This is a genomic window from Janthinobacterium foliorum (assembly GCF_978021625.1).
Window position 1 is genome coordinate 113101 of sequence record NZ_CDXDQE010000014.1, and the last position, 57671, is coordinate 170771.

The 57671-nt window shown below is 64.5% G+C and carries 47 protein-coding genes, 1 tRNA gene and 1 pseudogene (1 of these 49 running past the window's edge); 10 read left to right on the forward strand and 39 right to left on the reverse strand.

Annotated features, from left to right (window positions below; translation table 11 throughout):
- Positions 1 to 232 precede the first annotated feature (232 nt).
- Positions 233 to 1096 carry an RNase adapter RapZ gene (rapZ, locus tag ACZ92H_RS24055; RefSeq protein ID WP_131375706.1) on the forward strand — a complete coding sequence of 288 codons (864 nt, stop codon included), beginning with the start codon at positions 233 to 235 and terminating at the stop codon, positions 1094 to 1096.
- Here the strand turns inward: rapZ and ACZ92H_RS24060 are convergent.
- The 8 genes from ACZ92H_RS24060 to ACZ92H_RS24095 all read right to left on the reverse strand — a co-directional run bounded on the left by ACZ92H_RS24060 (position 1093) and on the right by ACZ92H_RS24095 (position 7814).
- The gene (locus tag ACZ92H_RS24060; RefSeq protein ID WP_131376056.1) at positions 1093 to 2184 is read right to left on the reverse strand and encodes an enoyl-CoA hydratase/isomerase family protein; all 1092 of its coding nucleotides are present in this window, start codon (positions 2182 to 2184) and stop codon (positions 1093 to 1095) included. The two genes, rapZ and ACZ92H_RS24060, sit on opposite strands and share 4 nt — an antisense overlap.
- Before the next feature lie 155 nt (positions 2185 to 2339).
- Complete coding sequence (hpf, locus tag ACZ92H_RS24065) at positions 2340 to 2699, reverse strand: ribosome hibernation-promoting factor, HPF/YfiA family (RefSeq protein ID WP_131375704.1); 360 nt, start codon at positions 2697 to 2699, stop codon at positions 2340 to 2342.
- 70 nt (positions 2700 to 2769) lie between these two features.
- The gene (locus tag ACZ92H_RS24070) at positions 2770 to 4248 is read right to left on the reverse strand and encodes an RNA polymerase factor sigma-54 (RefSeq protein ID WP_465051266.1); all 1479 of its coding nucleotides are present in this window, start codon (positions 4246 to 4248) and stop codon (positions 2770 to 2772) included.
- Between the two features lie 4 nt (positions 4249 to 4252).
- Positions 4253 to 5008, reverse strand: coding sequence for an LPS export ABC transporter ATP-binding protein (lptB, locus tag ACZ92H_RS24075; protein ID WP_131375700.1), 756 nt, complete (start codon positions 5006 to 5008; stop codon positions 4253 to 4255).
- On the reverse strand, positions 5008 to 5589 hold the full coding sequence (lptA, locus tag ACZ92H_RS24080; protein ID WP_131375698.1) for a lipopolysaccharide transport periplasmic protein LptA: 582 nt from the start codon (positions 5587 to 5589) through the stop codon (positions 5008 to 5010). The genes lptB and lptA overlap by 1 nt, the downstream gene beginning before the upstream one ends.
- Positions 5590 to 5614: 25 nt before the next feature.
- On the reverse strand, positions 5615 to 6226 hold the full coding sequence (gene lptC / locus ACZ92H_RS24085) for an LPS export ABC transporter periplasmic protein LptC (RefSeq protein WP_465051265.1): 612 nt from the start codon (positions 6224 to 6226) through the stop codon (positions 5615 to 5617).
- 44 nt (positions 6227 to 6270) lie between these two features.
- The gene (locus ACZ92H_RS24090; protein ID WP_092801940.1) at positions 6271 to 6804 is read right to left on the reverse strand and encodes a KdsC family phosphatase; all 534 of its coding nucleotides are present in this window, start codon (positions 6802 to 6804) and stop codon (positions 6271 to 6273) included.
- On the reverse strand, positions 6804 to 7814 hold the full coding sequence (locus ACZ92H_RS24095) for a KpsF/GutQ family sugar-phosphate isomerase (RefSeq protein WP_131375686.1): 1011 nt from the start codon (positions 7812 to 7814) through the stop codon (positions 6804 to 6806). The genes ACZ92H_RS24090 and ACZ92H_RS24095 overlap by 1 nt, the downstream gene beginning before the upstream one ends.
- A 108-nt stretch (positions 7815 to 7922) precedes the next feature.
- Here ACZ92H_RS24095 and ACZ92H_RS24100 point away from each other — a divergent pair, with 108 nt between their 5' ends.
- The gene (locus ACZ92H_RS24100; RefSeq protein WP_465051264.1) at positions 7923 to 9902 is read left to right on the forward strand and encodes a cation:proton antiporter domain-containing protein; all 1980 of its coding nucleotides are present in this window, start codon (positions 7923 to 7925) and stop codon (positions 9900 to 9902) included.
- Here the strand turns inward: ACZ92H_RS24100 and ACZ92H_RS24105 are convergent, their stop codons facing one another.
- From ACZ92H_RS24105 to ACZ92H_RS24115, 3 genes are all read right to left on the reverse strand, one after another.
- Positions 9903 to 11099: a GGDEF domain-containing protein gene (locus ACZ92H_RS24105; protein ID WP_131375682.1), complete on the reverse strand. Its 1197-nt coding sequence runs from the start codon at positions 11097 to 11099 to the stop codon at positions 9903 to 9905. It lies immediately after the preceding gene.
- 34 nt (positions 11100 to 11133) lie between these two features.
- Positions 11134 to 11985 carry an MOSC domain-containing protein gene (locus ACZ92H_RS24110; protein ID WP_131375680.1) on the reverse strand — a complete coding sequence of 284 codons (852 nt, stop codon included), beginning with the start codon at positions 11983 to 11985 and terminating at the stop codon, positions 11134 to 11136.
- A 297-nt stretch (positions 11986 to 12282) separates the two neighbouring features.
- Positions 12283 to 13323: a type II asparaginase gene (locus ACZ92H_RS24115; RefSeq protein WP_465051333.1), complete on the reverse strand. Its 1041-nt coding sequence runs from the start codon at positions 13321 to 13323 to the stop codon at positions 12283 to 12285.
- 187 nt (positions 13324 to 13510) lie between these two features.
- Here ACZ92H_RS24115 and ACZ92H_RS24120 point away from each other — a divergent pair, with 187 nt between their 5' ends.
- A complete protein-coding gene (locus ACZ92H_RS24120; protein ID WP_465051263.1) occupies positions 13511 to 14011 on the forward strand; it encodes a hypothetical protein in 501 nt (166 codons plus the stop codon).
- The gene (locus ACZ92H_RS24125; protein ID WP_465051262.1) at positions 14008 to 14844 is read left to right on the forward strand and encodes a MipA/OmpV family protein; all 837 of its coding nucleotides are present in this window, start codon (positions 14008 to 14010) and stop codon (positions 14842 to 14844) included. Before ACZ92H_RS24120 ends, ACZ92H_RS24125 begins: the two co-directional genes overlap by 4 nt.
- 12 nt (positions 14845 to 14856) lie before the next feature.
- On the opposite strand, the gene ACZ92H_RS24130 is transcribed toward ACZ92H_RS24125, so the two are convergent.
- The 17 genes from ACZ92H_RS24130 to ACZ92H_RS24210 form a co-directional block, all read right to left on the reverse strand.
- Positions 14857 to 17316, reverse strand: coding sequence for a TonB-dependent siderophore receptor (locus ACZ92H_RS24130; RefSeq protein WP_465051261.1), 2460 nt, complete (start codon positions 17314 to 17316; stop codon positions 14857 to 14859).
- A 106-nt stretch (positions 17317 to 17422) separates the two neighbouring features.
- Positions 17423 to 18406, reverse strand: a complete 984-nt coding sequence (locus tag ACZ92H_RS24135; protein ID WP_465051260.1) for a siderophore ABC transporter substrate-binding protein — start codon at positions 18404 to 18406, stop codon at positions 17423 to 17425.
- Position 18407: 1 nt separating this feature from the next.
- Positions 18408 to 19178, reverse strand: a complete 771-nt coding sequence (locus ACZ92H_RS24140; protein ID WP_465051259.1) for an iron ABC transporter ATP-binding protein — start codon at positions 19176 to 19178, stop codon at positions 18408 to 18410.
- Positions 19175 to 20125, reverse strand: a complete 951-nt coding sequence (locus tag ACZ92H_RS24145) for an iron chelate uptake ABC transporter family permease subunit (protein WP_465051258.1) — start codon at positions 20123 to 20125, stop codon at positions 19175 to 19177. Before ACZ92H_RS24145 ends, ACZ92H_RS24140 begins: the two co-directional genes overlap by 4 nt.
- Positions 20122 to 21099, reverse strand: a complete 978-nt coding sequence (locus ACZ92H_RS24150) for an ABC transporter permease (RefSeq protein ID WP_465051257.1) — start codon at positions 21097 to 21099, stop codon at positions 20122 to 20124. Before ACZ92H_RS24150 ends, ACZ92H_RS24145 begins: the two co-directional genes overlap by 4 nt.
- The gene (locus ACZ92H_RS24155) at positions 21096 to 22877 is read right to left on the reverse strand and encodes an ABC transporter ATP-binding protein (RefSeq protein ID WP_465051256.1); all 1782 of its coding nucleotides are present in this window, start codon (positions 22875 to 22877) and stop codon (positions 21096 to 21098) included. The genes ACZ92H_RS24150 and ACZ92H_RS24155 overlap by 4 nt, the downstream gene beginning before the upstream one ends.
- Complete coding sequence (locus tag ACZ92H_RS24160; protein ID WP_465051255.1) at positions 22871 to 24643, reverse strand: ABC transporter ATP-binding protein; 1773 nt, start codon at positions 24641 to 24643, stop codon at positions 22871 to 22873. Before ACZ92H_RS24160 ends, ACZ92H_RS24155 begins: the two co-directional genes overlap by 7 nt.
- A 116-nt stretch (positions 24644 to 24759) precedes the next feature.
- On the reverse strand, positions 24760 to 25701 hold the full coding sequence (locus ACZ92H_RS24165) for a FecR domain-containing protein (RefSeq protein WP_465051254.1): 942 nt from the start codon (positions 25699 to 25701) through the stop codon (positions 24760 to 24762).
- 49 nt (positions 25702 to 25750) lie between these two features.
- Complete coding sequence (locus tag ACZ92H_RS24170; protein ID WP_465051253.1) at positions 25751 to 26269, reverse strand: sigma-70 family RNA polymerase sigma factor; 519 nt, start codon at positions 26267 to 26269, stop codon at positions 25751 to 25753.
- 239 nt (positions 26270 to 26508) lie between these two features.
- Positions 26509 to 27600, reverse strand: coding sequence for a redox-regulated ATPase YchF (ychF, locus tag ACZ92H_RS24175; protein WP_465051252.1), 1092 nt, complete (start codon positions 27598 to 27600; stop codon positions 26509 to 26511).
- A gap of 201 nt (positions 27601 to 27801) precedes the next feature.
- Positions 27802 to 28386: an aminoacyl-tRNA hydrolase gene (gene pth / locus ACZ92H_RS24180; RefSeq protein WP_131375652.1), complete on the reverse strand. Its 585-nt coding sequence runs from the start codon at positions 28384 to 28386 to the stop codon at positions 27802 to 27804.
- 115 nt (positions 28387 to 28501) lie between these two features.
- Positions 28502 to 29110 (reverse strand): 50S ribosomal protein L25/general stress protein Ctc, encoded by a 609-nt coding sequence (locus ACZ92H_RS24185; protein ID WP_131375650.1) that lies wholly within the window; start codon positions 29108 to 29110, stop codon positions 28502 to 28504.
- 165 nt (positions 29111 to 29275) lie between these two features.
- Positions 29276 to 30226: a ribose-phosphate pyrophosphokinase gene (locus tag ACZ92H_RS24190; protein WP_034753270.1), complete on the reverse strand. Its 951-nt coding sequence runs from the start codon at positions 30224 to 30226 to the stop codon at positions 29276 to 29278.
- A 150-nt stretch (positions 30227 to 30376) separates the two neighbouring features.
- Positions 30377 to 30453 (reverse strand) — tRNA-Gln (locus tag ACZ92H_RS24195).
- An 88-nt stretch (positions 30454 to 30541) separates the two neighbouring features.
- Positions 30542 to 31426, reverse strand: a complete 885-nt coding sequence (gene ispE / locus ACZ92H_RS24200) for a 4-(cytidine 5'-diphospho)-2-C-methyl-D-erythritol kinase (protein ID WP_465051251.1) — start codon at positions 31424 to 31426, stop codon at positions 30542 to 30544.
- Positions 31423 to 32067 (reverse strand): lipoprotein insertase outer membrane protein LolB, encoded by a 645-nt coding sequence (locus ACZ92H_RS24205; protein WP_465051250.1) that lies wholly within the window; start codon positions 32065 to 32067, stop codon positions 31423 to 31425. The genes ispE and ACZ92H_RS24205 overlap by 4 nt, the downstream gene beginning before the upstream one ends.
- 76 nt (positions 32068 to 32143) lie before the next feature.
- Positions 32144 to 33928: a tetratricopeptide repeat protein gene (locus tag ACZ92H_RS24210; RefSeq protein WP_131375644.1), complete on the reverse strand. Its 1785-nt coding sequence runs from the start codon at positions 33926 to 33928 to the stop codon at positions 32144 to 32146.
- Positions 33929 to 34096: 168 nt separating this feature from the next.
- On the opposite strand from ACZ92H_RS24210, the gene mutM reads away from it, so the two are divergent.
- The 5 genes from mutM to ACZ92H_RS24235 are packed head-to-tail and all read left to right on the forward strand — an operon-like array spanning position 34097 to position 40489.
- Entirely contained in the window at positions 34097 to 34933 is an 837-nt protein-coding gene (mutM, locus tag ACZ92H_RS24215; protein ID WP_131375642.1) for a bifunctional DNA-formamidopyrimidine glycosylase/DNA-(apurinic or apyrimidinic site) lyase, read from the forward strand.
- Between the two features lie 35 nt (positions 34934 to 34968).
- Positions 34969 to 36870 (forward strand): dynamin family protein, encoded by a 1902-nt coding sequence (locus ACZ92H_RS24220; RefSeq protein WP_465051249.1) that lies wholly within the window; start codon positions 34969 to 34971, stop codon positions 36868 to 36870.
- A 42-nt stretch (positions 36871 to 36912) separates the two neighbouring features.
- Positions 36913 to 38076 carry an A/G-specific adenine glycosylase gene (mutY, locus tag ACZ92H_RS24225; protein WP_465051248.1) on the forward strand — a complete coding sequence of 388 codons (1164 nt, stop codon included), beginning with the start codon at positions 36913 to 36915 and terminating at the stop codon, positions 38074 to 38076.
- A complete protein-coding gene (locus ACZ92H_RS24230; RefSeq protein WP_465051247.1) occupies positions 38076 to 39878 on the forward strand; it encodes a sensor histidine kinase in 1803 nt (600 codons plus the stop codon). The genes mutY and ACZ92H_RS24230 overlap by 1 nt, the downstream gene beginning before the upstream one ends.
- Positions 39875 to 40489, forward strand: a complete 615-nt coding sequence (locus ACZ92H_RS24235; protein WP_465051246.1) for a response regulator transcription factor — start codon at positions 39875 to 39877, stop codon at positions 40487 to 40489. The genes ACZ92H_RS24230 and ACZ92H_RS24235 overlap by 4 nt, the downstream gene beginning before the upstream one ends.
- Here ACZ92H_RS24235 and ACZ92H_RS24240 read toward each other — a convergent pair.
- The 10 genes and pseudogenes from ACZ92H_RS24240 to pilM form a co-directional block, all read right to left on the reverse strand.
- Positions 40486 to 43707 (reverse strand): molybdopterin dinucleotide binding domain-containing protein, encoded by a 3222-nt coding sequence (locus ACZ92H_RS24240; protein ID WP_465051245.1) that lies wholly within the window; start codon positions 43705 to 43707, stop codon positions 40486 to 40488. The two genes, ACZ92H_RS24235 and ACZ92H_RS24240, sit on opposite strands and share 4 nt — an antisense overlap.
- 10 nt (positions 43708 to 43717) lie before the next feature.
- Positions 43718 to 44830, reverse strand: coding sequence for an NrfD/PsrC family molybdoenzyme membrane anchor subunit (nrfD, locus tag ACZ92H_RS24245; protein WP_465051244.1), 1113 nt, complete (start codon positions 44828 to 44830; stop codon positions 43718 to 43720).
- A gap of 3 nt (positions 44831 to 44833) precedes the next feature.
- Positions 44834 to 45553 carry a sulfate reduction electron transfer complex DsrMKJOP subunit DsrO gene (dsrO, locus tag ACZ92H_RS24250; RefSeq protein ID WP_465051243.1) on the reverse strand — a complete coding sequence of 240 codons (720 nt, stop codon included), beginning with the start codon at positions 45551 to 45553 and terminating at the stop codon, positions 44834 to 44836.
- 309 nt (positions 45554 to 45862) lie between these two features.
- Entirely contained in the window at positions 45863 to 47014 is a 1152-nt protein-coding gene (locus ACZ92H_RS24255; RefSeq protein WP_465051242.1) for a deoxyguanosinetriphosphate triphosphohydrolase, read from the reverse strand.
- Position 47015: 1 nt separating this feature from the next.
- Entirely contained in the window at positions 47016 to 48635 is a 1620-nt protein-coding gene (gene aroKB / locus ACZ92H_RS24260; RefSeq protein ID WP_465051241.1) for a bifunctional shikimate kinase/3-dehydroquinate synthase AroKB, read from the reverse strand.
- Between the two features lie 99 nt (positions 48636 to 48734).
- Positions 48735 to 50921, reverse strand: coding sequence for an Ig-like domain-containing protein (locus ACZ92H_RS24265; protein ID WP_465051240.1), 2187 nt, complete (start codon positions 50919 to 50921; stop codon positions 48735 to 48737).
- Between the two features lie 112 nt (positions 50922 to 51033).
- Positions 51034 to 52359 (reverse strand): annotated as a pseudogene (locus ACZ92H_RS24270) (type IV pilus secretin PilQ); the annotation flags it as partial.
- Positions 52360 to 52451: 92 nt separating this feature from the next.
- A complete protein-coding gene (locus ACZ92H_RS24275; RefSeq protein WP_465051239.1) occupies positions 52452 to 53495 on the reverse strand; it encodes a pilus assembly protein PilP in 1044 nt (347 codons plus the stop codon).
- Positions 53479 to 54084 (reverse strand): PilN domain-containing protein, encoded by a 606-nt coding sequence (locus ACZ92H_RS24280; RefSeq protein WP_465051238.1) that lies wholly within the window; start codon positions 54082 to 54084, stop codon positions 53479 to 53481. Before ACZ92H_RS24280 ends, ACZ92H_RS24275 begins: the two co-directional genes overlap by 17 nt.
- Positions 54081 to 54707 carry a pilus assembly protein PilM gene (gene pilM / locus ACZ92H_RS24285; protein WP_465051237.1) on the reverse strand — a complete coding sequence of 209 codons (627 nt, stop codon included), beginning with the start codon at positions 54705 to 54707 and terminating at the stop codon, positions 54081 to 54083. Before pilM ends, ACZ92H_RS24280 begins: the two co-directional genes overlap by 4 nt.
- Positions 54708 to 55014: 307 nt before the next feature.
- Between pilM and ACZ92H_RS24290 the strand changes: the two genes are divergently transcribed.
- Positions 55015 to 57360 carry a penicillin-binding protein 1A gene (locus tag ACZ92H_RS24290; RefSeq protein WP_131375616.1) on the forward strand — a complete coding sequence of 782 codons (2346 nt, stop codon included), beginning with the start codon at positions 55015 to 55017 and terminating at the stop codon, positions 57358 to 57360.
- A 65-nt stretch (positions 57361 to 57425) separates the two neighbouring features.
- Here the strand turns inward: ACZ92H_RS24290 and cyaY are convergent, their stop codons facing one another.
- Positions 57426 to 57671: the 3' portion of an iron donor protein CyaY gene (cyaY, locus tag ACZ92H_RS24295; RefSeq protein WP_131375614.1), read on the reverse strand. It continues 84 nt past the right edge of the window; 246 of the gene's 330 nt are visible here — the last part of the coding sequence; its start codon lies beyond the right edge, outside the window; the stop codon is at positions 57426 to 57428.

The following is a 57671-nucleotide window of genomic DNA, read 5'->3' on the forward strand; positions in this document are numbered from 1 at the left end:
GCAGTGCTGCGTGAATTCCCTGCTACACCAACGACTCGCCATGAGTGGCGATTAATGTTGCCAAGGAGTTCGCCCATGCATGGGCGAGCCGTTGCGCAGAGACGCGGCAGTGCTCTGCGCACCCCATGCTGCCCCCTCGTTCGTCCAAGCAATACAACATATCGAATTGCAATAATTTGTAAAGATAATTGCCTTGGAGGCAGAGCGTCGGCCTTTATTGTATGATCGTCGTATGCATATCGTCCTTATTACCGGAATATCCGGCTCCGGCAAATCCGTCGCACTCAATGTGCTGGAAGATACCGGCTACTACTGCGTCGACAACCTCCCGCCAGGCTTGCTGCCCAGCCTGGTGCAAACCCTGCTCGATGAAGGCGCGCCGCAACTGGCCGTCGCCGTCGATGCGCGCAGCGCCGAATCGCTGGCCAATTTGCCGCACAATGTGGCGCTGCTGCGCGACCAGGGGCACGATGTCAAAGTCATGTTCCTGACGGCCACCACGCATGCGCTGGTGGCGCGTTTTTCGGAGACGCGGCGCAGCCATCCGCTGTCGCATGAATTGCGTCCGAACCAGAATCCGGCCAGCCGCCGCACCCTGATCGAGTGCATTTCGGAAGAGCGCGAACGCCTGTCGGCCATCGAACAGCTGGGCCATGTGATCGATACCTCGGAGCTGAGCGCCAACAAGCTGCGCAGCTGGATCAAGGATATCGTCGCCTCCGAGCGCGCGCCGCTGACCCTGTTCTTCGAATCGTTCGCCTTCAAGCTGGGCGTGCCGCTCGACGCCGATTTCGTCTTCGATGTAAGGGCCTTGCCCAATCCCTATTACGACCTGGCGCTGCGCCCGCTCGACGGACGCGACGCCCCCGTGATCGCCTTCCTCGATGCCCAGCCCAGCGCGCTGGAAATGCTGGCCGACATCCGCGCCTTCATCGAAAAATGGTTGCCATCATTCAAGTCCGACAACCGCAGCTACCTGACGGTGGCGCTCGGCTGCACGGGCGGCCAGCACCGGTCCGTGTACATGGCAGAACGGCTGACGCAGTATTTCAGCGCCAACGAAAGAGTCGTGCTGCGCCACCGCGAACGGGCTTAGGGCCTATCCAGGTCGCGCAGCGGGTGCGCCTGTGCCGGCCAGACGGGCGCAAAGAAGCGCGCCACCATGGCTGCGTCGACCTCGTCCAGGCTGGCGGGATTCCAGCGCGGCGCATTGTCCTTGTCGACCACCAGCGCGCGCACGCCTTCGAGCACTTCGCCATGTTCGAAATTGTGGCGCACCACAGTGCGTTCCATGCGCAGGCAATCGGCCACGCCCAGATGCGCGCCGCGCCGCAGCAGCTCCTGCGTCACCGACATCATCAGCGGCGAGCGCAAGCGCATGGCCGCCAGCGCCTTGCCGGCAAACGCGCTGTCGTCCTGCGCCAGCGAGGCCATGATGGCGGCCACGTTGCCGGCGCCGAAGTGGCGGTCCAGCGCCGTGCGCGCCGCGGCCAGCGCGGAATCGCCCGCCTGCGCCTGGAACGGGGCCGCCAGGGCCTTGATGGCGACGGGCAAGGCTTCGCCCTGCGTCGTCTCGAACAGGGCCAGCAGCGCGGGCATCTGCGCTTCAGGCAGGTACACGTCGGCCAGGCCCGTGTACAAGGCATCGGCCGCGCCGATGGTCAAACCCGTCAAGCCCAGGTACAAGCCCAGCTGGCCCGCCAGGCGGGACAGGAAATAACTGCCGCCCACGTCGGGAAACAGGCCGATATTGACTTCCGGCATGGCCATGCGCGTGCGGCCCGTCACGATGCGCAGCTGGTTGCCGGGACCGGCTTGCGCCACGCCCATGCCGCCGCCCATCACCACGCCATCCATGATGGCGATATACGGTTTTGGATAGAAATGAATTAAATGATTTAATGCATATTCTTCAGTAAAAAAATCTTCCAGCAGTGCGCTGCCGCCTTGCGGCGTAGACAAGCCCGCATCGTAAAAGAAGCGGATGTCGCCGCCCGCACACAGGGCCTTGTCGCTGCTGGAGCGGATCACCACGGCGTCTACCTGCGGATCGTCGCGCCAGGCCAGCAGGGTGGCGCTGAGGGCCCGCACCATCTCCAGCGACAGGGAATTCAAGGCTTTCGGGCGGTCCAGCACGATGTGGCCGGTACGGTTGCGGATGGCAGTCTGGACGAAGTCGCTCATGGCAGGATGGAAAGTAGTGGGCATGGCAACATTCTAGCGCCTTCGGGTGCAATATTGCGTTCCCGTGGCCCTGCCCGACGCGGGCGACGGGCGCAAAAAAGGGCGCGGTAGGCGCGCCCTTAGTTGATCACAACCGGTTGACAGTGGCAGGCCGTTTAGACGGCGGCGACTTCTTCATCCGAGTTGTCTGGCAGATGCTTGATCGCCTCTTTACCGTGCCCTTGCACTTTGGTTTTGTACTTCATCACTTGCCGGTCCAGCTTGTCGATCAGGGTATCGATCGCGGCATACAGGTCTTGCGCCAGGCTTTCCACGTAGACGGTCTTGCCGCTCAGACGCAGGTTGACTTCGGCCTTTTGACGTTTTTCTTTCTCTTTGAGGTTGTCGACGGTCAGAATCACGGCAATATCGATGACTTGATCGAAATGACGCTTCACACGCTCCAGTTTCGCTTGTACGTATTCACGGATGGCTGGTGTCACTTCAAGATGATGTCCGCTGATGGTGAGATTCATACACACTCCTAAAGATGATTCGGGTTCGTGCGGTCCATCGTATCCGGCCCGCAGAGGAACCGAAAAAAACTTACAAACACTTACGCAGACTCACTGGCGGAATTTTCAATGCTTCCCGGTATTTGGCAACAGTACGTCGCGCAATCACCATGCCTTGTTCCCCCAGCATGTCCGCAATCTTACTGTCGGATAAAGGATTTTTAGGGTCTTCAGCTCCTGTCAGTTGCACGATCAATGCCCGTATCGCCGTCGATGACGCTTCGCCCCCCGCTTCGGTGGCGACATGGCTACCAAAGAAATATTTCAACTCGAACATGCCGTGCGGGGTCAGCATGTACTTTTGAGTTGTTACCCGCGAGATAGTACTCTCGTGTAAACCCAGTGTATCAGCTATTTCACGGAGCACAAGGGGACGCATGGCAACGGCCCCATGCGAGAAAAAATTCTTTTGTCGTTCTACTATCGCCTGTGCCACGCGCAGGATGGTGTCGAAGCGCTGGCGCATGTTTTTGATCAGCCACTTGGCTTCCTGCAACTGTGCGCCCATGGCCCCTTCGCCCTTGCCCTGCTTCAACAAATTGGCGTACATGGCGTTGACGCGCAGGCGCGGCATGACGTCGTTGTTCAGCGTCACCTGCCAGCCACTGCGCGCGCGCTTGACGACGACGTCGGGCACCACGTAATCGGACACGTCCGAGGCAAACACGGCGCCCGGATGCGGGTTGCACAGGCGGATCACCGTCTGCGCCTCGCGCAAGTCTTCGTCGTCGCAATCGAGGGCTTTTTTCAGCTTGTTGAAATCGCGCTGGGCAAACCAGGCCAGGTGTTTTTCCACGATGACGAGGGCCATGCGGCGCGTCACCATGGCGATGTGCGGCAAACGCCTGATCTGCAGCGCCAGGCACTCGGACGCGTTGCGCGCGCCCACGCCGGGCGGGTCGAAGCTTTGCAGCAGGGACAAGGCCGTGCGCAGCTCGTCGGCATCGATCTCCAGCTCTTCCGGCAGGCGCGCCAGGATGTCGTCGAGCGGCTCTTCCAGGTAGCCATTGTCGTCGAGCGCATCGATGATCAGTTCGACGAGCGCGCGGTCGCGCAATTCCAGCACCGTCACGCGCATCTGTTCCATCAGGTGCTCGCGCAGGGTGCAGTGGTGGGCTTCCAGCTGCGGACGCGAATCCTCGTCGTCGGGCGCCTTGCCGCGGCTCGCCTCGCTCCAGTCGCTGTCGGCGCCATCCATGGCGGCCGGGGCGTCGCCGCCCTCGCCGTCAAACGTCTCGGCTTCGGCCGGCGCCACCGGCGCGTCCTGGCCCGGCGGCTGGGGCGGCGCTTCGGCCGGTGCCGCCGTGGAACTGAGGGCGCCATCGGAAAGCAGCCGCAGCGAACGGTCGAGCGGATCGTCGAGCCGTTCGAGCAGGGGATTGTCCGTCAACAGTTGCTCGAGTTCCTGGTGCAATTCCAGGGTAGACAATTGCAACAGGCGTATCGATTGCTGCAACTGAGGCGTCAGTGCCAGGTGCTGCGAGGTGCGCAGCTGCAATGATTGTTTCATTGGCTCACATACGGAAGTGTTCGCCCAGATAGACCCGGCGTACCGACTCGTTCGCGATGATGTCGTCGGGGCGTCCCGACGCCAGCACCGAGCCCTGGTTGATGATGTAGGCACGGTCGCAGATACCCAGCGTCTCGCGCACATTATGATCGGTGATCAGCACGCCGATATTGCGCTCCTTCAAGAAGCGCACGATGCGCTGGATCTCGATCACGGCAATCGGATCGACGCCGGCGAACGGTTCGTCGAGCAGCACGAAGCGCGGGTCGGTGGCCAGCGCGCGGGCGATTTCCACGCGGCGGCGTTCGCCACCGGACAGGGACAGCGCCTGGTTCTCGCGCAGCTTTTCAATCTGCAAGTCGGCCAGCAGCTTGTCCAGGCGCTCTTCGATCTCGGCCTTCTTCAGGGGACGCCCTTCGACGGTCTGGATTTCCAGCACGGCGCGGATATTGTCTTCCACCGTCAGCTTGCGGAACACGGACGCTTCCTGCGGCAGGTAGGACAGGCCCATCTGCGCGCGGCGGTGGATCGGCAGGCTGGAAATGTCCACGCCGCTGATATCGATGGTGCCGCCGTCGGACGGCACCAGGCCGACGATCATGTAGAACGAGGTGGTCTTGCCGGCGCCGTTGGGGCCCAGCAGGCCCACCACTTCGCCGCATTCGACTTGCAGCGACACATCATGCACGACTTGCCGCTTGCCATAGGTTTTCTGCAGCCCGCGAACGATCAGGGTGCTGCCGCAACGTGTATTTTCCATTATTTCTTTCCTGGCGCAGGCGTCGCTGGCGCCTTCTCCGCCGCTGGGGCCTTGGTCTTCGGCTGGATCACCATGCGCACGCTGCCGGCGCCCGGGGTGCTGGTGCCGCTGTCGGAGTTTTCCATCGTAAACACTTCCTTGCGGCTGTCATACGAAATGAAGGCGCCGTTGGCCACGTCCGTCGGTTTCGTGCCTTCCAGGCGCGTCAGCTTGGCCTTGGAAAACAGTTTCACCACTTCCGTCTTGTTGTCGTATTCCACGCGCTCCGCTTCGCCTTCCACCCACAGGTCGCCCGCGCCATCGCGCTTCTGGCGGAACGTGGCCAGCTTGCCCGGATCGGCCCAGAAGGTGATGAACTGGTAGCCCTGCGGATCTTCCGTGATCAGGGCCCGGCCCGCCTTCATGGTCAAGGTGCCTTTCACCAGCACCACGTCGCCCGTCAGGGTGCGCGTCTGCTTGACGTCATCGACCTGGCCGCGCTGGGCCGTGATGACGGCTTCCTTCTCGGAATCGGCCTTTTCGGCATGCGCCGTGCCCATGACGGCCAGCGAAAATAGGGTCAGCAGCAAGATGTTTTTCATATTATGGTTTCCTTGTTTCATTCTGTCATTTGGCCGCGGCACCTGGCCGTGGTTTCGGCGGCAGCACGATGCGCAGGGCATTGTGCACTTCCACCACGCCGGTCGCGTTATTCGCCTTCATGCCCACGCCATGGATGCGCGAGGCGCCCGTCAGGATGTCGACAGGGACATCCGTTTCCATCCGTTCTTCATCCGGGTATACCGTCAGCGCTTCCGTCTTCAGGGTCAGGTTCTGCGCCTTCGGACTGGCCACGCGGTCGACCACGACCTGGCGGTGCAGCTGCAGCCGGGTATTGTTCTGGTCGATATGCGCCAGTTCCGCGTTCATGTTCATCGGCGGCATGTCGGGCGTCAGCTTGCGCACGAACGGCTGGTCGATATCGGACGAATCGTCAAGCGGGTAATGCGTGAGCTTGGTGCCCGACACGATATAGCTGGGCTTGCCCGTCAAGTCCATGCGCACCAGGCTGAAATTGGTAATGAAATAGTCGGGCTCGTTCACACTCTTGCTGGCATTGATATCCTGGGCATTCTTGTTCATCACCTCGAGCAGCCAAAAGCTGCCCAGCGCGACGACAACCGCGCCCAGCACGGTAAAGATGATGCGCCAGCGATGGGCGCCTCCTGGCTTTTGCATAGTGCTTCACTCTCTCCAATGACACTGGCGGCAAGGCGCGCGCCTCACTCCAGGAACGGCGCCATGACGCGCGCATAGTTGTCCTGGGCGCGCAGCAGGAATTCGCAGATCTCGCGCGCCGCGCCACGCCCGCCGCCGGCCTGCGTCACGTAATGCGCCATGGCCTGCACTTCCGGCCGCCCGCCGGGCACGCTCACGGCGAAGCCGACGCGGCGCAGGATGGGGGCATCGATGACGTCGTCGCCGATATAGCCGCACTGCTCTTCCGTCAAGCCCGTCAGCGCCAGCAGTTCGCGGAACGGCGTCAGCTTGTCATGGCCGCCCTGGTGCACATGGGTAAAGCCCAGGTCTTGCGCGCGGCGCGCCGTGATGGGCGAGCGGCGCGCGCTGATGATGGCCGTCTGCACGCCCGATTCCTGCAGCAGCTTGATGCCCAGGCCATCATACACATTAAACGTTTTCATCATCTCGCCGTCCGGGCCGAAATGCAGGCTGCCATCGGTGAGCACGCCGTCGACATCAAAGATCATCAGTTTGACCTTGGCCGCGCGCGCCAGGTTGTCCGCCACGCTGTCCATCAGATCACCTTCGCTTGCGTCAGGTCATGGATATGCAGGGCGCCGACCAGCTTGCCGTCGGCATCGACCACCAGCATCTGGTTGATGCGGTACTGCTCCATCACGGCCACGGCATCGACGGCCAGGCGCTCGGGCGCAATGCTGCGCGGCTGCGCATGCATGACGTCGCGGATCGCCACTTTCGTGAAATCCTGCACGCGCTCGAACATGCGGCGCAAGTCGCCATCCGTAAACACGCCCACGGGACGGTTGTCCGCGTCGACGACGGCCGTCATGCCCATGCCCTTCTTCGTCATTTCTTCCAGCGCCTGCAGCAGCGACGCGTCCACCGGCACCTTCGGCACCTGTTCGCCGCTGCGCATGACGTCGTGCACGTGCGTCAGCAGGCGGCGGCCCAGGGCGCCGCCCGGATGCGAACGGGCAAAATCTTCTTCCTTGAAACCGCGCAAGTCCAGCAAGGCCACGGCAATCGCGTCGCCCAGGGCCAGGGTCACGGTGGTGCTGGCCGTCGGCGCCAGGTTCAGCGGACAGGCTTCTTTTTCAACAGAAATATCCAGATGCACGTCGGCCAGCTGGGCCAGGCTGGAGTTCGGCTTGCCCGTCATGGAAATCAGCACGCCGCCCATGCGCTTGACGACAGGCATGATGGCCATCAGTTCCGATGATTCGCCGGAGTACGAGATGGCAATAAAGGCATCGTCCGATGTGACCATGCCCAGGTCGCCATGGGCCGCTTCGGCCGGATGCACGAACAGGGCCGGCGTGCCGGTGGACGCGAGGGTGGCGGCAATCTTGCGCGCGATATGGCCGGATTTGCCGATGCCGGAGACGACGACACGGCCCTTGCATTGCAGCAACAACGCCACGGCGCGGCCGACGCTGTCGTCCGTGGCCAGGCGCGCATGCAGCGCAACGATGGCGTCGGACTCAATCTGCAAGGTGGTGCGGGCCAGCGCGACAGCGCGCTCGGCCGTGGCTTGCATGTCAATTCGATCAAAAGCTTTCAGCATTGTTTTTTCATGGGTTACACTCATGCCCAAAGTATAAACGAATTAGGAAAGCAAAAAACTTGCCAGTCACAACAAACAACGATTTCACCTGAGCTCCCCGGGCAACCCATGTTTTCCTCGCTTGAACTGACCCTGATGTTACTCGGCAGCGCCGTGCTGGGCGTGGTCGCTTTCAGAATGTTGCATTTGCCGCCCATGCTGGGCTACCTGGCCGTCGGCATCGTCATCGGTCCCCACGCGCTGGGCCTGGCGGCGGAAAACGAGGCCAGCCACACCCTTGCCGAATTCGGCGTCGTCTTCCTGATGTTTTCCATCGGGCTCGAGTTTTCCCTTCCCAAGTTTCTCGCCATGCGGCGCATCGTCTTCGGCCTTGGCATGGCGCAGGTCGTCACCACCATCGTCGCCACCGTCGTCTTCGGCTGGTTCGTCGGGCGCTACCTGTCCGCCTACATCCACCTGAGCTGGCAAGCCGCGTTCGCCCTGGGCGGCGCGCTGGCCATGTCGTCGACGGCCATCGTCTCGAAAATGCTCACGGAGCGGCTGGAGCTGGAAAGCGAACACGGCCGCAAGATCATCGGCATCCTGCTGTTCCAGGACCTGGCCGTGGTGCCGCTGCTGATCCTCATCCCCGCCCTCACGCGCGATTCGGACAACCTGGCCGAAACCCTGGCCTGGGCCGGCGGCAAGGCGCTAGTCGTCCTCATTTTGCTGCTGTTCCTCGGCCAGAAGATGGTGCGCGGCTGGCTGACCATCGTTGCCAAGCGCCGTTCGCAAGAGCTGTTCATGCTCAACCTGCTGCTCATCACCCTGGGGGCCGCGTGGATCACGGAACGGGCCGGGCTGTCGCTGGCCCTGGGCGCATTTGTGGCCGGCATGCTCATTTCCGAGACGGAATTCAAGCACCAGGTGGAAGAGGATATCAAGCCCTTCCGCGACGTGCTGCTGGGCCTGTTCTTCATCACCGTCGGCATGCTGCTCAATATCCGCGTGGTGCTCGACAACTGGTGGCTGGTCTTGCTGCTGCTGTGCGGCCCCGTGCTGCTGAAATTTGCCCTGATCGCGGGCCTGGCACGGCTGTTTGGTTCGAGCAATGGCGTAGCCCTGCGCACGGGACTGGGACTGGCGCAGGCGGGCGAGTTCGGCTTCGTGCTGCTGAACCTGGCCGGCGGCATCAAGCTGATGGACCCGTTCGTCGTGCAGGTGGTGCTGGCGTCGATGGTGCTGTCGATGCTGGTGGCGCCTTTCCTCATCGCCAAGTCCGACGCCATCGTCATGAAACTGGCCGCCAACGACTGGATGATGCAGTCGCTGGCGCTCACGAAGATCGCCACGCGCACCATGGCCTCGCAAAAACACGTGCTGATCGCCGGCTTCGGCCGCAGCGGGCAAAGCCTGGCCACCCTGCTGGCGGAAGAAAAAATCGAATACCACGCGCTGGACCTGGACCCGGAACGGGTGCAGGAAGCGCAGCTGGCCGGCGCGCACGTATCGTATGGCGACGCGGGGCGGCGCGAAAGCCTGGTGGCGGCCGGCATCTACCGGGCCAGCGCCGTCGTCATCACGTATGCGAACACGCCGTCGGCGCTGCGCTTATTGCACTTGCTCAATGATATGGCGCCCACCTTGCCCGTCATCGTGCGCAGCCATGACGACAGCGACCTCGACCAGTTGAAGAAGGCGGGCGCGGCCGAAGTGGTGCCGGAATTGATGGAAGGCAGCCTGATGCTCGCCTCGCACGCGCTGATCATGATGGGCGTGCCCCTGCGCCGCGTGGTGCATCGCGTGCAGGCCGCGCGCGAGGAGCGCTACGCCTCGCTGCGCGGCTATTTCCATGGCAGCAGCGACGCCGGCGACGATGCCGAACTGGAGCGCCTGCATACCGTGACCGTGGGCGACGATGCGCACTGCGTGGGCTTGCCTCTGAGTACGATCGACGTGGCCGGCTGCGGCGCGTTTGTGACGGCCATCCGCCGCGGCCGCGGGCGCCTGGAAATCACGCCCGAGACACAGCTGGCCAGCGGCGACGTGGTGGTGCTGCGCGGCACGGCCGATGCCGTGGCAAAAGCAGAAACATTATTATTAAAATAATTACCCGACCTGCGCCTGCCAGCTGACGACCTGGTTGCGGCCCGCCGCCTTGGCCTGGTACAGGGCCTGGTCGGCGTGCGCCACCAGTTGCTGCGCCACCGTTTCGATGGGCAGCAGCGCCGCATCCGCCGCCAGGCTGGCCACGCCGATGGACACGCTGACCCACGCTTGCGCGCTGCCAGGCAAGTCGAACATGGTGCCGGCGATGCTGGCGCGGATGCGCTCGGCCACGAACGTGGCGCTGTCGAGGTCGGCATCGATCAGCAGCACGACGAATTCCTCCCCGCCGAAGCGCCCCAGCGCATCGGAACGGCGCAATTCCTTGCGGATGCGCGTGGCCACTTCGCGCAGCACTTCGTCGCCGCCCTGGTGGCCATGCGTGTCATTGACCGATTTAAAGTGGTCGATATCGATGTACATGCATGAAATGCAATAATTCTGCCGCCGCGCGCGGGCGATCTCTTCCAGCAGGCGCCGGTCGATATAGCGGCGGTTGTAGACGCCCGTCAGCGAATCGGTGAGACCGATGTATTTCAGCATTTCATTGCTGATCACGTTTTCCAGGCAGATGGCGATGATGGACGCCATGTGCTTGATGAAATCCGTGCCCAGCACGGGCGTAAAACGCGTCACGTCGCTGCTGGCCAGGTTCAGGCTGCCGATCAGGCGCTTGTTGCGCAGCAAGGGCACCAGCGCCACGCTGCGCAAGGGCGCGTCGATCTGCGGAAACCGGGGACCATGCACGGCCGCATCGAACTGTCCCAGCAATGGAAGCGGCGGCAAGGCCGGCTCGCCCTCGGCTGCGGGCAGCGGCGGCGCAAAGCCCAGCTGCGCCACTTCATGCACGAAGAGCAACTGCGGAAAGGCGCTGAAATCGACGCCCAGCTTTTCCATCACCAGCACGATATCGTCGTCCTCGTCCAGCAGGCTCAGGGTGACGCCATCGAGGTCGGAAATCACGGGCAAGGTGCGGAAGATGGTGCCGATCAGCTCGGGAAACGTGGATGCGCCGACGATTTCCAGGTCGAATGCCTGGTGGCGGCACATGATGTCGTGGTTGCGTTCGACTTGCTCCAGCAAGAAAGCCATGCGCGCGCGCAAGGCCTGGTTCTCGGCTTCGAGACTGGCAATGCGCTGCTCCGGCGCGGCGGCATCGCGCCCCGGCTGACCTGGCTCTGGCGGTATTGCTTGATTCATAGAAACCTTAAACCCTTCTGTGCGGGCGCCGCGCTTAAAATGCCAGTTCGAAACCGATTTCCTGTCCCACCACGATACGCTCGTCGCCGCCGGCGGTGACGATGGCGTTCATGCCGAAACAGATGGCGCCATCCAGTTCGGGCTTGGCGCGGTAGCCGTGCATGACGTCGAGCGGGTCCGGTCCCGGCACGCCCGTGGCCTGGTCCACCGACGGAATCGGGCAACGCGAGCACGGCTTGACGGGTTTCAGGGTGGTGGCGCCGAATTGCAGGGCCTCGGCATAGTCTTCCTCGAAGGCGCCGATGTCGCCGATGACGAGGTTGGGCCGGAAGCGGTTCATCGGCAGCGCCGCGCGGCCGGCGGCGCGCAGCTTGTCGTTGACATCGTCAAGCGAGGCGCTGCCCGCGATCAGCACGGGATATCCGTCGGCAAACATGGTCGAGGCGGCAACGCCGTCCGTCCACTTGCTGCTGGTGGCGCGCACCACGTCCGGGTGAAAGCGTGCCAGACGGCACGGCACGCCGATGGCCTGGGAAAACCAGGTGGCCGTGACGTCATCGCAGTCATAGGCACGCAGCGTGTCGTCCCACACTTGCACGTCCAGCATGGGTGCCAGTTGCGGATGCGGCAAGCCCAGTTCGATTTCCAGGCGCAGCATGCCGGGGGCGCGCAACTCCAGGGTCGTGGCCTTGATGCGCGGCACGATCAGCGCCATGCGCGGATATTCACGCTGCGTCAGGAAGCGGCCCTGCGCATCGACCACCATCCATTCGCGGTCAAACACGTGCTCGCTCATCAGGCCCGACGACGTCAGGACCGCTTCCTGCAACTGGATGCCGGCACAGGATTTGATGGGGTACAGGATGATGTCGGACAGGATAGCCATGGACAAGGGACAAGAACAGTGAAGCTGCTTCTGCCAGGAAATTATTCAGAAGCGAAGTATGGCAGTAAAGCGGGCAAGCGTAAATCCGCCACGCAGGTCGCGGGAAATTATTGCAAAATGATAAAGAACAGAACCGGATGCTCTGCACGACGCCGCTGCTGGCAGTGCAAGCACTGCCAGCAGCGGGCAGCCTCGCCGGCTACCTTGCAGCGCACCGGTCATGGACGCCAGCAATCACCATACTTTATTCCGCCCTGCTTTCGCGCGGCCAGCGTGGCCGGCCTGGCGCGAGGAGCATCAATACGTGTAGAAAATACGCTGGATTTCTTGCGTACTGTTGGTCTTGGTCAAGGCCAGCATCAGCAAGATACGGGCTTTTTGCGGGTTCAGTGTGTCGGATACGACACTATCGAGTTCATCGTCATTGGCTTCGCCATTGCGCGCCACGATGCCCTGGCCGACGCGGCTGGAACGCACGATCAGCACGCCCTTCTGGCGCGCTTCCACCAGGGCCGGCTTCATTTGCGCGGCCACGCTGCCATCGCCCACGCCCGCGTGGATGATGCCCTTGGCGCCAGCGGCGATGAAGGCGTCCATGCCGACGCGGTTCATGTTGGCGTAGCCATACACGATGTCCACTTGCGGCAAGGCATCGAGCTTACTGATGTCAAATTCCGACTCCAGCGTGTGCTTGCGCGTCGACTGGCGGTAGAAAAACGCCTTGCTGCCCTGGATATAGCCGAGCATGCCCAGTTCCGGCGACTTGAAGGTATCCGTCGTCGAGGTATTCGTTTTCGTCACTTCGCGGGCCGCGTTGATCTGGTCGTTCAAGGCCACCAGCACGCCCTTGCCCACGGCTTCCTTGCTGCCCGCCAGCATCACGGCGTTGTACAAGTTGATGGGGCCGTCGGCGGAAATGGCCGTCGACGGACGCATGGCGCCCACGACAACGACGGGCTTGTGGCTTTTCACCGTCAGGTTCAGGAAATACGCCGTCTCTTCGATGGTGTCCGTGCCATGCGTCACGACCACGCCATCGACGTCCGGCGAAGCCAGCAACACGTTGATGCGCTTGGCCAGGGTCAGCCAGTGGCTGTTGCCCATGCTTTCGCTGGCGATCTGGAACACTTGCTCGCCCGTCACGTTGGCCACTTTCTTGAGTTCCGGCACGGCGGCGATCAGGCGGTCAACGCCCACGGTGGCCGAGGTATAGCCCACGGTGGTGGTGCTGTCGGCGCCGCTGCCGGCGATGGTGCCGCCCGTGGCCAGGATCACCACATGCGGCAATTTGACGGCCGCCTGCTGCGCGCGCGCGGGGGCGGTGGCCATAAAGCCCATCAGCACGGTGGCCAGCATCAGCTGTGTCCAAGAATGGAATTGACGTGAAAACATGGTGCTCCTGTTCGGTGATGTGTCAGAGATAACAAAGTCGTGTGCAAATTATATGTCATCCGTGCCAGGGCAAATCCCCAATTCATGCGTATCGCGCAAACGTGCGCGCCTGCGCATGCGCTAGAGTGGCGCCATGTGCACATTCGTCTCCCTGGCCCTGCGACGCCGTCTTCTTGTACCCCTGCTCTGCATGGCGCTGGGCGCCTGCTCGACGCAGGTGGAACTGCGCACGGCGGCGCAGGAGGAAGCGTTCGGGCTGGCCGCGGCCAGCCAGGGCGACTGGGCGCAAGCCATGCGCGACTACGCGGCCGCGGCGCAGAATGCCGAACTGGGCCATGGCGACCTGGCCTGGCAAGCCCGCTTGCACCACCAGACGGGACGGGCCGCCAGCGGAACCTGCCGCTACGACGCAGCCGAATACCATTTCCGTGAAGCCATCGCGCTGGCGAAACGCAGCAAACAATCGAGCGCCCTCAGCTACAAGGCGCTGATCGAGCTGTATGAACGCCAGGGCAAGACGACGCAAGCATTGGCCGTGCGCAATGAACTGGGCTGGCACCTGTCGCGGGCGCTGGGCGCCTTCGCCGACCTGGAATCGCTGCCGTCCGCTCGACCGTGCGGAGTTCCCCGGTGAGCAGTACCCGCATCCTGCTGGCCACCCCCTTGTTGGTCGCCGGCATGGTGCCCGCGTGGGCCGCCGAGCCGGCCTTGCCATTATGGGAAGCGGGCATCTTTGGCGGCACGGCCGTCACGCCCGCCTATCCGGGCGCCAGCGAACGCTCGACACGCAGCCTGGCCCTGCCCTTCCTGATCTATCGGGGCAAAGTGCTGCGCGCCGACCGCGCCGGCGTGGGCGCGCGCCTGCTCGATACGGACCGCCTCGGCTTCGACGTCGGCTTTGCCCTGTCCTTGCCGGCCCGCTCCAGCGACGTGCCGGCCCGGCGCGGCATGCCGGACCTGGGCACCCTGGTGGAATTTGGCCCGCGCCTGAGAATCAAGCTGGCCGAGCCGACGCCGCATGGCCGCTTGCACCTGGAACTGCCCTTGCGCGCCGTCATCGAAGCGCGCGGCGGCCTGCGCCGCCAGGGCGCCACCTTCGAGCCGCGCCTGGCGTACCGGCTGCAGGATGAGCGCGGTGCATGGCATGTGGACGCCAGCCTCGGTGCCGTGCTGGGCAATGCCGCCATCAACGACTATTTTTATGGCGTGGCCCCCGCGTATGCCACCGCGCAGCGCCCCTCCTATGCGGCAACAGGCGGGCTGATGCTGACTCGCCTGGGCCTGGGCGGTTCATACTTGCTGCAGCGCGACTGGCGCGCCTTTGCTTTCCTGCGCTACGACAATTACGCAGGCGCCGCCAACCACGCCAGCCCTCTGCTGCGCCAGAACAGCGGCACCTCGGCCGGCATCGGCCTGCTGTGGACGTGGCGCCGCGCCAGCCAGCCCGCGCGGGGGACGGACGAGTAGCAGCCAGACCGCTTAAAACTCCGTCGTGGCCGACAGCATGACCGTGCGCGGCGCGCCCAGGCCCAGGCTGGTCCATTGCGGCAGCGCCCAGTAAGCCTTGTTGCCGACGTTCGTCACGCTGGCGCGCACGGTCAGCGGCCGGCCCGCCGCGTGGGTAGCGTAGCGGGCACCCAGGTCGAATACGGTACGCCCCGGCACGGACAGCGAGTTGTCGGCGTTGATGTATTGCTTCGATGCCGCCGTCGCATTTGCCGTCAGGGTCACGCCGGGGATGGCGGGCGCATCCCACTCGACGCCCAGCTTGGCCTGCAGCTTGGGCACGCCCGTGGCCTGCTTGCCCTGGTTGGCGCCGCCCACCGTCTTGCTCAATACGGGGTCGACATAGGCCACGCCGCCCATCAGGCGCACGTCGCGCAGGGGCGAGCCGAAGAAGCCCCAGTCGACGCCGCGGTTGCGCTGTTCGCCGCCAAAGGAAAAGATATTGCTGACCGGATCGACATAGCTGCTGGGACGCTTGATTTCATACACGCTGACCGTATGCGCGAACTCGCCCAGGTCCACCTTGAAACCCAGTTCCGCCTGCTTCGATTTGTACGGCGCAAAGACCTCGCCAGAATTGGCCGCCGTCAACGGTGCCGTGGCGCCCTGGCTCAAGCCTTCGATGTAGTTGCCGTACAGCGAGACAGTCTTGCTGGCCTTGAACAGCAGGGCGACGGCAGGCGTGGTGGCGCTTTCATCGTAGCGCGAGGTGCGCGCGCCCGTCCTGATGTTGAAGTTATCGCTGAGCACTTCCTGGCGGCGCACGCCCACCGTCAGCTGCACCGCATCTTGCGCAAAGGACAGCGTGTCGACCAGGCCGTAGCTGGCCAGGCGCAATTCCGCCTTGGAAATCTGCGGCGCCTCGAAGCGGGTGGCCGGGCCCCAGACGGGATTGTAGATATTCGTGATCCAGTCCTGCGCCAGGGTATTGCGGCGTCCGTACTGCTTGTCCGTGTGGTGATAATACGTGGCGTTCACGGCCCATTGATGGCCGATGGCGCCCGTGCGCAGTTTGCCCCGCAAGCCCACTTCCGCCGACTGCTTTTCCACGTCAAAACCCAGGTCGGCAACGTTGGTGCGGTAGTCGCCGGCCGTGTTGAACACCTGGATCATATACGCGCCCGTGGACTGGTAATCGGCCTGGCTGGTGCCCACGGCGGCGTAGGCCATGACTTGCTTATTCACGTCCAGTTCGCCGCGCAGCATGGCGCCCTTGTCCTTGGTATCGTAGAACGCCCAGCTGGGATTGAGCAGGGTTTCCGGCTTCGGCGGACGGGGCACGGGCAAGCCGGGGGCCAGGTTGACGCCCCGGTTCAAGCCGTCCGCGCGGTCCTCGCTGTGATACAGGTCGGCCGACAGGCGCGCGCCATTGCCGCGCCAGTCCAGGCCCACGGAAATGAGCCGGGTCTTCTTTTTCTGGTGGTCGATGGCGCCGTCGCCATCGCGGTAGACGCCGTTGACTCTGATGCCGAATTGTTTATTCTCGCCAAAGCGCTGGCCCAGGTCCACGTGGCCGCCCCATTGCGCATCGGACATGTACGACGCCGTCACGCGCGCCAGCGGCGCGTCGCCCGCGCGCTTGGGCACCAGGTTGATGCTGCCGCCCACCGAACCGCCCGGTGGCATGCCGTTGAGCAAGGCCGACGGTCCTTTCAGCACTTCGATGCGCTCGAACATTTCGGGCGACGTGCGGTAGTACGGCGAGATGCCGTACAGCCCGCCAAACGCCACGTCGCCGATATTCGAGCTGAAGCCGCGAATGGAATAATTCTCGCCGATGATGCCCGTCATGCCGCTGCTGAAGACGGTAGGGTCGGCGGCGGCTATCACGTCGGTGATGTCGCGCGCCTGCCGGTCCTCGATGAATTTATCCGTATAGCTGATGGTGTTGAAGGGCGTCTCCATGAAGTCCTTGTCGCCCAAAAAACCCACGCGCCCGCCGGACGCCACTTGCCCGCCCACATAGGCATCCGTCACGGCATTGCCCTTGCCCCACACCGTCACGGCCGGCATGGTCGCGGCGGCGTCCGCTGCCGCGCTGTGCGCCGGTTCGCGGCGCAAGGTGTAGCTGCCATTGCCTTCACGCACGGCTTGCAAGCCGTGGCCACGCAGCAATTCGTAAAAGCCTTCGGCCACGCTGTAGCTGCCGGACAGGCCGGCGCTGCTCTTGCCTTGCAGCAGACTGGCCTCGGCCGTCAGTTCGATGCCCGCCTCGGCCGCGAAAGTGTTGAGCGCCATGCCCAAGGAACCCGCAGGCACGCTGAACGCCTGCCGGGCCTGCGCCGCTTGCGCGTAGGCCGGCGGGGCGGCCACGCCCAGGGCACCCACGGTCAAGCCCGTGATGAGCGCCAGTTGCACGGCGGTGGCGATGCGGCTCAGGGTCAAGCCGGGAAGCTGGCGCGCTGCCATGCGTTTGGCTACGATTTTTTGCATAAGGAAGTCCTCTCAGGTGGGATGGTTGCTTGTTCTCACCCTATTTCCCGAACGAAAAGGCGAAACCCTCAATACAAATACGAATCATTACGAAAAATAATGCACATCACTGGTAAGCCTTGAGCACGTCGTCGATCACCATCTTGAGCGACGTCACGCTGGCGCCCATGATGTACCAGGCATCCGCATCGACGAAGACGACGCGGCCGTTCTTCCAGGCATTGGTCTGGCGCAGCAGCGGATTGGCCATCTGCTCGGCCGTCGTGACGGGACGGTGCTCCATCACGGCCGTGCGGTCCACAACATAGATGATGTCCGGATTGGCTTGCTGGATGAACTCGCTGGAAATCGGCTGCCCATGCAAGCCCGCCTCGATGGCCGAGCTGGCCGGCTTGACGCCGAGCGCATCAAAGACGAAACCGTAGCGCGATTGCACGCCGAACGAGCTGAAGGCGCCGTTGTTGTGCAGCACGATGAGCGCCGTTTCAGGACGGTCCTGCGTCACCTTGCGCGCCGCGGCCACCCTGGCGTCGAGCTCCTGCGCCTTCTGGCTGGCGATATCTTCCTTGCCGAAGATGCGTCCCAGGGTCAGCAAGTGTTCCTTGACCACGTCGATGTGCTTGCTCTGGCTATTCTTGAAGTCCACGTCGAAATGCACGGTGGGGGCGATCTGGCTCAGCTCCTTGTAATGGTTGGCCTGGATCGAGGTCATCAGCACCAGATCGGGCTTGAGCGCGTGGATGTGTTCCAGGTTCGGCTGCACGATGGCGCCCAGGTCGCGGATGCCCGCGTCGTCCTTGTAGCGCGTGAGGAAATGCGGCACGTAATCCTTCACCATGCCGGCCACGGGCACGCCCAGCTGGTCGAGGAAATCGACTTCGTTCATGTCCAGCACGGCCACCCTCTGCGGGCGCTGCGCGATCACCGTCGTGCCCAGTTTATGCACGATGGTGATGGGAGAGTATGCCTGCTGTGACGCCGTGGCGGCAGGCGCCGGCGCCACTGTGGGCGCCTTGTCGCTGCAGCCCGCCAGGGCGGCCGTGGCGGCGAGCAGCACGGCCAGCGCGCAGAAAGGTTGGTTCCAGATCATCTCAAGCTCCTGTGGGGGTAAAGTAATTGCAGACGCAGCCGCGCGCATTGCGCACGATGTCGAAATCGATGTCGTACAGCGCGCGCAGGCGCGCTTCAGTGACGACCTCGTGCGCAGGTCCACTGAAGCGCACGGCGCCGTCCTGCATGGCGACGATGTGGTCCGAATAATTGGCGGCGAAATTGATGTCGTGAATCACCAGGATCACGGTGCGGCCCTGTTCGTCGCACAGGCGGCGCAACGCGCGCATGATCTGCACGGCGTGTTTCATGTCGAGGTTATTGAGCGGCTCGTCGAGCAGCAGGATGTCCGTCTGCTGGGCAATCGTCATGGCCAGGAAGGCCATCTGGCGCTGGCCGCCGCTCAGCTCATCGACATACGCCAGGCGCAGATGGTCCAGCGACAAGAAGGCGATGGCGTCATCGATGGCTTGCCGGTCCTGGGGCGTCAGGGTCCCCCGGCTGTAGGGGAAGCGGCCGAAGGCGACCAGCTCTTCCACCGTCAGGCGCAAATGAAAATCGGGCGCCTGGCGCAGCGTGGCCACTTGCCGCGCATAGTCCTTGACCTTGATGTGCGCGATGCTGCGCCCGCCCACCGTGATGTCGCCGCCGCCCGGCTCCAGCAGGCGCGCGATGAGCATCAGCAAGGTGGTCTTGCCGGCGCCGTTCGGGCCGATCAGGGACGTCACTTTGCCCTTGGGAAACTGCGCGCTGACGTTGGCCAGCACGCGCCTGGCGCCATAGCTTTTTTCGATCTGGTTGACGTGAATCATGCGGTGCCCCGGGTACGGACCATGAGGGCGAGAAAATACGCGCCGCACACCAGGTTGACAAGGATGCCAACCGTGGTCCGGTAATTGAAAACGTGTTCGACCAGCAACTGGGCGACGAGGAAGATGGCAATGGCGATGGCGCAGCCCAGCGGCAAGGTGACGCGGTGGCGCCCCGTGCGGGCCAGGGCATAGGTCGTGTTCGCCACAAAGATGCCCATGAAAGCCGTGGGCCCCAGCAGGCTGGTCGACACGGCCACCAGCACGGCGATCAGCGCCAGCTGCAGCTGCACCATGCGCCGGTAGTCGACGCCCAGCGACATGGCCTGTTCGCGTCCCAGCGCCAGCACGTCGAGCGCCGGCAAGGTTTTCACGATGGCCACGCAGGCCGCGCCCGCCAGCAGGGCCGAATACAGCAACTGTTCGGGCTGCGCCTTGTTGAACGAAGCCTGGCTGAAGCCCTGCAAAATCGCAAATTCACCGGGGCTGATGCGCAGCTGGATGAACTGGGTAAACGTGCCGATCACCATCGTCAGCACAAAGCCCAGCAGCAGCAGGAAATACACATTGTTCCTGCCATCCTTGAACAGCCAATAATGGATGGCCCAGGAATACGCCAGCATCAGCGCGATCGACAAGACAAAATTGCCGTTCTGCCCCAGCAAGACCAGGCTGTGCATGCCCATCACGAGGATCAGCAGCGACTGCAGCAGCAGGTACACGGCTTCATAGCCCATGACGGCCGGCGTCAGGATGCGGTTGCCGGCGATGGTCTGGAACACGATGGACGAGACGGCCACGCAGACGCCGCCGATGGCAATGGCGGCCAGGCGCGACAAGCGCTTGGGGATGATGTAATCAAGATCCAGGTTCGCGCCGATGAGGAGGAAAGCCACCGCCAAGACAAGCACGGCCAGCCACAACGTGCGCTGACGGACCAGGCGCCTCATCGCCGCCCCCGGACGATCAGGAAGAGAAACAGCACGCCGCCCACGCCGCCCGCCGTCAGGCCGATGGGCACTTCGAACGGATAGATCAGCAAGCGCCCGGCGATGTCGCAGGCGAGCAGCAGCGAGGCGCCGCACAGGGCGACGATGGGCAGGGTGCGGCCCAGGTTATCGCCATGGCGCAGCGCCACCAGGTTCGGGATGGCAAGGCCGACAAACGGGATCGCCCCCACCGTGATCACCGTGGCCGCCACCGTGACGGCCACCAGCATCAGGCCCAGCGCCACCGTGCCCGCATAGTTCAAGCCCAGGCTGGCAGCCAGGCCCTCGCCCATGCCCAGCACGGTAAAGCGCTGCGCGTACAGATACGTGAAGGCCACGATGGGCAGGATCAGATAAATGATTTCATAGTTGCCCTGCACGATGCGGGAAAAATCGCCCAGCAGCCAGCCCTGCATGCTTTGCAGGATGTTGTTGCGGTAGGCATAGAACTCGGCCACGGCGCTCAGCACGCCGCCATACACGAGGCCGATCACGGGCACCAAAATAGTGTTCTTGAAGCGGATGCGGCGGATCAAAGCCACGTACACGACGCTGGCGGCGAAGCAGAAGGCCAGCGCGAACGCCATCTTGCCCGCCGTGCCCGCTGCAGGCGCCATCGTCAGGGAGACGAGGATGCCCAGCTTGGCCGCGTCGAGGCCGCCCGAGGTGGCCGGCTCGACGAATTTATTGCGCACGATGTGCTGCAGGATGACGCCGCAGACGGACAGCCCCACGCCCGTCAGCACCAGCGCCGCCAGGCGCGGCAGCCGGCTTGCCGTCAGGGTCAGCCAGGCATCGGCAGACTGCGCGGCGGACTGCGTGCCGGCAGACAACGTTGGCGACAGCAGCTGTGCCCACTCCATCTGCCTGGCGCCCACCAGCAGCGAAGCGACGCACAACAGCAAGAAGACGAATAACAGACGCGCGCGTGTCAAACGCCCGGCTCCATGCCCGCCTGGCGGACGGGCGCGGCGATGCGCCAGCCCTTGGCCGCCTGGCGCTGGGCCAGGAAATGCGCATACAGGCCAGCCTGCGCGCGCAAGGCGGCAGGCGCGCCCTGCTCGCGGATCGTGCCGCCATCGAGCACGACGATCTGGTCGGCCATGGCCACCGTCGACAACTGGTGCGCGATGACGATCACCGTGCGCTTGCCGCGCAGCCGCGCCAGCGCGTCGGCGATGGCTGCCTGGTTTTCCGCGTCGAGCGCGGCGGTGGCTTCGTCGACCAGCAAAATCGGCGCATCCTTGACCAGCGCGCGGGCGATCGCAATGCGCTGGCGCTCGCCGCCGGACAGGCGCGCGCCGCCCTCGCCCACGGGCGTGGCCAGCCCCAGCGGCAAACGGGCGATGATCTCGGCCACGCCTGCCTGGCGCGCCGCTTCCAGCAGCTGCGCATCGGTGGCGTCCGGCTTGCCGATGCGGATGTTGTCGGCGATGCTGCCCTGGAACAGATAGCTGTCCTGGAAAATCTGGCTGATCTGGCCGGCCAATTGCTCGCTGGACATGTCACGCACATCGACGCCGCCCACCCGCACCGTGCCTTCGCTGGCGTCAAAAAAGCGGGCAACCAGGCGTACCAGGGTCGTCTTGCCGGAGCCGGAGGCGCCGATCAGCGCCGTCATGCTGCCCGGCGCGCAGTGCAGGTTCATGTCCGTCAATACGTCGGGCTGGTCTTGCGCGTAGCGGAAAGCCACGCCGCGCAACTCCACGGAACCATCGCGGGGGGCGCGCGGCACTGCCGCTTCCGGCAAGGGCTGCACGGCGAAAATCTCGCGCGCCGCATCGAGCGGGCCGCGCGCGCCGCGCAGCACTTCGCCATAGCTGGCCACTTCCTGCAGCGGGTCGACAAAGCGCACCATCAGCAGCAGCGCCACGATGACGGCGATGGCGTCCGTCGCGCCGGCTGCCCCGCCCGGCAGACTGGCGAGCCACAGCGCGGCGGCGGCCAGCAAGGCGGCAAAGATGGCTTGCACGGTCCAGGCATTGAGCACGGACGCCAGCGCGGACAGGTAGATCAGGCGCGTGCCGGCATGGCGCTGCGCGTCGATGGCGTGGCGCAGGAAACGCGTGCCGCCGTCGGCGTCGCCACCGAAGGCGCGCAACACGGATTGCGCTTGCGCAAACTCCACCAGGCGCTGGCTGGTCTGGGCGAAGTGGTGGTGGTAGGCGTCGTCGGCGCGCTGGCCCAGGTGCGCCGTCAGCCACATGGCGCCGCCCAGCAGGGGCAGCGCCAGCAGCGCGACGAGGCCCAGCTGCCAATGCAGCGCGAACAGTGCGGCGACCATCACCAAAGGCGTGACGGCGCCGCAGATCACGGGGGTGAGCACGTGGGCCGGCAGCTGCGCCACGTTCATCATGCCCTGCGTAATGACATGGCCCAGCTTTGCCGTGTTGTCCGGCGTAAACCAGCCGACGGGCAGGCGCGCCACATGGTCGCCGAGGCGCTGGCGCGCGCCCTGCAAGACCGTCACGCCCACGCGCACGCCCGCTTTTTCCACCTGGCGCCGCCAGGCCCAGCAGGCGACCAGGCCGGCCAGCAGCACGCCCAGCCACAGGCTCGCGCCGCCCACGTCGCCAGCCAGCAAGCGGCCCAGGGCCAGCACCAGCGCCGTGATCGTCAGGCCGCTGAGCACGCCATACGCGAGCGCCATGGCACAGTAGCGGCGGAACACGGGCGCGTCATCGCCCAGCAAGCGAATGAATGTCTTCAGCATGGGGACTCCATTTCCGTCTGGGTTTCCTGATAGCCGCCCAGCGCCCACAGGCGCGCATAGCGGCCCTTGTCGGCCAGCAGCGCGGCATGCGTGCCCTGCTCGACGATGGCGCCGCGCTCGACCACGACGATGTGGTCGGCATGCATGATGGTGTCGAGCCGGTGGGCCACCACCAGCAAGGTGCGGCCCCGGGCAAAGCGCGACAGGGCGTCCTGGATCGCCACTTCGTTTTCCGCATCGGCCGCCGCCGTCGCTTCATCGAGGACCAGCACGGATGGGTCGAGCAGCACGGCGCGCGCGATGCTCACGCGCTGTCGTTCGCCGCCGGACAATTGCGCATCCTCGCCCACCACGGAATCGTAGCCGCGCGGCAAGGCCAGGATGCGCTCATGGATGTTCGCCAGGCGCGCCGCCTGTTCCACCTCGTGCATGCTGGCCGATGGCCGCCCCAGCGCGATGTTCTCGCGCACGCTGGCGTGGATCAGGCGCACTTCCTGCAGCACGAAGCCGATGCGCCGGTACAGCTCGGACGTGGCGATGTGCCGCAAGTCCACGCCGCCCAGGGTGATGCGGCCTTGCGTGGGATCGAAAAAGCGCAGCAGCAGGCGCGCCAGGGTCGACTTGCCGGAGCCGGACGCGCCGACGATGGCCGTCACCGTGCCTGGCGCCAGGGTCAAGCTGATGTCCGACAGCACCTTGTTCTGGCCATCGTAGGCATAGCCCACGCCTTCCAGGCGGATTTCTGTGCCAGTTGGCAATTGCTGCTGCGGCGGCGCCGGCTGCGCCAGCACGGGCGTATCGAGCAAGGCTTGCACGCGCTGGGCAGCCCCGGCCGCGTTGTTCAGGTCATGCGTGAGGTAGTGCAGCAGCAGCATGGGCGCGGAAATACCGGGCGCCACGAGGGCGAACGGCAGGATATCGATGGGCGCCATCCAGTCCAGGGCCACGAAGGCCGTGCCGGCGAGCACCACCACGCCCAGCACGGCGACGGGCGCGATCAGCGCATTCGCATTCGCCATCGAGCCGACCAGGGGGCGCGTAAACGCGGCGAACGCATCGGCAAACGCATCGACGGCGGCGCGGTAGCTGCCATGCGCGCGGCCCGTGGCGCCAAACGCCTTGACCACGGGAATGCCGTTGACGAATTCCACCACCGCATGGTTGATGCGCCCCATGCCGGCGACGAATTGCTCCATGTTGCCGCCGCTGGCCTGCATGGCGCGGCCGAAGAACAGGAAGAAGCCGGGAAAGGGCAGGATGGCGATCACGGCCATGCGCCAGTCCATGGTGAACAGATAGATGACGGAAATGGTGATGGCGCCCACGGCGCGCCCCGTCGTCGTGTAGAAGTGGGCCGTGAGACTGTGCAGGGTATGGATGTCGTCCTGCATCGCCTGCTTGACCTCGCCCGAGGCGCGGCTGGTGAACCAGCCCAGCGGCACCTGCCCCAGGCGCTGCATGGCTTGCAGGCGCAATTGGTGGGTGATGCGGTTGTCGGCCAGGTGCGCGGCCAGCTCGCCCAGCGACAGCAGCGCCATGCCGGCAAACAGGCAGGCGACGCTGGCGGCGATGGTCGTCCAGATGCCAGGCTGCGCCTGCGCAGCGGCTGGGTCCAGGGCGATGCTGGCGATGTGCGCGATGCCGGCCAGCGGCACCAGGGTCAGCATGGACCCCGTCGCGGCGAGCACGGCGGCGAAGATCAGGCGTGCGCGGATGGGACGCAGTATCCGGCTGATCGGACCGGCTTGCCTGCTGGGGCTACTCATGGGAGAAACGGAAAAAAACGTGCATGGGGTCAATGGATAAAGGTGGCTCTCACCCTATATCCCGAACGAGAATGCGAAACCCTCAATCCTGCCTGCGGAAAATTTTCAGCGGCGTCTCAAGATGCGGCCTGGACGGTCACCCAGTAGCGCGTGCGCGCCAGGATGTGCACGGGCAAGGCCAGCGCCAGGTTGTGCAGCGCGCGGTCCGTGTCGCGCAGCGAGAACACGCCGTTGACCTTCAGGCTGGCCACGGCCGGGTCGCAGCGCAGCAGGCCGGGACGGTAGCGGGCCAGTTCCGCGAGCAAGTCATCGAGGCGCATGTTATCGGCCACCAGCACGCCTTTCGTCCAGGCCGCCGCGCTGGCCGGCACGGGGGCGGCGGACTGCACGATGTCCGCCGAGAAGATGGCACTGTAGCCCGTGGCGACGCCCACGGCGCGGTCAGGCGCATGCGCCAGGCGTATCTCGACGGCGCCGTCGAAGACGGCCACGCGCGACGTGTGTTCGTCTTGCCGTACAGTAAAGCGCGTGCCCAGGGCCTGTATGGTGCCGTGGCGGCTTTGCACGCGGAAAGGCCGCTGGGCCGGATCGGGATCGCGCGCCGTAGTCACGAGGATTTCGCCGGCCCGCAAGACCAGCAGGCGCTCGCGGGCATCAAAGCGCACGTCGATGGCGGAAGCGGAAGCAAGCACCACGCGCGTGCCATCAGGCAAGAGCATGTCGCGGATCTCGCCCGTGGCCGTGCCGTGCCCGGCCGTCGCCACTTGCCAGGTGTCCGAGTTGCGCAGCGCATACAGCGCGCCGCCCAGCGGCAGAATCAATCCCAGCAGCTTCAAGGCGCGGCGGCGATTCAGGTAGGCGGCGGGCGCCGGTTCGCGCAGCGCGTGCCGGGCCGCATCGCGCGGCACGCTGTGCAGTTTGCCTTCGAACGCATGCAGGCGCTGCCAGGCGAGGTCATGGTGCGGGTGTTCGGCGCGCCAGCGGGCGCAGGCAGCCTGGTCGTCCTCGCTGGCATCATCGGACCACAGGCGCGCCATCCATTCGGCCGCCCGCCGCACGATGGCCGGCGCGATGACCGGCTCGGCGCTGTTCTCCGGCTGGCGCAGTTCAGCCTCCCGTGCCGTGCAAGGCCTGGTAGCAGGCCAGCAAGCCGGCGGCGATGTATTTTTCGACGGACGAGACGGAAACGTCCAGTTCCGCGGCGATGTCGCGGTAGCTCATGCCGTCGAGTTTGCACAGCAGCAAGGCCTTGCGCGCCTTGGCTGGCAGCTTGTGCAGCACGGCGTCGATTTCCGCCAGCGCCTCGACCACCAGCGCGCGCTCTTCCTCGGACGGCGCCAGCGCTTCGGGTACCAGGGCCAGCACTTCCAGGTAAGCCGCCTCGATCTGGCGGCGGCGGTACAGGTCGATGACCATGCCGTTGGCGATCTGCGTCAGGTGGCGCCGCGACTCGCCGGCCGGCGGCAAGCGCCCCGTCTTCAGCAGGTGCACATAGACATCATGCGCCAGGTCGGCCGCATCGCAGGCATTGCCCAGCTTGCGGCGCAGCAAGCCCCGCAGCCAGCCATGGTGGTCGGTGTACAGACTGCTGACTTGCTGCTGAAGCGCTAACTCGGCGGTGCTCACGATACCTTCCTGTGGTCGATGGCCAGCAAGAAGCGGCGCATGCATATAAATGAGAATTATTCTCATCATACAGGAGAAAACCGGACGGCCGCAACCCTAGTACCGCACACGGCGGGCGTGGTCCGGCCGGCCACGCCTGGCAAGCGGGCAATAAAAAACCCTGCAAATCAATGACTTGCAGGGTGTTCTCAGCGCCCCGCGCCAGCGCGTGGGGGCAGCGTAGGCAATAGCGGTGTTGTTTAGACGTTGAACAGGAAGTTCAGCACGTCGCCATCCTTGACGACGTATTCCTTGCCTTCGGCGCGCATCTTGCCCGCTTCCTTGGCGCCCGCTTCGCCCTTGTAGGTGATGAAGTCTTCATAGGCGATGGTTTGCGCGCGGATGAAGCCGCGTTCGAAGTCGGTGTGGATCACGCCTGCCGCTTGCGGTGCCGTGGCGCCCACGGGGATGGTCCAGGCGCGCACTTCCTTCACGCCAGCCGTGAAGTAGGTTTGCAGGCCCAGCAGCTTGTAGCCGGCGCGGATCAGACGGTCCAGGCCTGGCTCTTCCATGCCCATGTCGGCCAGGAAAGCGCCCTTGTCGGCATCGTCCAGGTCGGCGATTTCCGCTTCCAGCGCGGCGCAGATGGCGACGATCGGGGCGTTCTGCGATTTCGCGTATTCCGTCAGCTGGTCCAGCAGCGGGTTATTGGTAAAGCCCGTGTCCGACACGTTGGCAACGAACATGGCCGGCTTGGCCGTGATCAGGCACAAAGGCTTGATCAGTTCCATTTCGTCGGCGTCCAGGCCCATGGCGCGCACCGGTTTCGCATCGTTCAGGTAAGGCATCATGCGTTCCATGATGGCCAGCAGCTTGGCCGCATCCTTGTCGCCCGAGCGGGCTTTCTTGCTTTCGCGGTGGATGGCTTTTTCCACGGTGCCCATGTCGGCCAGCGCCAGTTCGGTCTGGATGACTTCGATATCGTCGAGCGGATTGATCTTGCCGGCCACGTGGATGACGTTGTCATCCTCGAAGCAGCGCACGACGTTGACGATGGCGTCCGTTTCGCGGATGTGCGACAGGAACTGGTTGCCCAGGCCCTCGCCCTTCGATGCACCGGCCACCAGGCCGGCGATGTCGACGAATTCCACGATGGCGTTGACCATGCGCTCCGGCTTGACGATGGCGGCCAGCGCATCCATGCGCGGGTCCGGCACTTCGACGACGCCGACGTTCGGCTCGATGGTGCAGAACGGATAGTTTTCAGCCGGGATGCCGGCTTTCGTCAGTGCATTGAACAGGGTGGACTTGCCGACGTTCGGCAAGCCGACGATACCGCATTGGAGACTCATGGAAAACCTTTAATAATCAAAGCACATGGCGCCGCCAATCGGCGTGCTTGCGATGCTGTTAGGGAAAACGCGGCGATTGCGCATCGTTTTCCGGGAGATAGTGCGTGTGCCGCAGTTCAAGGGTCAATTGTACCCCTGTCACGCGCGCTTCAAAAGCCCAGGATGGGCAAGTTGCGCCAAAACACGCGCATCGTGCGGCCATCAAGCCGTATGCAGTTTCATCGTCGCCGCCTCGAACTTGCCCTCGACGATCAGCGGCATGACTTGCAGCGACTTGTCGATCGCCTGCTCGATCAGTTCCTGGTCTTCGCGGCGCGGGCGGTGCAGCACGAAATCGGCCACTTGTTGCTGCAGGCTCAGGGTGCGCGGGTGGCCGATGCCCAGGCGCAAGCGCCAGTAATCCTGCGTGCCCAGGGCGGCCGTGATGTCCTTCAAGCCATTGTGGCCACCGGCCGAGCCGCCCTTCTTCAGGCGCGCGATGCCGGGCATCAGATCGAGTTCGTCGTGCACCACCAGCACTTCATCGGCGGCGATCTTGAAGAAGCGCGCCAGCGCGCCCACGGACTGGCCCGAACGGTTCATGAAGGTCAGCGGTTCGAGCAGCCAGACTTCCTTGCCGCCGATCGACGTTTTCGCCAGCATGGCGTTATAGCGCGAGTCGCGCTGCAGGCGCGTGCCCGGCAAGCTGTTGGCAAGATTGTCCACCAGCCAGAAGCCGGCATTGTGGCGGGTTTGTTCGTATTCGGGTCCCGGGTTGCCGAGGCCGACGATCAGGCGTATGGGCATGGCTGTGTCTGCAATGTAAAAGAAAGCATTATCGGTGAAAACAGGCGGAAAAAAACCCGCGCGGCGAACCTGGCGGGTTTTTCCTTGCGTTTACCGCATTGCTGCGGCGGCAAAATTACTTCTTGTCGGCTTCAGCAGCAGCGGCTTCGGCTTCAGCAGCAACGTGGCCAGCTGGTACCGATGCGGTAGCGATGGTCAGGTTGGCGCCGTGGGTGACAGCGGTCACGCCAGCTGGCAACACCAGATCGCCTACGTGCAGCGAGTGACCGACGTCGATGTTCGACAGGTCAACGTTGATGAATTCTGGCAGTTGGCCTGGCAGGCACGAAACTTCGATTTCGTTGGCGACGTGGCTGATGGTCGCGCCGTGCAGTTTGACTGCCGGGGAAACGTCAGCGTTTACGAAGTGCAGTGCCACTTTCACGTGGATAGCTTGCTTAGCGTCAACGCGCTGGAAGTCAGCGTGCAGGACCAGCTGTTTGTATGCGTGGACTTGGAAGTCGCGCAGCAGAACTTGCTGGGAAACGCCGTCGATTTCCAGGTCCAGGATGGACGAGTGGAAAACTTCTTTTTTCAGCGCGTGGTACAGGGCGTTGTGATCCAGCGAGATCAGCACCGGGGCTTCAGCGCCACCGTAAACGATACCAGGGGTTTGGCCGGAAGTGCGCAGGCGGCGGCTCGCTCCGGAACCTTGCAATTCGCGTTTGAATGCGATAACTTTCATGTGATACTCCAAGAAGAACAAGGCTTGCGCCTTGTGTTATGAAGATTCCCGCGACCAGGAATCCTCGAAAATGGGGTGCAAAACACCCCGAAAATAAAACACTGCGGCGCAACAGGCAAAAAGCCGGTCGCGCCGCAGGCATGACGTCTGTTACTGCTGATCGTATCAGTCGATGAACAGCGAGATGACGGAGTCACCCTTGATGATGCGCTTGAACGTCTCGGCCAGCAGCGGCGCGCACGTCAATTGACGGATCTTGCCGCAGGCCAGGGCCGCTTCGGACAGGGGAATCGTGTCGGTCACGACCAGCTCATCGAGTGGCGAGGCCGAAATACGGTCGATCGCCGGGCCGGACAGCACCGCGTGCGTGCAATACGCCACGACTTTTTTCGCGCCGCGTTCCTTGAGCACTTCGGCAGCCTTGGTCAGGGTGCCTGCCGTATCGACCATGTCATCCATGATCACGCAGTTGCGGCCTTCGACTTCGCCGATGATGTTCATCACTTCGGACACGTTCGCCTTTGGACGGCGCTTGTCGATGATGGCCAGGTCGCAGCCCAGGCGTTTTGCCAGGGCGCGCGCACGCACCACACCGCCGACGTCCGGCGATACCACCAGCAGGTCCTGGTAGTTTTTCTTTTGCAGGTCGCCCAGCAAGATTGGCGAAGCGTAGATATTGTCGACTGGGATATCGAAGAAACCTTGAATCTGGTCAGCGTGCAAGTCCATGATCAGGACGCGCTCGACGCCGGCTTCTTCCAGCATGTTCGCCACCACCTTGGCCGAAATCGCCACACGCGCGGAGCGGGGACGACGGTCTTGGCGGGCATAGCCGAAGTAAGGAATCGCGGCGGTGATGCGGCCAGCGGAAGCACGTTTCAAGGCATCAACCATCAGCATGATTTCCATCAGGCTGTCGTTGGTTGGAGCACAGGTGGATTGCAAAACAAAAACATCCTTGCCGCGCACGTTTTCGTTAATCTCGACCATTACTTCGCCGTCGGAGAATTTCGAAACGTTTGCTTTACCGAGAGGGATGCCGAGGTTTTTTGCGACCCCCTCTGCCAACGCTGGATTCGCGTTGCCGGTAAAAACCATCAGGTTTTCGTAAGCCATGGGAGTCCCAAGAGGTGATATAGAAGTCTTGAAAAGCACTAACCGGGCATAGGCCCGGTCAGTCACTGTTTAGAATATGCCGCGTGGCGACCTATCTGCTTTTTCCCGTACTGGACGCCAACTTCGCATCGACAGACTACGGTGAAATGGTGGCAGGGGAAGAAGGATTCGAACCTTCGCATGCTGGAATCAAAATCCAGTGCCTTAACCAGCTTGGCGATTCCCCTACGTTACTGACTGCTTGCCGTCATGTTGGCCAGTATTATACCGACTATTTGACGCTAAGCAAAATCTTTTTTTGCGGCTTACTTTTCATCACAACATCGTGAGCATCGGATGGCGACTCAGCGCTTTTGCCTTCCAGGCGACCCAGACTGGTGGCACATTGCTGAGCACCGCATCCGCTTCTTCCCTGCTGCCAAACGCACTGAATACACAAGCACCGGAACCAGTCATCCTGGCCTCACCGTAAGCACCCAGCCATTCTACCGCATCTGCTACCGGCTTGAAAAGACTGCATGCCACTTGCTGTAAATCATTTTTTCCAAACCCGCCCGCATCGTTTCCGTTTGCGAGGTACCTGGAAAAGTCCGCTATTGTGACGGGTTCGGTATTCCTCGTCAAGCCTTCCGCGCAAAAAATTGCAGCGGTGGGCACCTGCACGCCCGGCTCGATCACCACATACCAGCAGTCGGGCGTGGCGACGGGCTGCAAGGCTTCGCCCACGCCTTCGGCAAAGGCATTTTCGCCGAAGATGAAGAACGGTATATCAGCCCCCAGCGGCAGGCCCAGCGCCATCAATTCCTCGCGGCTCAAGCCCGCCTGCCACAGCCGGTTCAGCGCCATCAGCGCCGTGGCCGCATCGGACGAGCCGCCACCGAGGCCGCCGCCCATGGGCAGCACCTTGTCGATGGCGATATCGACGCCGCGCGGCAAGGCGCCCGTGCGGCGCAGCACTTCCGCCTGCAGCAGCTTCGCGGCGCGGATGATCAGGTCCTGCGCTTCCGGCACGCCGGCCAGTTCCGTCACGCGGCGAAGGGCCGTGTCGTCGCGCAGCGCGAAATGCAAGGTATCGCCATGGTCCAGCAACTGGAACACCGTCTGCAGCAGATGATAGCCATCGGCGCGGCGGCCGTTGACGTGCAAAAAGAGATTCAGCTTGGCCGGCGCCGGGCAGTTGTTCAAGGTCGTCAGTGTCATGGTGCGGATGCAGGTGCGGATGGGGCGGGATCGAGCACGATGCGCAGCGACACGGCATCGCTCTGCGCGCTCGTATTGCGTTCGGCATCGATACGCCGCGGTTGGGGCAAGGCGCCCGGTGTATTGTCAGCAGCATCTTGCCACGACACATAGCGCAAGCGCCAGCCATCCCTGGTGGTGACGCTGTCGTTGGCGGGCGAGGCAACGAAACGCTTGCCATCGGCGCCCACCGCATAGCCCTGCAGCCAGTCGCGCAAGCCCGACACGGGCAGGGACCAGCCCAGCAGCTGCGCGCTCAGCGCATCGACATCGGGCGCGCTGCGCGGCGCCTGGCCGCTCTGCATCAGCACGGCCTCGTGCGGCGTGACGGCGATCGTCGCCAGGGTGCTGCCAACGGGGGAAAACAGGGTCACGTCCGTGCGCTGCGCCGTCTGCTGCCAGTTGAAATTGACGGTGGCCGATTCCGGCTTGTCATTCTTCTGGTACACCACGTTCAGGCGGCCCGTCAGTTCCACCTGTTCGCGGTAGGGGGCGACGGCCTGCGCCGACGGCGAGGAGCCGGACGAGAACGGGGAAGGCAGGGTCGAGCAGGCCGAGAGGGCCAGGCAGACGAGCGTGAGGGGGAGAAGTTTTTTTGGCATGGGCACAAGTAAAAACCAGCGCCACGGCGCTGGTTTTGCAGTTTAGTTAGTTAATCAACGCTACCTGGCAATTCAATCACAAACTGACATTCAGGCGCGCCAGGGTACTTTTCAGCGCATCGTTTTTCGGATCCTTGCCCTGCGCTTCGCGCCACAGCTTCTGCGCTTCATCCTTGTCGCCCTTCTGCCACAGCACTTCGCCCAGGTGGACGGCGATTTCCGGATCGCTGCGCACGGCATAGGCGCGGCGCAGCGCCGTTTCGGCGGCGGCCAGGTTGCCCATGCGGAACTGCACCCAGCCCATGCTGTCCATGATGAACGGGTCGCCAGGCGCCATCTGCAGCGCCTTCTCGATCAGCGCATACGCTTCCTGCAGGCGGATGCCCCGTTCCGCCAGCGAATAGCCGAGCGCGTTGTACGCATGCTGGTTGTCGGGCGCCAGCGCCATCACGCGGCGCAGGCTCGCCTCCATCAGCTCCATCTTGTCCAGGCGCTCGGCCAGCAGCGCGTAGTCGTACAGCAGCTCCGGGTTGTCGGGGAAGCGCAGCAAGGCGTTTTCCAGCACCGTGTAGGCGCTTTGCAGGTAGCCGGCATCGCGCAGGAATTGCGCGTCGACCAGCAGCACCTGCGCCTGGTTTGCCGGATCGTCCGTTTCGATTTCCGTCAGCGCCTTGCGCGCCGCATCGAGATTGCCGCCACGGGCGATCAGCTGGGCACGGCGCAGGCGCGCATCGAAATAGCCTGCCGAAGCGCTGTTGTCGACCTTGTCCAGCCAGGCGATGGCACCGGCCATGTCGCCACGCGTCTCGGCGATTTGCGACAGGATCATCAGGGCCTTGTACGGATCACGCGCGTCGCCCGGGGATTTTTCCAGCACGGCCAGGAAGCGCTTGAAGTACTGCTCCGCGCCCTTGGTGTCTTCCAGTTGCAGCGCCACGATGCCGAGTGCATACAGGCCGCCCACGTTATCGGGCTGGCTTTTCAGCAGCAGCAGGAATTGATCACGCGCCGCTTCCAGCTGTTTTTGTTCCACCAGCAACCGGGCATACGCGCCGCGCACTTCGACGGCATCGGGATTCTTTTGCAGGAAAGTGGCCAGCACCTTGCCCGCCGCCTCGGTCTCGCCCGTCACCTGGGCCAGGGTCAGCGCGGCCAACTCGGAGTTCGGCTTGATGGCCAGCGCCTTGTTCGCTTCGCCGATGGCGCGCTCGCGCTCGCCCAGCGACAGGGCGCCCTGCGCCAGCACCAGGTGCGCTTCGAACATGTCCAGGTAAGGCTCGACCAGGCGCGTGAGCATGGCGTACGCATACAGCTTGTCATTGGCGCGCGAGAGGATCTGCTGCATCTGGAACAGGGCCACGCCGCGTGCACCCGGCGGCGCATTGGCCAGGCGTTCGGCGAAAATCGGTTCCGCTTCCTCGATCTTGTCCGTCAGGACGACGAAGCCGAGGAAAAACTGCGTCGCCTCGTCGGACTCGGGCGCCAGGTCGCGCCACAGGCGGATGGCGGCCAGCGCCTCGCCGCCCTGCTTGGCCGCCAGGGCCATTTCGGAGGCGCGGCGCGCCAGGCGCGGATCGCGCGTCTGCTGCGCCGCCATCATCATGGTGACGTACGGCCCCTGCCACTGGCCGCTCTTGAATTCCATCTCCGCCTTGGTCAGCTTGTACAGCAGGTCGCTGCTCAACTCGACCTTGGGCAGCTTTTCGCCCTTGGCGTCGTCGCCGGACTCGGTGCCCGGCACTGGCTGCGCCGTGGCCGCGGCAGGGCTGGCTACCCCATCGGCAGGGGCGGCAGGCGTCTGCGCCATGGCATGCGTAGCCATCAGGGCGGACAAGGTTACAATGGCGAAAGCGTTTTTCAAAGGCTGATCCTGGCTAAACGGCAAAGTTTGATTCTACGCCCAACGCGACTATCGCGTACTTCACGTATGTAACGAAATATATACGTCGTGGCGCCATAGCGTGTCCGGGCCAGCCATCCGCCGGCGCGCCGCCTGTTTTTTTACCCGCTGTTCACACGTTCGAGCCCTATGCCAGAATTGCCAGAAGTCGAAGTCACACGGCGCGGTGTCGCGCCCCACATCGAAGGGCGCGCCGTGCGCTCCGTCGTGCTGCGCCGCGACGGCCTGCGCTGGCCCTTCCCCCCTGCCCTGGGCGAACAGTTGTCCGGCGAAACCATCGGCCTGACGGGACGGCGCGGCAAATACCTGCTGATCCACTTCCGCCATGGCACCCTGATCATCCACCTGGGCATGTCCGGCCATTTGCGCGTGCTGCCACCGGGGACGGAGGCGCAAAAGCACGACCATGTCGACCTGCTCGTGGAAGACGCCGACGGCACCCAGCAGGTGCTGCGCATGACGGACCCGCGCCGCTTCGGCGCCGTGCTGTGGCACGACGAGGCCGACGGCCCGCTCGACAGCCATGTGCTGCTGCGCGGCCTGGGCACGGAACCGCTGGAAGGCGGCTTCACTGGCCAGCTGCTGTTCGAGAAAACGCGCAACAAGAACACCAACATCAAGCAGGTGCTGATGGCGGGCGACATCGTCGTCGGCGTGGGCAATATCTATTGTTCCGAAAGCCTGTTCCGCGCGGGGATCAATCCGAAGACGCCGGCCCGGCGCATCGGCCTGGCGCGCTATGAAAAACTGGCGCAGGCCATCCGCGACGTGCTGGCCGAAGCCATCGTGCAGGGAGGCAGCACGCTGCGCGACTTCATCGGCGTAAACGGCCAGTCCGGCTATTTCCAGCAGACGTATTTCACGTATAACCGCGCGGGCAAGCCATGCCGCGTGTGCGGCGCGCCGATCCGGCAAATCGTGCAGGGACAGCGTTCCACGTTTTACTGCGTGCATTGCCAGAAATAGCGGTCAAAGAGCAGGACACTCGCAAAGGGAGCCAGATGGTCAGGGACTTGGAACAATACAGCGCATGGCGCCAGGATGTGCTGGCGGCCTTGCAGGCTTACCGGCAAGCCGCCAGCGCGGCGGGCCTGGTCGACGGCGCCTCCGCGCTGCGCCTGGCGCGCTGCGCCTCCCGCCTGGCCGACGACCGTCTATCGGTTGCCTTCGTGGCGGAATTTTCGCGCGGCAAATCCGAGCTGATCAACGCCATCTTCTTTGCCGACTACGGCCAGCGCATCCTGCCTTCCGGCGCGGGCCGCACCACCATGTGCCCCACCGAGCTGCTGCACGACGCGGCCTGGCCGCCGTCCATCCGCCTGCTGCCCATCGAGACGCGCGCGCAGAACCTGTCGACCAGCGACTATCGCGACCTGCCCGCCGCCTGGACCGTCCTGCCGTTGAACATCGACGCGGGCGGCGACATGCAGGAAGCGCTGCGCCAGGTCAGCCTGACCAAGAAAGTCAGCCAGGAAGAAGCGGCCCGCTACGGCCTGTACGACGCCGGGGATGCGGACGCGCCTTCGATGCTGGACGACGAGGGCCAGGTGGAGATTTCCATGTGGCGCCACGCCATCATCAACTTCCCCCATCCGCTGCTGAAACAGGGCCTCGTCATCCTCGACACGCCGGGCCTGAACGCCATCGGCACGGAACCGGAACTGACCCTGAACCTGATCCCGAACGCGCACGCGGTGCTGTTCATCCTGGCCGCCGACACGGGCGTCACGCGCAGCGACATCGAAGTCTGGCGCAACCATATCGGCGCCGGCGCGGGGCGCCTGGTGGTGCTCAACAAGATCGACAGCATGTGGGATGAATTGCGCGGCGACGCCGAAGTGGCGCAAGCCATCGAACGCCAGCAGGCCAGCGTGGCGCATCTCCTGACCCTGGACGCGGGCCAGGTCTTTCCCGTCTCCGCGCAAAAGGCCCTGGTGGGCAAGATCAACCGCGACGCGGCGCTGTTGGACAAGAGCCGCCTGCAGGCGCTGGAGACGGCCCTGTTCGAGGAGCTGATCCCCGCCCGCAAGGACATCATTCGGCACCAGCTGGCATTCGACCTGGATGCCATCGCAGCGGCGCAGCAGGTGCAGGCGGCGGCGCGCGCGCGCGGCATCGCCGAACAGCTGCACGAGCTGCACAGCCTGCGCGGCAAGAACCAGAGCGTGATCGCGCACATGATGCGCCGCGTCGATATCGAGAAGAAGGAATTCGACAGCAGCCTGTTCAAGCTGCAGGCCACGCGCGCCGTGTTTACGCGCCTGTCGACGGAGCTGTACACGAGCCTGGGCATGGACATCGTGCGCGACGATATCGATGGCGTGCGCGCGGCCATGCAGCGCAGCCGCTTTTTCACGGGCCTGCGCGAGGCCGTGCGCCAGTACTTCGAACGCATCGGCCAGAACCTGGACCGCTCGGAAGGCAAGACGGCCGAGATCACGGAAATGATGAACGTGATGTACCGCAAATTCGCCTCCGAACACGGCCTGGCACTGGCCTTGCCGATGCCGTTTTCGCTGGCCCGCTACCGCCAGGAGATCGCCGACATCGAAGCCGTGTATCACAAGCAGTTCGGCACGGCGACCCTGCTGACCACCAGCCGGGTCGTGCTGATGGAAAAATTCTTCGACACCATCGCCTCGCGCGTGCGCCGCAGTTTTACCGCCGCCAATGACGACGCCAGCGCCTGGCTGAAGGTCATCATGGCGCCGCTCGAAGCGCAGATCGTCGAATACAAGGAACAGCTGAAACTGCGCTTTGCCTCGATCCAGCGCATCCACGACGCGACGGGCAGCCTGGAACAGAAAATCACCGCCTTCGAGGCCAGCCTGGCGGCGCTCGAACGCGACAAGGCGCGGCTGGCGCAATTGCTGGCCACCTTGCGCGCGGCCAGCGCCACTTAAAACACACACGCCATAACACGCTACAAGATACTGGAATCCTGCATGAAACGTCTGCTGCACCCGCTTTCGCCCGCCCCGGGCGTGGCCCCTTTTGAAGAGTATGTCGACCCGACTTTTTCCGCCACCGTCATCGCCTGGCAACAGCAGCATGGCCGCCACGCGCTGCCATGGCAAAACACGCGCGACGCCTATTTGATCTGGCTGTCCGAAATCATGCTGCAGCAGACGCAGGTGACGGCCGTCCTCGGCTACTACGCGCGCTTCCTCGAGCGCTTCCCCACCCTGCGCGACCTGGCTGGCGCGCCCGTGGAAGACGTGATGGCGCAGTGGAGCGGCCTCGGTTACTACACGCGGGCGCGCAACCTGCACAAGTGCGCGCAGCGCGTGGTGGCCGAATACGACGGCGTCTTCCCCAGCGATCCCGCCCTGCTGGCCGACCTGCCCGGCATCGGCCGCTCGACGGCGGCGGCCATCTCCGCGTTTTCCAGCGGCACGCGCGCGGCCATCATGGACGGCAACGTCAAGCGCGTCTTCGCCCGCACCTTCGGCATCGACGCCTACCCCGGCGAAAAACGGGTCGAGGAAGCCATGTGGCGCCGCGCCGAGGCGCTGCTGCCGGAGACCGGCATCGAAGCCTACACGCAGGGCCTGATGGACTTCGGCGCCACCCTGTGCACGCGCAGCAGCCCCGATTGCGGGCGCTGTCCGCTGCAGCCGCGCTGCGTGGCCTACGCCACCGGCCGCACCAAGGACCTGCCAGTGCGCAAGCCAAAGAAAACCAGCCCGGAAAAACACGCCGTCATGCTCGTCATCATCGACGACGGCCAGGTGCTGCTGGAGCAGCGCCCTGGCTCCGGCATCTGGGGCGGCCTGCTGTCGCTGCCCGAACTCGATGGCCATGTGCTGGCCGGCGAGGACCGTCCGCGCGCCATCGACCAGGAGGCGCTGGCGCGCGCCGTGGCGCCGTTCGGCGTCATCGAAACGCAGGAACAATTGCTGCCCATCGTGCACGTCTTCACGCACTACAAGCTGCACATCGTCCCCTGTCGCATCACCCTGGCACGGCGCCTGGCGCTGGCCGGGGAAGCGGCGCACGTCTGGTATGACGGCGCGAAAATCGCCGACGCGCCGCTGCCGGCGCCCATCAAGAAACTGCTGCTGGAGCTGTTCGGCGATGCACGCGCGGCGCAGCGCAGCATGTTCTAGTGCGGCGTCTTGTACTGCTCGCGCTGGCGGCGCTGTGTCTGCACGGCGCCCGCGCTGCGGATAGCCTGCCCGAGCTGCCGGAGGTGAGAATTGGCGTGCTCGCCTACAAGGGCGGCGACGCCGTGCAGCGCGACTGGTCGTACGTGACGCGCCACCTGCAGGCCAGCATCCCCGGCATCCGTTTCATCCTGGCCGACTATGACCAGGCGGGCCTGACGCGCGCCGTGCAGTCGCAAGCGATCGCCTTTGCCATCACCAGCAGCGGCCACTACGTGGCGCTCGAGCACAGCGACGGCGCCAGCCGCATCGCCACCCTGGAATCGCCGTGGACGGAGTCGCCGCGCCAGGCCATCGGCTCGGCCATCGTCGTGCGCAGCACGTCGCCCCTGCACGACCTGGCCGACCTGGCGGGCAAGAACGTGATGGCCGTGGCGCCCGACGCCTTTGGCGGCTACCAGATCGCCGCGCGCGAACTGCGCGAAGCGGGCGTCGATCCGGCCCGCGATTTTGCCAGCCTGCGCTACAGCGGTTTCCCGTCGCAGCAGATCATCGACGCCGTGCGTTCAGGGCGCATGGATGCGGGCATCGTGCGCACCTGTTTGCTCGAACAGATGGTGGCGCGGGGAGACGTGCAGGCCGACGCACTGCGCGTGATCACCACGCGCCCGATACCCGGTTTTCGCTGCGCCACGTCCTCGCGGCTGTATCCGGACTGGCCTTTCGTGGCCCTGCGCCAGACGCCGCCCGCCCTGGCCAAAAAAGTGGCGCAAGCCCTGCTGGCCATGCCGCGCAGCAGCGAGGGCTACAGCTGGACGGTGCCCAGCGATTACCAGATCGTCGATGAACTGTTCCGCGACTTGCGCATCGGTCCCTACGCCTACCTGGACAAGCTGACATTCGAGACGGCGCTGCGCCGCTACTGGGGCTGGATGCTGCTGGTGCTGGCATTGCTCGTCGCCTGGGCCGTGCACACGGTGCGCGTGGAATACCTGGTCAGCCGCCGCACGGAGCAGCTGCGCGCGGCCCAGCACCAGCAGCGCGCGCTGGAAGAACAGGCGCGCCAGCGTCAGGCCACGCTCGACCACACGGCGCGCCTGGCGATCCTGGGCGAGATGGCCAGCGCCATCGCGCACGAATTGAACCAGCCGCTGGCGGCCATCGGCAATTTCGCGCGCGGCATGGCGCGCCGCATCGCGGCGGGCCGCCTCGATGCGGCGCCGCTGCTCGACGGCGCGCAGGAAATCGCCACGCAAAGCGAGCGCGCTGGCGCCATCATCCGCCACATCCGCGCCATGGCGCAAAAGCGTCCCGCGCACAGCGCGCCCTTCGCCCTGGCCGACGCCGTCGAACAAGCCGTGGCCCTGTTCCGCGCCGCCCATCCGCAAGCCCATATCAGCTGGCGCCACGAGGGCGCCAGTCTTGACGCGCGCGTGCTGGCCGATGCCCAGCAGGTGCAGCAGGTGCTGCTCAATCTGCTGAAAAACGCGCTCGATGCGCAAGTGGAAAACGGCAATGCGCAGCATCCCGTCGGCGTGCTGCTGCACCGCGAAAACGGCGCCTGCACGGTGGCCGTGCGCGACGCGGGATGCGGCCTGGAAGGAGCGCAGATGGCGCGCCTGTTCGAGCCGTTTTTCACCACCAAGGCGGAAGGCCTGGGCCTGGGCATGTCGCTCAGCAAAAGCATCATCGAGTCGTTCGGCGGCAGCCTGTCGGCCCATGCGAACGCGGACGCGCCGGGCTTGACGGTCTGGTTCCGCCTGCCCGAAGATACTGGCATGCAAGCAAACAAGGACACACCATGAATGAACGCGATGCGATCATCTTTGTCGTCGACGACGACGCCGCCATGCGCCGCTCGCTCGCCTATCTGTTCGATTCGGCCGGCTGGCAAGTGGAGACGTTCGCATCGGCGCGCGACTTCCTGCAGCGTTATGCCGGCCATGCGCCCGGCTGTCTGCTGCTCGACGTGCGCATGCCCCTGATGAGCGGACTGGAACTGCAGCAGGAGCTGTCGCGCCATGCGATTGCGCTACCCGTGATTTTCCTCAGCGGCCACGGCGACCTGGCCATGGCCGTGCAAACGATGAAGGCGGGCGCCTGCGACTTCCTGGAAAAGCCGTGCAAGGACCAGGTCTTGCTGGATGCCGTCACGCGCGCCGTGGCGCGCAGCGTGGAAGAAAGCCGCAGCGCCGCCAGCACGACGACGGCCCAGTCGGCCCTGGCCAGGCTCACGGCGCGCGAGCGCGAAGTGGCGCTGCTGATGGCCGAAGGCAAGGCCTCGAAGGTCATCGCCCGCGAACTGGGGATCAGCGACAAGACGGTGCAGGTGCACCGCCACAACACGATGGAAAAACTGGGCCTGCATTCAGCGGCCGAGGTGGCCCGGCTGCTGATGGCCAGCGGCGAGATTTAAGCCCGCACGATGCGTGCCGGCAGCCCCTGCCGCACCGACGTGCCCGAGACGGGATCGACAAACACGTTCTTGTCGCCGCGGCTCGGGTCCGTCAAGCCCAGGTCGTTCAGGTTGATGCCCGCGCCGATGGCCGGTTCGTCGGGCTGGCGCGACTTGCCGATGCGGTGGGCGCGCGCGCCGTGCTCCTTGTGGCCGAAGCCGTGTTCGACGGCGATCACGCCCCGCTGCACGCCGTGGCGCAGCATCACCGTGGCCCGGGCCCTGCCGCCCGGCGTTTCCAGATAAATCGCGTCGCCATTTTCCAGCTTCAGGCGGGCCGCATCGTCGGGATGCACGGCGACCGGGTTGTCCGGATGGATGCCGCGCAGGCGCCGCGCGCCGATGCTGTACGAATTTTGCAGCGCCGACTTAAAGCTGATCAACTCGAACGGCCATTCGCTCACCGGATAAGTCTTGCGCACCGGCGTGCCATCGGCAAACGCCGCCACCCGCCAGGCGGGCGTGCCGGGGAAACGCTTGCCGCTCAGGCTATGCTTGCTCACGCCCAGGCCCTCGTTGTACAGCATCATGGGCTTGAGGTAGCGGTGCGTGGACCAGTCCTGCGGATACGGCGCCTCGTCGGCGACCGGCGCCGGGGCCACCGGCGCCTTGGCATTGGCCGGTGGCGGCAGGCGCAGGCCGAACATCTCGCCATAGCTCTGGTAGCGCCCTCCCCGCGCCAGCATGAAGGCCACCTTGCGCCACTCTTCCGGCTTCAGGGTGCGTTCCAGTTCGGGGCGGATGCGGGCCACGCCGGACAGCGCGATGTCGTCGTCGCTGGCCTCGGGCACGGCCGTCTTGCCCTGCCAGGCGATGTTGGCGCCGCCGCGCAAGTACCAGTCTTCCGCCCGCTGCAGGGGGAAGCGCTGGCCATCCATGTCCTGCAAGGCATCATGGCCGAAGCCGGGCAAGTCCATCGTCTTCGCCAGCGCGATGAAGAACGATTCCATGCAGATGGTCTGGCCGTCCGGCGTCTTCTGCACGCGCGGCTCGACCACGGGCCAGCGCGCCGTGCTCATTTTGACGGGCATGCCGCCCCAGGCGCCGGCCCAGCCCCAGCTTTCATACAGCAGGGTATCGGGCAGCAGATAGTCGGCAAAGGCCGAGCTTTCATTGATGAAGGGATCGATGGCGACGATCAGGGGAATCTTCTTCGGATCGGCCAGCTCCTTGCCGATCTGCGCGCGCAAGCCCGTGATGCCGTACACGGGGTTGCAGCTCCACAGGATCAGCGCCTTCAGGGTGTAGGGGTAGCCATTCATGGCGCCGGTGAGCCACTCGGTTGCCAGCGCGGGCGCGTTCGGATACCACGGCGCCCTGGCCGGATACGCCTTGCCCGCTTCCTTCTTCAGCTTGAATTCCGAGGTTTTTTCATAGGGCACATTGCGCCCGATCGGCATGCCGGCCGGCTTGATCTCGCCGTCGAAACTTTCAAGGTTGTAGCGCGGACCGGGGCCCGCATCCTTGAAGCTGCCGCCGTTGACGAGGGTGCCGCCCTTGCGGTTCAAATTGCCGATCAGGGTATTGAGCATGACCAGCGCATACGCGTTATAAAAGCCCGCGCCCGACATCATGCCGCCGTGCGCATTGACGGCCGCCCGCTTGCCATGGCTGGTGAGCTCCTGCGCCAGGCCTTCGATGATGTCGCGTGAAATGCCGCAGGCCGCTGCGTATTCATCCATGCTGTGGCGCTGCGCTTCCTCGTTGAGCATCGTCATGGCCGTCTTCAGGTGCAGCGGCGCGCCCGCCACGTCCAGCGGGCCGTCGAAGAACAGGCGCGCCTCGCCCTTGGCGGCGCTGTGCGGCACGATGGCTTGGGTGGCGGCGTCGATCACGCAGAAGGCGTCGCCATCCTTGTAGCGCTCTTCTTCCGGCAGTTCCACCGCGCCGATATCGGACGCGCGCAGGTAGCGGCCGTCGCGCGGATGGCCCTTCTCGTTGATGATCAGATGCGTGGCATTGCACCAGGCGGCTTCGCCCGCCGCTTCCGCCACCTTCAGGTTCGGCTGCGCGAGGAAGTGGCGGTCATAGCGTTCGTGCTCGATGATCCAGCGTATCATCGCCATGGCCAGCGCGCCATCCATGCCCGGCTTGATCGGTACCCAGCGGCTGCGGTCGCCCGCCGCCAGGCTGTCCGCATTCGTCAGCACGGGATCGACGACGACGTAGCTGAAATCGCGCTTGCCCGAGCGGGCCTTGGCGATCAGGGTGCCCTGGCGCTTGAACGGGTTGCCCGCGTTGCCGGGCGCCGTGCCGACGAACATGCAGAATTCCGTGTTTTCCAGATCCACTTTCGCGTGCGGCATTTTCTTCATGTCGCCGAACATGGCGCCCGAGCCGCTGCGGTAGGCGCCACCGCAATACGAACCGTGGTTGACCAGGTTCAAACTACCGTACGACTGCTTGAAAAAGCGCGTGCCGAACGCCAGGCGTCCATCGTCGGTGCTGCACATCAGGCCCACCTGGTTCACTTGCGGGCCCAGTTCCGGCTGCGCCGCATCGATCGGTTTTTCCAGCTCGCGCAAGGCGCGCAAGCCCTGCACGTGGCCCTCGCCAAACAGGTCGCCGCCTTCCGTCACCTCCTTCACCAGCTGGTCGAAAGCGATCGGCTCCCACTGGCCGCCGCCGCGCGGCCCCGCGCGCTTCATGGGCGCCAGCACGCGGAACGGCGACTCCATCTGTTCCAGCACGCCGTTGCCGCGGCCGCAAGCCGTCGAGCGGCCCTTCAGTCCCTGCTCCTGGAAGCGCGACAGCGACACAAAACTGTCGCGTATCGACGTCTGGTAAGGCAGCGCGGGATCGGCCGACATGGGGCTGTACGGGTTGCCCGCCACGCGCAGCACCTTGCCGCTTTTTTTATCCAGGCGCACGCGCACGCCGCAAAACGTGGTGCAGCCCATGCACATGGTGTAGCTCACTTGCTGGTCCGGATTGACGGTCAGTTTTCCCGTGGCCGTGTCGACGGAAAACTCGGGCGCGAGGGAATTGCCATGCAGCCGCTGCACGGGCTTGTCCTTGCCCAGCGCGTGGTCGACCATGCGTCCCGCCGTGGTGGAAAAGCTGGCGGCAAAGGCGGCCAGGCCGCCGCCGATGGCGCCGTAGCGCAGCAGCCTGCGGCGCTTCTCGTTCTCGTCTTCCGGGATGCCGTTGCGGTCGTCGTTATGGGTGCGTTCGTTCATTTTCAACTCCTCAGTGCGTGGCCATGGCGGGACGGCTGCGCGTAGCGACGACGCGTCCCGCCCATGGCAAAAATTCCAGCATCAGCAACAGCAGCGCGATCCACAGGCCGGCCGTGCCGATAATCCCCATCAAGCCGTCGTTCCCCATCGGCAGGTGGTAGTCGTACAGGCCCGCGCCCGTTTTCGGGATCGTCTGGCCGCCGATGAAAATCGTCCAGCGCATCATCCAGGCACTGTGCAGCGCGATCAGGCCATTGGCCAGGCCACTCGTGGCCGGACGCCAGATGGCCAGCGCCATCGGCACGATGGCCGACAGCACGGCCCACACGGCCGTGAGCTGCCATTGCGACATGCCGGCCACCTGCGTAAAGGCCATGCTGTGGCTGGCGCTCACGCCGGAGAGACTGACGAACAGCCAGCCGCCGCCCAGTGCCAGCACCAGCGCCAGCGACAGCGCCAGCGCGCGGTTCAGCGACACTTCCAGGGCCTGGTCGCGGCCCGGTAGAAAGCGGTTGAACAGCAGCGCCAGGCCCACGGCACCGACGAAAGCCGTGGCGGCGAATTGCGCCGGCAGGAACGGCGTATACCACAGGGGCCTGGCGCGCACCACCATCACTTCCATGCCCGTGTACAGGCCCACGACAAAGGCGGCCAGCAGGGTGCCGGCGGCGGCGACGCGGATGGCGCGCAGCGACGCGGCGCCACCGCGCCCCAGCAGGCGGTAGGCGAAGGCCAGGCGGTCCTGGCCCTGCCCCCGCGCGGCGAAGTCCACGCGCAGCGCCAGCCACGCGTACAGCATCAGACAGCCCAGGTAGAGGGGAATGAAGAACGAACCCCACGACATCCACGACTGCGGCTGGAAATACATATAGAAGTGGTAGAAGCGGCCCGGCCCGTGCAGGTCGGCCAGCAGCGCCACGGGCGCCGTCATGCCGCAGACGAGGGCAGCCAGCAGCGCGATGCGTCCCAGGCGTTCATACGCCTTGCGGCCAAAGACGAAGTACGGCAGGGTCAGCATGAAGCTGCCGTAACTGAGGCCGATGAGGAAAAAATACTGCACCGCCCACGGCAGCCATGCCGCTTCGCGCGTGACGTTGAGAATCTCGGTGATGTGGCTGTCCATGATTTATTTTCCGTGTTTGCTCGGTTGCCAAAGTGTCCCTTCGCCCTCGACGTGGCCGGCGAAGCGCGTATCGAGTCCCAGGTAAAACACGTGGGGCTGGGTGCCCTGCTCGGGTTTGAGCACCTTCACCTTGTTCTCGGTCAGCAGCTGGTGCACGACGCTGTGCGGGTCATTCAGGTCGCCGAAGATGCGCGCGCCGCCCACGCAGGTTTCCACGCAGGCCGGCAGCAAGCCTTCGTCGACGCGGTGCGCGCAGAACGTGCATTTGTCGGCCTTGCCCGTCTCGTGGTTGATGAAGCGCGCGTCGTAGGGGCAAGCCTGCACGCAGTAGGCGCAGCCCACGCAGCGGTCGCCATCGACGACGACGACGCCATCCTTGCGCTGGAAGGTGGCGCCCACGGGACAGACGGGTATGCAGGGAGGGTTGGCGCAGTGGTTGCACAGGCGCGGCAGCATGTAGGTGCCGCAGCGGTTTTCTTCCTTGACTTCATAGGTGGAAACGACGGTGCGAAAGCTGTTTTCCGGCGCGGCGTTTTCCATGATGCAGGAGACGGTGCACGCCTGGCAGCCGATGCATTTTTGCACATCGACCACCATCGCCCAGCGCTGGCCGCCCTCGCCCTTGCTGGCCGCCACGGCGGTCCTGCCGGGCAGCGGCGCAATGGCCGCGCCGACGGTAATGGCGGGCAAGGCGCGCAAGAAACTGCGGCGCGATTCAATCATGGCACTCTCCTTGACGATGGGCGGCAAGCCCTTGTTGACTTGCTGCCATGATAGAAAAGAAGGTGCGGCCAGGGTATTGGGGTGATCGGGTGGGAAGCTAGATGATGATGCCGATTGACAGGATCGACAAGGCGGAGTAGGCCGGATTGGCGGGGCCGCCGCCCGCGCCTACGATATTGCCGGATGACGGCCTGCCGCCTAATCCGACCGACGTCAGAACCCGCATGCGCGTCTGCAGCGGCAGGTCGGGTCAGCCGGCACGGCGTAAGCCGACGGCATCACGCGGCCATGTCGGATTCACCGTAACGGTTACAGCTCGTCGAGCGAATACAGCCGGCGGTGCTCGCGGATCGCGTAGCGGTCCGTCATGCCGGCGATGTAGTCGGCGATCTTGCGCGCCTGCTTTGTCACATCGTCGCCATCCCTGTCATCGCCAATAAGCTGATAGTCGGGCGGCAGCAGCGCCGGTTCGGCCATGAAGCTGTCGTACAGTTCGCGCACGATGCGGCTGGCCTTCACGCGCATGCGGTTGACTTGGTAGTGGCGGTACAGGTTGGCGCGCAGGAAGCGCTTCAAGTCCGTCGCATCCTTGCGCATGGCGTCCGAAAAACGGATCAGCGGGGCGCTGGCGCGCACTTCGCTGACGTCGCGCGGGGCGGCGTCAGCGATCAGCTGCGTCGAGGTGACGATCAAATCGTCGGCCAGGGCCGTGATCAGGCGGCGCAGGGTTTCGTAGATGGCGCGCCGGCCCGACAGGCCAGGGAAGGCCTGCTGCACGTCGCGCCACAGGCGGCCGAAGAATTCCACCTCTTCCAGCTGGGCGATGGTGATCAGGCCGGAGCGCAGGCCGTCGTCGATATCGTGGCTGTTGTAGGCGATTTCGTCGGCCAGGTTGGTCAGCTGCGCTTCCAGGGTCGGCTGCGTGCGGTCGATGAAGCGCTGCGCCACGGGACCCAGTTCGCGCGCATGCGCCAGCGAACAGTGTTTCAGGATGCCTTCGCGCGTCTCGAACATCAGGTTCAAGCCATCGAAGGCGCCGTAGTGCTCTTCCAGGGTGTCGACCACGCGCAGGCTTTGCAGGTTGTGCTCGAAGCCGCCATGCTCGCGCATGCACTCGTTGAGCACGTCCTGGCCCACGTGGCCGAACGGCGTGTGGCCCAGGTCGTGCGCCAGCGCGATGGCTTCCACCAGGTCTTCATTGAGGCGCAGGTTGCGCGCGATGGAGCGGCCCACCTGCGCCACTTCCAGGCTGTGCGTCAAACGCGTGCGGAACAGATCTCCCTCGTGGTTGAGGAACACCTGGGTCTTGTACTCGAGGCGGCGGAAGGCCGAGGAGTGGATGATGCGGTCGCGGTCGCGCTGGAACTGGCTGCGCGAGGCGTGCGGCGCCTCGGCAAAGCGACGTCCCTGCCCCTGCGCCGAATGGGCCGCGTACGGGGCGAGGAAGTCTTCGGGCAGCATGTTACTGCACTCCGGCGGCCAGCGTGGCCAGCACCAGTTCGTGCGGCGCGGCCGTGATGCACGGGCTGCCCAGGGGTTTCAACAGGATGAACTTGATGGCGCCGCCCTCGTTTTTTTTGTCCACTTCCATCAGTTCCAGCCAGCGCGCCACACCCAGGTCCGGCGCCTTGACGGGCAGGCCGGCGGCGCCGACCAGCGCGCGCACGCGCTCCACGGCCGCCTGGTCGATATAGCCCATGCGGCAGGATAGGTCGGCCGCCATCACCATGCCGCAGCCGACGGCTTCGCCGTGCAGCCAGTGGCCGTAGCCCAGGCCCGCCTCGATGGCGTGGCCGAAGGTGTGGCCGAAGTTCAGGATGGCGCGCAGGCCGCCTTCGCGCTCGTCCTGGCGCACCACGTCGGCCTTGATCTCGCACGAGCGGGCGATCGCATACGCCAGGGCGCCCTTGTCGCGCGCCATCAGCTTGGCCATGTTCGCCTCGATCCAGTCGAAAAACGCCGCATCGATGATGGCGCCATGCTTGATCACTTCGGCCAGGCCGGCCGACAGTTCGCGCGCCGGCAGGGTTTCCAGGGTGGAGGTATCGGCGATCACGGCGCGCGGCTGGTAGAAGGCGCCGATCATGTTCTTGCCCAGCGGGTGGTTGATGCCCGTCTTGCCGCCGACGGAGGAATCGACCTGCGCCAGCAGGGTGGTGGGCACCTGCACGAAGCCGATGCCGCGCATGTAGCTGGCCGCCGCGTAGCCGGTCAGGTCGCCGATCACGCCGCCGCCCAGCGCCACCAGGGTGGTCTTGCGGTCGCATTTATTGGCCAGCAGCGCGTCGAAGATCTGCATCAGGCTGGCCCAGTTTTTATATTCTTCGCCGTCCGGCAGGACGATGCTGATCACTTCGCGGCCATCGCTGGCCAGCGCCGCCTGCAGGCGGCCCAGGTACAGGGGGGCCACGGTGGTATTGGTGACGATGGCCACCTTGTGGCCGCTGATATGGCGCAGCAGCGCATCGGCGTCGGCCAGCAGGCCGGGACCGATGGCGATGGGATAACTGCGTTCGTCGAGGTCTACGCTCAACAACATTTTGGATTGCTCGTTCATCGAAGGCTCTGCATGAATGACGCAGTTGGGCGACGCCTCGCATTCGAGGCTGGCCAGCTGCATCAGGATAGTCTGAACCATCGATTGTACGTTAGGACGGCCCGTGTCGATCACAATGTCGGCCACTTCCAGGTAATGGGGCTCGCGCTGCGCCGTCAACTCCTCCAGCTTCCTGCGCGGGTCGGCCGTCTGCAGCAGGGGGCGGTTCTTGTCATGGCTGGTGCGCGTGAGGATGTTGCTGACGCTGGCGCGCAGGTAGACCACCGTGCCCCGCTCCTTCAGGTAGGCGCGGCTGTCGGCATTGAGGATGGCGCCGCCGCCCGTGGCCATGACGATGCCTTCCTGGGCGCTCAGGTCGCGGATGACTTCGGCCTCGCGCCGGCGAAAGCTGGCCTCGCCCTCGATTTCAAAGATCCACGGGATGGTCGCACCCGTGCGTGCCTCGATTTCGTGGTCGGAATCGACAAAGCGCAAGCCCAGCTTGCGGGCCAGGATGCGCCCGATCGTGGTTTTGCCTGCGCCCATGAGGCCGACAAGAAAAATATTACTGTTGGAAATTTCGGACACTATTTGCATTTCACTCAGGCGACAACCCTGTCTTGCCACTGTCGCCCTGTGACTCCATTATTGGCATGTGAACGTCAGTTTAAACGGATAGCTGGTAGTTAGTAAATGTGGCGTGGTGATATTGACATTGAATGTCGCCACGCCAGGAGTGCACTCCTGGCCTGCCGGGCTGGTGACAGTGACCAGATGGCTGGTGCCCTGATACATGGGCGGCAGGCTGGAAGCGCTTGGGAACGTCTTTTGCACGGTCGCTGGCGAAACCCCGCCATTCGTGGCACGCACGATATTGGCCACTTCCACCGTCGTACCGCTAGGCATGGGATTATTGTTGACGTCATTGACCTGCAGCGTAAATACCTTGGGGACGTTCCAGCTCACGTTGCCCAGGTCGTTAACATCATTGCCCGTAGTCAGAACCCTGTTGCCGTCCAGGATGGTCGTCGCCGGACGGCTGCCACTGATAAAGAAATTGATTTTGGCAAAAATGGGGGTGGCGCTGCCGTCGCTGGTGCTGGCGCAGATGGTGCCCACGCCGGCGCGGGTGCTGTCACTGCTGCCCAGCGGGCCGTTGCAGACGGTGGCTGGCGTGTTCGGCGTGGGCACGCGTGGTTGCTGCGCACGGAAATCGACCGTGCACGCGCCGTTGACGGAATTGCAGCCGCCCTTGCTTGCGCTGCCCACCACGCCCACGTTGCTCTGGAAGGCAACGGGCGTGCCATCGGCAACGGGATTGCCGAACTTGTCGCCCATGGCCACGGTCACGGATGCCGAGGCCGCGCTGCCGTTGGCGTCGACATCCAGTCCTTCGACGTTGCTGTCGCTGATGGACAGCGAAAACGCCTTCTGCACCGGCGTGCCCGTCGACACAACGATGGAATCCGACAAGGTCGACACGCCCTTGCCGTCGAGCGTGGCCCGGATGCGGAAAGACAAAGGGGTAGCGCGGGAACTGACGCTGGTGGTCACTTCGCCATTCGCATCGGTAGTGCCCGACACAGGATTAAGATCGACTTCCGCATTCGGATCGGCTTTCGAAAACGACACCTTCAAGCCCGGCAAGGGATTATTGAAAGTATCGAAAACACGGAATTTCAAGGTGGCCGTTTCACTGCGCAAGAGGCCACCTTCGCCCTTGATGACGATGGACTTGTCAGCAGGAATGGCCGAATAGAACTGGACCGAGGCGGCCTGTGGCGCGGCGATCGGCAGCACCGCGCTGCGGCTGCCCGACACGCCGCTGGCAGTGGCGGTGATCACATCGTTGACGCCGCAACCGAGATCGCGGTAGACGGCGCGCGCGCTGCCGTTGGCCGTTTGCACCACGGGCGCAAAGGTAGCCTTGCCGGCCGTGACGCAGGAAGAGGTGAAGTTTACGGCCAGGCTCTGGTCCGTATATTTCACGCTGCCAGACAACACATCCAGCGATACCTGGGTCGAACCATACGCCTCCAGTGATGGCGCTTCAAAGGCAATATTGCCAAATGTCAGGGTTGTTGCGCCTACGACATAGTTGATGGCACTGGTCGAGGTTGTGCCATTCATCACAACGGCCGCCGTCAGGGTGCCCGCGCCGCCCACGGCAAGGCTGACGGGCCGCAGGATCACGCGCGCCTCGCCCTTGGCATCGCTCAAGGTCGTGCCGGCGGAAGGCGACAAGGTAGCCAGGGCATTGTCCGTTGCAAACACCACCAGGGCATCCGGCAAGGGATTGCCATCCTGGTCCTTGACGATGGCCACCGCCGTCAATGGAGCGGAACTCGACAGTGCGTTGCTGGCACTGCCCGAGGCAGTCTGCAGGGCGACGCCGATGCTGGCTTTCGACGCTATGCTGGAGGAAATCTGGTAGTTGGCCTCACCGCTGACCGTGGCTGCGGCAGTGGTCACGCTGGCCGTCACCTTGCCCGCGCCGCTGGCCGCATTACTGGCGGGACGCATGGTCACGCTGGCACCCCCCTTCGCATCGGTCAAGGCGGTAGCGGGCGCCAGCACGGCCAGCGTGCTATCCACTGCGAACGTTACCAGGGCATTGGCCACGCCGGCGCCATTTTTGTCCAGCACTTGCGCCCGGACGGTCAAGGGCGCGCTGGCGCTGACGGTATTGCTGGCCTGGCCATTCGCATTGAGCAAGCTGACACTGACCGTAGCCGGCACCCCGCCCGTCGTGCCGCCACTGCTGCCGCCATCGATGGTCGGATCGCCGCCGCCGCCGCCACAGGCGGCCAGCAAGGCGCCCAGCGCCAGCAATACCAGCCAATTCGATACCCTACTCCAATAAGTATTACTCCAGGATACATTCCGCATAGTCGCCATCAGTCCGCTTTCGTCTGCATTGTTACTTAAACGTAAAGATGTGACATTAACGTGTTGCTGGCCGATCTGCCACTATTTTCGGTGTAATGAATACCATCAGTTCCGTTTTTTCTTGACTGCGGCCCGTGCTGCGGAAAAAAAATCCCAGCACGGGGATGTCGCCCAACACGGGCACCTTGCTGTCCGTGCCCCGTTCGGACTGCTGATATATGCCGCCCAGCACCACCGTGCCGCCGTCTTCCACCATCACTTGCGTACGCACGTGCTTGGTATCGATAGCAAAGCCGGAGCGTGTTTCCTGGCCCACGCTATCCTTGTTGACATCCACCTCCAGCACCACGTTGCCGTCCGGCGTGATCTGGGGCGTTACTTCCAGGCGCAAATTCGCCTTGCGGAACGTGATCGAGGTGGCGCCGCTGCTGGTGGCCACCTGGTACGGCAGTTCAATGCCCTGCTCGATCAGCGCCAGCACCTTGTCAGCCGTCACCACGCGGGGGCTGGAAATGATCTTGCCCTTGCCATCGGCTTCCAGCGCGGACAATTCCAGGTTCAGAAAACGGTTGGCCGCCGCCGAAAACAGGCTCAGGGCAAAGCTGGCCGGCTGCACGCCATTGATGCCGGCGGCCGGCAAGTTGACGAATTGCGTGTTCGGCACGAAGGCGCCGGCACCAGCCACCGTTTGTCCCGTCGCCTCGCCCACGCCCTGGTAGCTGCCGCCCACGGCCGCGCGCCGCCCGCTGCCGCCCAGCGAAAAACCGGGCACCTGGCCTGCCGCCAGGCGCTGGTCGGAAAAGCCCAGGCGCGCGCCCAGGTTGCGGCTGAAGCCATCGTTCGCTTCGACGATGCGCGCCTCGATCATGACTTGCCGCGTAGCGATATCCGTCCTGGCGATCAGCAAACGGATCTGCTCCAGGCGCGCCGGCACGTCGGTGACGAACAGCTGGTTCGTGCGCGGCTCGATCAGCACGCTGCCACGGCGCGACAGCAGCCGGCTGCGCCCCTCGCCCGCATCGAGGCCGAACACGGTGCGGAACGCTTCGGCCTTCTGATAGTTGAGCTGGAAGATGGCCGATTGCAGCGGTTCGAGTTCCGCGATCTGCGCGCGCTGCTCCAGCTCGAGTTTTTCGCGCGCGAGGATTTCCTCGCGCGGCGCGATCCACAGCACGTTGCCATTGCGCCGCATGTCCAGGCCCTTCGCTTGCAGCACGACATCGAGCGCCTGGTCCCACGGCAGGTCGCGCAGGCGCAAGGTGACGTTGCCGGCCACGCTGTCGCTGGCGACGATGTTCTGTCCCGATGCGTCCGCCAATATGTGCAGGGCCGCGCGCACGCCCACGTTCTGGAAATCCACGGAAATTTTCTCGCCAGCATACAAGCGCGGCGCCGTCACCAGCACCACGGCGTCCTGGGCAAAGCTGCCAAGGTGCAGGCACAAGACCACCGCCATGAGCAGGCGGCGCGCCGTCATGGCGCCGCCTCGGGCAGGCTGGCCCTGGCAACTGCCGCCGCAGCACCGGCCACTTGCAAGCCCAGGCTGCCGCGCCGTTCGCGCCAGGGACCGTCCGCCTCGCGCAGCAGTTCGCGGTACTGCACGGCCTGTTCGCTGATCTCCGTCACCACGCCGTGATCCTGCCCCAGGTGCTGGCCCACTTCCACCCGGTGCACGCGCTGCCCCGCCAGCAGCAGCGCGCTCAGGCGACCCGCCAGGCGCACGCTGCCCACCATGCTCAAGGCAGGCATGGCCACGCTTTCCAGCGGCTCACGGGGACGGCGCAGATCCGGCCCCGCCACGCCGCCGCGCGCCGCCGGCGCCTGCAACGACGGGGCGAAGGGGTCTGGCAAGCCGGCCCCCTCATACGCGCGCGGCGCAAAAACAGGCAGCGTTTGCCAAGGGGGCGGCGCCTGCCGGCCTGATGCCAGCATCGGCGGCATGCGCTCCAGTGCCAACCTTTCCTGCGCATCCGGCCAGCGATAGGCGTGCAGCACGGCGTCCAGCGTCAGCATGCCATCCTTGCCCGCCGTCAGCGCCAGCTCATGCACGGTGACGATGTGCGGCAAACGTGCCAGGTCGGCCATCAGTTCTCCCATGGCGTGATAGGCGCCGCGCAGCTGCACGGCGATCGGCAAGGCCACGACATGGACCAGCGGCCGGGGCGCGCCGGGCTTGAACAGGGTAAATTGCACGCCGCGCGCCTGGCCTGCCGCGTTGATATCGGCCAGCAGCACCGCCATCTGTTCGGGATGGGCCAACTGCTGCTCCAGCCGGGCCAGCTCGGCGCCAGCCAGGTCCCGCTGTTGGCGCCAATGCGGCACCTGCCCTGCCCGCGCCCCGGCCTGCAGATATGCGCTGTGCAGACGGTTTTCCTCCCCCTGGGCCGCTTGCACGGCGGCCAGCAGCCCATCGAGCCAGGCGAAGTGCAGCAGCGCCGCCACCAGCGCCGTGGCCAAGGCGGCGCTGGCGAGGCGCGCCGGCAGCGGCCACAGCGATGCTTTAGTCAGATGCGACATGCTCGCTCCCCTCCCGTGTCTGCGGTGGCGCCGATGCGAGCGACACTGGCGCTGCCAGCCGCAGCGTCCAATCGACGGCGCCGTCCGCTGCGCCGCGCACTTCCAGCAATTCCGGCTTCGACCGCGGCGCCGCTTCTGCCAGCGCCAGCAGCAGTGCCGCAACCTTGTCCTGTGCCGCGGCATGTCCCTGCAAGCGCACCGTCGCCGCTTCCTGCCGCACGCTGCGCAAGGCCACGCCGGGCGGCATCGCCCGCGCCAGGACAGCCAGCAAGAGCACTGCGCCATTGCGCTGCTCTTGCAGTCCTGCAATCGCCTGCCGGCGCGCCAGCAAGGACGCCGTCTCGTCCCGCAGGCGCCCGCCGCCAGCCAGCACGCCCTCCAATTGCTGTGAGGCATGACGCCAGCCATCCTGGCGCTGCGCGATGCCATCGAGCCGCAACTGCAGCCACAGCGCCGCGAGCAGGGCCAGCAGCATGCCCAGCAAGGCACCACCGGCCAGCAGCCACAGCAGTGCCTGCACGCGACGCCGCCGTGCCGCCTGCCGGTAAGGCAGGAGGTTGATGTACAGCACGCGTGTTGCCGGCGTCATCGGGCAAACCTGTGCAAGGCCAGGCCCCATGCCAGCTGGTATGCCGCGCCGCCATCGGGCAGGGTTTGCCAGCCGCCCTGCGCCATGGCCGCTTGCAAGGCCAGCGCCTCGCTATCCATGACGACGGCCAGCAAACCGGCCGCCTTGGCCGCATCGAGACGGCGCTGCACGCTGGCGCGCCGTGCCGCCACCAGCAGCACGTCGATTTCCTGCCCGCCCTGGCCGGCCAGCGCCGGCGCCGGCCCCAGGATGAAAAAATCCAGATTGGCATCTTCCAGGGCAAACGGCATGTATTGCGCCGCTTCCAGTTCCACCAGGATTTCCAGCTGTTCTTCGGACAATCCGGCAGGCAGGCGGATCGCGTGCGTGATCAGGGCCGTGGCCGGCATGGCCAGGGCCACCCGGAGACACTCGCTGCCACTGTCGCGGCAAGCCTGGCGCAGCGCGGCGGCCAGGCCCGGCAGATCCTCGATATTTCCTTCAAGAATTATTCCCGGTGCCAGCGGGGCGCTGCCGCAGTGCCGGCAAGACAAGCTGCCCCGCCGGCGGACCAGTTCGATGACGCGCACGGCATCTTGCCCTATGTCAACGCCGAGCAAGCCCCTGCCAAGAAGACGACGCATGGACATGTTTTTCATGAAGAAAGGTCACCGTGGGATGGCCGCTGCCATCCAAAATCCTAGCCCCGGCAGTGAGGGCTTGTAAATGGATTTCCCGCCTGTGCCTGCGGCGGATGGCGGCTATCTGGCCCGGCCGTGATCTGGCGCAGAATAATTGTTACCAAATCCTGGTTGCCAGCAGGCCAATACGCGCTTATATAGAGTAGCGACAAGTTTCCATATGCCTCCGGGCAAGCGCCACGGCGCGCGGCCGCCCCGGCAAGCTCGCTTATAATTGGGCGGCATAAATTCACTGAAAGACACGACACGCATGACATCTTCATCCTCCGCCGGCAACGCTGGCTCGAAACCGCCCAAGAAGGGCAGCAAACCCAAACGCTTTCTGCTGATGGCCCTGGTATCGTTCCTGGGCCTGGGCGTCGTCGGCGTGCTGCTGGTGGTATTCGGCCTGGCCATGGCGTATCCGAACCTGCCGGCGCTCGATACCCTGACCGATTACAAGCCGAAGATGCCGCTGCGCATTTTCACTTCTGACAGCGTGCTGATCGGCGAGTTTGGTGAAGAGCGCCGCAACATGGTGCACATCAAGGATATTCCCGATGTCATGAAGAAAGCCGTGCTGGCCATCGAGGATGACCGCTTCTATGAACACGGCGGCGTGGATTATCTGGGCATCACCCGCGCGGCCCTGCACAACCTGACGGGCGGCGCCAAGCAAGGCGCGTCGACCATCACGCAGCAGGTGGCGCGCAACTTCTTCCTGTCCAGCGAGCAGACGCTGAAGCGCAAGGCCTATGAAGTGTTATTGGCCTGGAAGATCGAGAAAAACCTCAGCAAGGACCAGATCCTGGAAGTGTATATGAACCAGATTTATCTGGGTCAGCGCGCCTACGGCTTCGCTTCGGCCGCGCAAATCTATTTTGGCAAGAATATCCAGGACCTGACCGTGGCCGAAGCGGCCATGCTGGCCGGCTTGCCGAAGGCGCCATCGGCCTACAATCCCGTCGTCAATCCGAAGCGCGCGCGCATGCGCCAGCAATACATCCTGCAGCGCATGGCGCAGCTGGGTTACATCACGCCGGCGCAGTACGAAGAAGCGAAAAATGAAGAGCTGAAAGTGAAAACCGACAGCAGCGCCTTCGGCGTGCACGCGGAGTACGTGTCGGAAATGGCGCGCCAGCTGGTCTACGAGCAATTCAAGGAAGATACCTACACGCGCGGCCTGAACGTCTACACCACCATCACCAAGGCCGACCAGGACGCCGCGTACATCGCCTTGCGCAAGGGCGTGATGGATTACGAGAAACGCCACGGCTACCGCGGTCCGGAAGCGTATATCGAGATTCCGAAAACCAAGGCCGAAGCGGATGACGCCATCGAAACGGAACTGGCCGACCACCCGGACAGCGACGACATCATCGCCGCCATGGTACTGCAGGCGTCGCCGAAATCATTGCAGGCTGTCACCTCGGCCGGCGAAGAGATCACGATCACCGGTCCCGGCCTGACCTTCGGTTCCGCCTGGCTGTCGGAAAAAGCGGCACCGAACCGCCGCATCAAGCGCGGCGCCGTGATCCGCGTCATGCAGGAAGGCGGCAACTGGGTCTTGACGCAGATGCCGGAAGTGCAATCGGCGTTCGTCTCGGCCAGCACCACGGACGGCGCCATCCGCGCCATGGTGGGCGGCTTCGATTACAACCGCAACAAGTTCAACCACGTCACGCAGGCATGGCGCCAGCCCGGTTCCGCCTTCAAGCCCTTCATCTATTCCGCGTCGCTGGAGCGGGGCCTGTCGCCGGCCACCATCATCAACGATGCGCCCATCTCGTTCGATGCGGGCCAGACGGGCGGCCAGGCGTGGGAACCGAAGAACTACGACAGCAAGTACGATGGTCCGATGACCATGCGCAAGGGCTTGATGAAATCGAAAAACATGATTTCCATCCGCATCCTGCACAAGATCGGCGCCAAGTATGGCCAGGAATACGCGACGCGCTTCGGCTTTGACGCGGACAAGAATCCGCCCTACCTGACCCTGGCCTTGGGCGCTGGCAACGTCACGCCGCTGCAGATGGCAGGTGCGTACGCCGTGTTCGCCAACGGCGGCTACAAGATCAATCCCTACCTGATCGCCAAGGTCACCGATAGCGATGGCAATGTCCTGTCGCAAGCCAAGCCGGACCTGGCGGGCGAGGAAGCCAACCGCGTGATCGACGAGCGCAACGCCTTCCTGATGAACAGCATGCTCAACGACGTGGTGCGCTTCGGCACGGCCAACAAGGCCATGGCCCTGAAGCGCCCTGACCTGGCAGGCAAGACGGGCACCACCAACGACTCCATCGATGCGTGGTTCGCCGGTTACCAGGCCAAGCTGGTGGGCATCGCCTGGATCGGCTACGACCAGCCGCGCAACCTGGGCAACCGGGAAACGGGCGGCGGCCTGGCTCTGCCGATCTGGGTCAACTACATGGCGAAAGCCCTGAAGAGCATTCCCGTCGAGGAACGCGCCGTGCCGGAAGGCTTGATCCTCGTCGGCGACGAGTACTACTATGCGGAAAATCCGCCGGGCACGGGCGTGGGCAGCCTGGAAGGCGCGGCGCGCGGCACGCCGGAGGAAGAAAAGGCCAAGGAAGCCGTCAAGAATGAGCTTTTCTAAGTTGGTTTGATGCAAAAAAGGGCAGCCTGAAGAGGCTGCCCTTTTTTATTGGCATGGCGATGATGTTATTTCAATACCACCGGCGCGCCTGCCTGCTCGCTGGCCATGGCCGACAGGGCCGCGAACAGCTCGGAGCCGTCGCGCGTGTTGATCCACTCGTCGCCCACGCGCTTGTAATGGAAACCGCCGGAACGGGCCGCCACCCACATCTCGCGCATGGGCGCCTGGCTGTTGACGATGATTTTCGTGCCGTTGTCGATGAACTCGATTTCCAGCACATTGCCGCTGCGGCTGCATTCGACGTCGAGCAC

Excerpts from the sequence above, each read along its gene's own strand:
- ACZ92H_RS24090 (WP_092801940.1), bottom strand. The coding sequence starts at position 6,804 with ATGGACAGCGTGGCGGACAACCTGGCGCGCGCGGCCAAGGTCAAACTG.
- ACZ92H_RS24190 (WP_034753270.1), bottom strand. The coding sequence starts at position 30,226 with ATGGCTTACGAAAACCTGATGGTTTTTACCGGCAACGCGAATCCAGCG.
- nrfD (WP_465051244.1), bottom strand. The coding sequence starts at position 44,830 with ATGGACAGCCACATCACCGAGATTCTCAACGTCACGCGCGAAGCGGCA.
- ACZ92H_RS24205 (WP_465051250.1), bottom strand. The coding sequence starts at position 32,067 with ATGCCAAAAAAACTTCTCCCCCTCACGCTCGTCTGCCTGGCCCTCTCG.
- ACZ92H_RS24120 (WP_465051263.1), top strand. The coding sequence starts at position 13,511 with ATGTGCACATTCGTCTCCCTGGCCCTGCGACGCCGTCTTCTTGTACCC.
- pilM (WP_465051237.1), bottom strand. The coding sequence starts at position 54,707 with ATGCGTCGTCTTCTTGGCAGGGGCTTGCTCGGCGTTGACATAGGGCAA.
- ACZ92H_RS24280 (WP_465051238.1), bottom strand. The coding sequence starts at position 54,084 with ATGACGCCGGCAACACGCGTGCTGTACATCAACCTCCTGCCTTACCGG.
- lptB (WP_131375700.1), bottom strand. The coding sequence starts at position 5,008 with ATGGAAAATACACGTTGCGGCAGCACCCTGATCGTTCGCGGGCTGCAG.
- ACZ92H_RS24235 (WP_465051246.1), top strand. The coding sequence starts at position 39,875 with ATGAATGAACGCGATGCGATCATCTTTGTCGTCGACGACGACGCCGCC.
- ACZ92H_RS24255 (WP_465051242.1), bottom strand. The coding sequence starts at position 47,014 with ATGCTGCCCGAAGACTTCCTCGCCCCGTACGCGGCCCATTCGGCGCAG.
- lptA (WP_131375698.1), bottom strand. The coding sequence starts at position 5,589 with ATGAAAAACATCTTGCTGCTGACCCTATTTTCGCTGGCCGTCATGGGC.
- aroKB (WP_465051241.1), bottom strand. The coding sequence starts at position 48,635 with ATGGGCGCAGGCAAAACCACGATCGGGCGCATCCTGGCCCGCAAGCTG.
- ACZ92H_RS24110 (WP_131375680.1), bottom strand. The coding sequence starts at position 11,985 with ATGGCTATCCTGTCCGACATCATCCTGTACCCCATCAAATCCTGTGCC.
- ACZ92H_RS24130 (WP_465051261.1), bottom strand. The coding sequence starts at position 17,316 with ATGCAAAAAATCGTAGCCAAACGCATGGCAGCGCGCCAGCTTCCCGGC.
- ACZ92H_RS24100 (WP_465051264.1), top strand. The coding sequence starts at position 7,923 with ATGTTTTCCTCGCTTGAACTGACCCTGATGTTACTCGGCAGCGCCGTG.
- mutY (WP_465051248.1), top strand. The coding sequence starts at position 36,913 with ATGAAACGTCTGCTGCACCCGCTTTCGCCCGCCCCGGGCGTGGCCCCT.
- ACZ92H_RS24095 (WP_131375686.1), bottom strand. The coding sequence starts at position 7,814 with ATGCTGAAAGCTTTTGATCGAATTGACATGCAAGCCACGGCCGAGCGC.
- hpf (WP_131375704.1), bottom strand. The coding sequence starts at position 2,699 with ATGAATCTCACCATCAGCGGACATCATCTTGAAGTGACACCAGCCATC.
- ACZ92H_RS24145 (WP_465051258.1), bottom strand. The coding sequence starts at position 20,125 with ATGAGGCGCCTGGTCCGTCAGCGCACGTTGTGGCTGGCCGTGCTTGTC.
- ACZ92H_RS24105 (WP_131375682.1), bottom strand. The coding sequence starts at position 11,099 with ATGAATCAAGCAATACCGCCAGAGCCAGGTCAGCCGGGGCGCGATGCC.
- ACZ92H_RS24115 (WP_465051333.1), bottom strand. The coding sequence starts at position 13,323 with ATGGGCTTTATGGCCACCGCCCCCGCGCGCGCGCAGCAGGCGGCCGTC.
- mutM (WP_131375642.1), top strand. The coding sequence starts at position 34,097 with ATGCCAGAATTGCCAGAAGTCGAAGTCACACGGCGCGGTGTCGCGCCC.
- ACZ92H_RS24135 (WP_465051260.1), bottom strand. The coding sequence starts at position 18,406 with ATGATCTGGAACCAACCTTTCTGCGCGCTGGCCGTGCTGCTCGCCGCC.
- ACZ92H_RS24220 (WP_465051249.1), top strand. The coding sequence starts at position 34,969 with ATGGTCAGGGACTTGGAACAATACAGCGCATGGCGCCAGGATGTGCTG.
- lptC (WP_465051265.1), bottom strand. The coding sequence starts at position 6,226 with ATGCAAAAGCCAGGAGGCGCCCATCGCTGGCGCATCATCTTTACCGTG.
- ACZ92H_RS24290 (WP_131375616.1), top strand. The coding sequence starts at position 55,015 with ATGACATCTTCATCCTCCGCCGGCAACGCTGGCTCGAAACCGCCCAAG.
- dsrO (WP_465051243.1), bottom strand. The coding sequence starts at position 45,553 with ATGATTGAATCGCGCCGCAGTTTCTTGCGCGCCTTGCCCGCCATTACC.
- ychF (WP_465051252.1), bottom strand. The coding sequence starts at position 27,600 with ATGAGTCTCCAATGCGGTATCGTCGGCTTGCCGAACGTCGGCAAGTCC.
- ACZ92H_RS24060 (WP_131376056.1), bottom strand. The coding sequence starts at position 2,184 with ATGAGCGACTTCGTCCAGACTGCCATCCGCAACCGTACCGGCCACATC.
- ispE (WP_465051251.1), bottom strand. The coding sequence starts at position 31,426 with ATGACACTGACGACCTTGAACAACTGCCCGGCGCCGGCCAAGCTGAAT.
- pth (WP_131375652.1), bottom strand. The coding sequence starts at position 28,386 with ATGCCCATACGCCTGATCGTCGGCCTCGGCAACCCGGGACCCGAATAC.
- ACZ92H_RS24185 (WP_131375650.1), bottom strand. The coding sequence starts at position 29,110 with ATGAAAGTTATCGCATTCAAACGCGAATTGCAAGGTTCCGGAGCGAGC.
- ACZ92H_RS24240 (WP_465051245.1), bottom strand. The coding sequence starts at position 43,707 with ATGAACGAACGCACCCATAACGACGACCGCAACGGCATCCCGGAAGAC.
- rapZ (WP_131375706.1), top strand. The coding sequence starts at position 233 with ATGCATATCGTCCTTATTACCGGAATATCCGGCTCCGGCAAATCCGTC.
- ACZ92H_RS24140 (WP_465051259.1), bottom strand. The coding sequence starts at position 19,178 with ATGATTCACGTCAACCAGATCGAAAAAAGCTATGGCGCCAGGCGCGTG.
- ACZ92H_RS24275 (WP_465051239.1), bottom strand. The coding sequence starts at position 53,495 with ATGTCGCATCTGACTAAAGCATCGCTGTGGCCGCTGCCGGCGCGCCTC.
- ACZ92H_RS24160 (WP_465051255.1), bottom strand. The coding sequence starts at position 24,643 with ATGAGTAGCCCCAGCAGGCAAGCCGGTCCGATCAGCCGGATACTGCGT.
- ACZ92H_RS24070 (WP_465051266.1), bottom strand. The coding sequence starts at position 4,248 with ATGAAACAATCATTGCAGCTGCGCACCTCGCAGCACCTGGCACTGACG.
- ACZ92H_RS24155 (WP_465051256.1), bottom strand. The coding sequence starts at position 22,877 with ATGCTGAAGACATTCATTCGCTTGCTGGGCGATGACGCGCCCGTGTTC.